Genomic DNA, 57671 nt, shown 5'->3' on the forward strand with positions numbered 1-57671 from the left:
GCTGACCAAGATCCATGGCTCACTGAGAATCCGCCAGAGATTACTTATGAATGGCATACGAGCCCGGCTGAAATAAGCCCTGACCATCCGTTTGTGCAGATGGTAAAGTCAAATATTGATGAAGTCGTCGGACGAAAAACAGAAATCTTTGGAATGCCCACATTCAGCGATATTCGTTTCCCGCTTATTTATATGAATACTCCTGCGATCATTTATGGCCCGAAAGGCGGAAACCTTCATGGCGCAGATGAATGGGTCAATGTACAGGATTGGCTAGATTGTGTTGAAACGAATGTTTTAAATATTTTAGAGTGGTCAGGCTTTGAAGAAGGAAAAAATTAACGAATCTAAAATCTATTCTTATCATGTAACTAAAAGAGTTTTTTAACAGGCGAAGACTTCACTCCAAACAGCTGAATATATGCGGTAAAGGAGTGAAGTCATTGCAATTAAAGTAACAGTCACCTATCCTTTCAAAATTAACCTTGTAAATTTTTATTGTTTCCTCTTTGTACCAGATGATTGTTTTCAGGTTTCTTTGTACCGTAAAACAACATGGCTCCAAAATCCAACAAATGAATACCAACTATCCTGTCATAAACATTCTAACCTGAGTTTTGAAAATAGTGAGTAATTCCTCTTCAGAAGAGCAAAAGACAACAAGTGATTCCGCACATGTTAAATTTTTAGACAGATTGTAAGCGCTTAATGATAGAAAACCACTTTTAAGTGAGTGAATGTTTCCTTTAATATAAAGTTAAAAGGAGTTGTCTATGAATCTATCTAATCTTCAGGAAGAGCGAGTAAGCTCTCTTAGCAATCGAGATTTGCTGCCGGTGCCGCCGACAGAGCGAACATGGAAAACACAAAATTTTGCTTCTATGTGGATGGGGGTCATTAACAATATTCCAACCTATGCAACAATTGGAGGGCTCGTTGTTTTAGGCTTTTCACCGTGGCAGGTGATTGGAATTATTTTTACTGCCTCACTTATCCTCTATGTGGCTTTAACATTAAACGGCCATGCAGGATCGAAATATGGGATCCCATTTCCTGTGCTGATCAGAACTTCATATGGAATATTAGGAGCCAACATTCCCGCATTATTGCGCGGGGTCGTAGCCATTATGTGGCTGGGCATACAAGCCTACGCAGGGAGCGCGGCATTTAATATAGCGTTTACACTGCTATGGCCAGGATGGGCTGAACTTGGCGGAGGGTGGACATTCTTAGGGATCGGGTTGCCGGGATTGTTTTCTTTTTTACTGTTTTGGTCACTGCATTTTCTAGTGCTAAAGAGAGGTATGGAATCACTCAAGAAATTTCAGGGGTTTACAGGTCCTCTAGTATATATAGTGTTAGCCGGCCTGCTCTGGTGGGCAATAGATACGGCGGGGGGAGTTAAACCAATCTTTATGCAGCCTGGAAAGTATGAAACATTTGGAGAAGCATTCTTTCCTTTTATCAGCGCGGTAGCGGGTATCATCGGTATCTGGTCAACACTGATTTTGAATATACCGGACTTTACCCGTTTTTCGCGATCGCAGACAGACCAAATAAAAGGGCAGTTATACGGACTCCCTGTAACCTTTACGATTTTTACATTCGTTACGGTCGCGGCAACAGCTGCCACAACGGTTGCTTTCGGAAAGCCGATAGGAGACATTATTTTGCTTTTGCAGCAGTTTGACAGGCCGATTGTTATTGTAATCGCGGCTTTGATTCTCTCGGCAGCAACAATTACGGTCAACGTTATTGCCAATCTTGTTTCGCCTGCATACGATCTGGCAAACTTATTTCCAAAATGGATTAACTTTAAGCGGGGTTTTTACATTACCATGATGGCTGCTCTCTTTACATTCCCGTGGAAGCTAATGGAGAATGCAGACGCTATCTTTACCCTTCTTAATTTGATTGGCGGCGCATTAGGCCCGATTGCCGGTGTAATGATCGCCGATTATTATATCATTCGCAAGCGCGAGCTTAATGTAAATGATATTTATTCTTTGAACGGAGAGTACACCTACTTTAAAGGCTACAATTATCGGGCGTTTGCCGCTACTTTGTTTGGGGCCGCCGTTGCTTTAATCGGTGTGTTTGTTCCTTCTTTAAGAGAACTATACGACATTTCGTGGTTCTTAGGAGTGGTTCTTTCCTTTGCCAGTTATATTGGTTTGATGCGTCTTCATCCCCCCGCGTCGGCAACGAGGGAAAAAGGAGAGATAGAATGCGAAGCAGGAAACGATGCGATCAGCTCAAAACATTCATCTGGAGCTTAATAGCAGGCATAAGCAAACCGGCAAGGCTTTATTGGCAAGCTTGTCTTTCAAAGCGAACAATAATAGACAACCTTTTAAATGCGTAGCTAAAGAATTAGATCGTAAAATAAACTAAAAATTCTATCAATATTTACATTATAAGTCATTATATTCGTTAAAACAAGCAGAGTGGCTGTTGAAATAGGAGGAACTATGATGAATATTGGATCTCGGATTGAAAGAATCCCTGACAACAAGTATAACAGGAAGCTATTGGTTATTAGCGGTTTTGGAAATACATTCGATTCTATGGATATTGCTATGGTTGCTTTTGTCCTGCCATCAGTTATCGGATTATGGAGTTTATCGTCTGAGCAAGCGGGGTTATTAGGCAGTTCAGTTCTTATCGGTTATTTCTTTGGCGCTCTTCTTTCCGGATATTTAGGCGACAAGATTGGACGAAAGAAAGTAATTATGTATACGCTTGTTATTTATTCTCTTGCTACTTTGGCTAGCGCGTTTGCGGGACAGTGGGAACACTTTTTCTGGCTCCGTATTATAGCCGGCTTCGGTACAGGCGGTGAAAGCGCTATTCTTGCTCCTTACCTATCAGAACTAATTGCGAGCAAATATAGAGGCAAGTATATTGGAGCATTGACAGGCTTCCACTCCTTTGGGTACGTAGCAGCAGCTGTACTTGCATACTTCATTATTCCAATGTCTGATAATGGCTGGCGGATTGCCATCTTTGTTACAGCATTGCCTATCTTTCTAGTCATTTATTGGAGAAGAGTGCTGCCTGAATCACCAAGGTGGCTGGCATCAGTGGGAAGGCTTGAAGAGGCGCAACAAGAAATGAAGAAGATGGAGAGCAGTATTGAAAAGGCGTTAGGAGAAAAATTACCGGAACCTGCGGAAACAGCAGCAAACTCAATCATTCAGCAAAAAGGCAGCTTCTTTGCTCTATGGAAAAGAGCATTTGTTAAGAAGACAATTATGCTATGGATTCTTTGGTTTTCGGTGATCTTTTCTTATTATGGCTTCTTTACCTGGCTGCCAACTTTACTCTATAATGAAGGTTTTGAAATTTCCAAATCTTTTGCATTCTCAATCATTATTTATTTGGCACAAATACCAGGATATTTCTCGGCAGCTCTTCTAAATGATATTATCGGCCGGAAAAAAGTGATTGTCACTTATTTGGGGCTCGCCTCAGTTTCAGCGTTCTGTTTAAGCCAGGCAGATGCATCAACAGCGATTCTGATCACAGGTTTTTTTACATCGTTATTTATGGTGGGGGCTATGGCTGGAATGTATACGTATACCCCGGAGCAATACCCGACTATTATCCGCTCCACAGGCACCGGTTCAGCTTCCGCTTTTGGAAGGATTGGGGGACTACTAGCTCCAATTTATATTGGCTTTATGTATCCCATCTTAGGATTTATCGGCGTTTTCTTGATGACGACCGGTGTTTTATTTATCGGCATGGTCTCGACATTACTGCTAGGCAATGAAACGAAATCAAGGCCGTTAGATGAAGTGGCTGACAGCGCTGATATGACAGTAGAAGATCCCGTCGACAGCTCATCTGAGAGAAAGATAAATTGAAATATAAATAAAAAAGATTGCTTTAACAAGGCGGCTGATAGATTAACAGTTTGTCAGCCGGCTGTTTTCATAAACAAAAGCTATATTCTTGAAAGGGGTGATGGAGCGTCCAGGAATATTGGCCGCGGGAAAGATTAGATACATCTACGAGAATGCAAGAAAGAGAGAGTCAGGATTCTTGCGTAGAGCAGCTAAGGTCTTCTTTTGCTGACTACTTTCTTTCTGTTTTCAAAAAGTGAGGAGATATTTTTTTCACGGAAAAGATGAAAACACTGGATTGTTTGAATAAGAAATTAGAAAAGGAGCTGTTCACATGGTTCGAGTAGGTGTTGATGTTGGCGGAACATTTACAGATTTAATACTAGTCGATGAATTAACTAATCAGATTCACGTTCATAAAGTTCCAAGTACATTGGAAGATCAGTCTATCGGGGTAATTAATGGCATCCAGGAGCTTTGTGAAAAAGCAGGAGTTCCGGTAACGGCGGTTGATTATGTTCTTCATGGAACAACAGTAGCTACTAATATTACGATTGAGCGCAACGGTGCTGCGGTAGGAATGCTGACGACAAAAAATTACCGAGATATTTTACACATTGCTCGTCACAAGAAGATGGAGAATTTCTCTATCCAGCAGGATCTTCCTTGGCAAACAGACCCTTTAGTGCTGCGCAGAAATCGTATTCCAATAACAGAGAAATTGGCAGCGCCAGACGGCCGGGTCAAGGTGCCGCTGAATGAAAAGGAGGTTCGTGAGGCTGTACAGCGGTTAAAAGATTCTAAAGTGGATGTAGTCGTTATTTCTTTCCTTTTTTCCTTCCTGAATGACGAGCACGAACAGCTCGCAAAGAAAATCGTGAAAGAAATGTGGCCGGAGGTTCAATGCTTCACCTCGAGCGAAATAGTTCCCCAAATGCGGGAATATGAAAGATTTAGCACGGCTGCGATGAACGCATATGTAGCACCTCGTGTCAGTAAATATTTAGAACATTTGGTCAGTGCTCTTGATCATGCCGGGGTGGAAGGTGAACTCCATATTATGCAGTCTTCCGGAGGAATGGCTACTAGTGAAATGGCAACAGAAAAGCCGGTTACTTTATTAAAATCAGGACCTTCTGGTGCTGTATTAGCCACTGCCTGGTGCGGAGATTTGGAAGGAGTCAAAAATCTCATTAGCGTAGACATAGGAGGAACTTCAGCAGACATTTCAGTCATTCCAAATGGAACGCCAAAAATTATCAATCCCCGTGACGCAGAAGTCAATGGTTATCCGGTACTTGTACCAATGATTGATGTAGAAGTAATTGGGGCAGGGGGCGGGTCGATTGCTTACATTGACGCGGGAGGAGCATTCCGCGTTGGTCCGAAAAGTGCCGGTGCAAATCCAGGGCCTGCCTGCTACGGCCAAGGAGGGGAGTATCCGTGTGTTACCGATGCCAATGTTATTCTTGGACGCCTTGATCCTGAACAGTTTCTTGGAGGAGATCTTCAATTGCACCCCGAACTAAGCTACAAGGCCGTAGAAGAAACACTTTGTCGTCAGTTGGATATGACTGTGGAAGAGGCGGCTCTTGGCATTCTCAAAATCATCAATAATCATATGGCTCTTTGCATTCGTGCTAAATCTGTCAGCAAAGGAATCGATCCGCGCGAGTTCGCTTTATTTGCAGCTGGCGGTGCCGGACCGCTTCATTCTGTCGATTTAGCGGAAACGATCGGCTGTAACCTCGTTATCGTTCCAAGCTATCCCGGAATTAGCGCAGCGACAGGTTTATTAGTCGGCGATCTTAAATATGATTTTATTAAATCTCATATTAACCGGCTTGACAAGGTCACTCCAGAAACACTGACTTCTATTAGTGCAGCACTTGAGACGTTATCGAGTGAAGCCCAGGACCAGCTCCTTAAAGATGGGGTTAATCCAGAGGATATTGTCGTAGAGCGCATCGCGGAGTGCCGATATGCCGGACAAGGATTTGAATTACGGGCTGCTATTCCGGATGGACCGATTACCGAACAAACGATAGAAATAATCAGCAAAAAGTTCCATGAAGCGCATGAGGAAGAGTACGGTCACCATTTTCCTGAAAACGTAGTGGAATTAATTACACTGCGTATTGTCGCCACTGGAAAAACTCCTTCACTAATTTTACCAAAACTGGAGATCGGGGATCGGGTCAATCCGGGTGAAGCCCTGATGTACGAGCGGGACACAGTGTTTGAAGTGAATGGTGAAATCCAACGTTTTTCTACTCCTCGCTATGACCGCAGTAAATTGCTTGCACAGGATGTCATTACAGGCCCGGCTATTATCGTACAGAGAGACTCGACAACTTCAGTTCCGCCTCATTGGCAGGCTACTGTTTCAGAGAATGGCACATTGTTTGTAGCAGCTAAAGCTGCCCAGGGCGGTGCAGCAGAGTCCGTTGAAAAACTTTTCTCGAAGGTGAGGTAACGAAAAATGACGATAAATCAAGCGAATCCTACTATAGTTGAAAATAAAATTGATCCTGTGACTTTACAAGTTATCGGCGGTGCATTAAAGACTATAGCTAAAGAAATGGCGCACGTTATGTATCGAATGGCGTATTCCTCACTTATTCGGGAATCAGAAGATCTTGGGGCCGGTATTTTTGATGTTTTTGGCAATACGTTGGCTGAAGCTGATTCTACGCCTATGCAATTAGGCTGTTTACCGGGGTATATCCGCGGATTCCGGGAAAAACTGGGAGACAACCAGCACCCTGATGATATTATTTGGAACAACGATCCTTACGCAGGGGCTTCTCATTCCCCGGATGTTGCTTTGTGCCAGCCGATATTTTATAAAGGAGAGCTGGTGGGCTATGCAGGAGCGACTGCCCATCATCTTGATATGGGGGGAGCCCAGCCGGGTCTTATGATTGATGTGCCTGATGTGTATGCAGAGGGCTTAATTTTAAATGGAGTGAAGCTTTACGATAAAGGGATACGAAATGAAACGCTGTTTGAAGTTATCCGCCAAAAGGTTCGGACACCTGTACAAGTAATTGGCGACCTTGAAGCACAGGTAGCTGCCTGCCGGCTGGGAGCCAAGCGGTTTATCGAACTGATGGATAAGTACGGAAAAGATACGGTTGTTTCAGCTTGCGAGGAGCTCATGAACTATTCGGAACGAATGATGAGAAAAGAAATTGCTAAAATTCCCGACGGCGTATATGAAGCCGAGTCGTGGCTTGATAACGATGGACGTAATCTCGACAAAAGGCTGAAGGTGCATGTGAAATTAACGAAACAGGGGGAAGAACTGGAAGTGGATGTTTCCGGATCAGCTGATGAAGTATCCACGGCATTTAATGTTGCGTATTCAGGAGCTCTTTGTGTAAGTGTGCATAGTGTGCTGCGTTCTATATTTTTGGACACATACACTACAGAAGAGGAGGTTCCAGCTAACGAAGGGGCTTTCCGGCCAATTAAAATTACAGCTCGAAAAGGATGTATTTTCAACCCAGTTAAGCCGGCAGCTTTATTCAGCCGGGGGAACCAGGTGAACACGGTCGCTGACTTAATTATTAAAGCGTTAACTCCTGTTCTTCCTGATCAAACGTGTGCAGGCAGTGCAGCCAATCTGCAGTTTGCTTCTTATGCTGGACTGGATGAAAACAATGAATATTGGGTATACATTGAGGTGAATGAAGGATCTTATGGAGGGCGCCCAGGCAAAGATGGAATGGATGCGGTAGATTTTAGTTCGTGGAACACAATGAATAATCCAATTGAAGATCTCGATATGCATATTCCGCTCGTTTGCGAGCAATATGAACTTCGCGAAGATACGGGAGGAGCCGGCCGGTGGAGAGGGGGATTAGGAATCGTACGGTGGAATAGATTCCTGACAGACGGATTTATGACCATGGAAGGGGATAAACATACCGTGCGTCCATGGGGATATAAAGGCGGGTTGCCGGGAACGAGTGCCAATCTCATTAAAAATCCGGATACAACCCCTGAAGAGCTTCCTTCTAAAATCAACGGCTACCGTTTTCAAGCAGGAGAATCAGTCCAGATTTTAGTCCCATCATCTGGCGGTTACGGAGATCCGCTTGAGAGGTCTCCTGAGCAAGTGCTTGAAGATGTATTGGATGAAATAGTCTCTATTGAAACAGCCCGCCGGGATTATGGGGTCATTATCAAAGAGAGAAAGGTAGATTTATCTGCTACCGAGAAACAAAGAGCCAAAATAAGAGCAACGAGGACTGCTCTGCCGTTATATTCTGAATAACCGTTTTTCGAGAGAATTAGAGATAAATAAACAAGCAGCCAGCTCGCCTGTTCGGCAACTGTTGGCTGCTTGTTTCTATGTGAGATTCATGTATGTTTATTTTCAATCAGACGCTTTAGCTTTTCCTCTGTTCTTGTGCCATCAACTGGGGTATAAATGCTGCACCTTAAATCAATATTTCCCTGGACTTGCAGGGATGTCAGGCTGAATACCATCTTTCCGGCTTTCGCATGCCGAAATTCAATGAGCACTTCCGGTGCTGAGCTTACTTCCCCCTGATTCCACATTTCTTGAAAGTCAGGGTGGTTGCGCTCCATTTCTTCAATGAATTGTGAATACCACTGGTCGGCAAAATATTGTCCATAATACATACGGAAAATCGCTAGAAAGCCTTTGACAAAATGTTCCCAGTTCACAGCTAAGCTTCTAAACTCTTTTCTCTTAAATAACAGACGGATTAAATTTCGATCTTCAGACGGAACTTGCTCAAAATTGAGAAAGACATGCGCTGCTGCCTGGTTCCATCCAACAATGTGACAGCGTCTATCAGAAATGATCATCGGGCAGTAACGAAGCTCTTTCAATATTTTTTGTAAGGAAGGACTGATTAATGTTTCTTGTTCAGCCGGAAATTCATTGGTTGACCCTTCATCTAGAGCAAGCGCAAATAAATATTTTCTTTCATCCGGCTTTAAAAGCAGTGCGTTAGAAATGGCATCCAACACAGAAGCGGATACTTTAATATCTCTTCCTTGCTCAAGCCACGTATACCAGGTTGTGCTTACGGCAGCCAACTGAGCTACCTCTTCTCTGCGAAGGCCGGGAGTTCTTCTCCGCTTTCCCATCGGCAGCCCGACCATATGGGGATTGATTTTAGAACGTCGTGCTTTTAAAAATTCTGATAAGGCCTGAAGTCTTGTGTCTGAATTCATATGGGATCTCCTTTCTCCTCTTCAAGGGCTGTTCTCTAAAAGCTAGTTCAGCGTGTTTTGTATTATTGTAGTGTAAATTATACTAGGATAAACAACAAATTGTAATAGGATAAAAAGAGCGTAAAATGAGAATAAAGACAATGACAGGAGGATTTTAAATGAATAGGGTCGTTATTACTGGAATGGGAATTATTTCACCTCTAGGAAATGATGTAAATACATTCTGGCAGCGTTTAATAGAAGGGGAATCAGGAATTACATTGATTGACACATTTGATGTATCGGATTCTAAAACAAAAATAGCAGGAATCATTCGTGGTTTTGATGCGGAGGGGCTTCTAGGACGTAAGGAAGCAAGACGGATGGACCGCTTTTGCCAGTTTGCTTTAGCCGCTGCCGAACAAGCCTTAGCAGATTCTCAATTGACTATGGACAAGATAGACCGTGAACGGTTTGGTGTATATGTTGGCTCAGGAATTGGGGGCATCAATACATTTATTGATAATGTCAATATATTGAATAAGAGAGGAGCAGGAAGAGTAAGCCCCAGTTTAGTACCAATGATGATATCCAATGCGGCGGCTGCTCAAATAAGTATAAAATACGGTGCGTTTGGTCCATCGCTATCGCCAGTAACAGCCTGCTCGATTGGCAATACATCTATTGGGGAAGCGTTTAATGCGATTCAAAATGATGAGGCCGATGTGATGATAGCAGGTGGAACGGAAGCGGCCATTACGAATTTGTCGCTGGCAAGCTTCGGGAATGCGACTGCTTTATCTGTGAGGAATGAAGAGCCGTCCCGTGCTAGCCGCCCATTTGATACAGACAGGGATGGTTTTGTTATGAGTGAAGGGGCGGGCATATTAGTATTAGAGTCGCTTGAACATGCGCTCCGCCGCGAAGCTCCTATTTACGGAGAAGTAATTGGATATGGGGCCGGGTCTGACGCTTATCATATGGTTGCCTCTCACCCAGAGGGAAGGGGGGCTTACTCTGCCATGCGAAAAGCCCTGATGAGAGCAGGCATAAATGCAGAAGAAGTAGACGTTGTTAGTGCCCATGCAACGAGTACAAAAGTAGGAGATATTTCCGAAACACTAGCTATTAAAAGACTGTTTGGAGATCATGCCCGCCGACTTCCTGTTACAGCAAACAAATCGATGCTCGGCCATATGCTTGGAGCTGCCGGGGCAGTGGAGGCAATTGCTCTTATAAAAGGTCTACAAGAAGGGCTCGTGCCGCCAACGATCAACATAGAGAACCAAGATCCGGAATGTGATTTAGACTATGTACCGGAAGGAAAAAGACACGTTTCTTTAAACGTTGGAATATCTAATTCATTTGGATTTGGCGGTCATAATTCCGCTATCGTCTTAAAAAGATACGAATAAAAAAAGCCTGCTTTTGTTGGGAGAATCCTCAAGAGCAGGCTTTTTTAAATGGGCTAACTTATTTTAACTACGCTACTACACAACCAGGCAGACGAATTAATGAACATTAGAAACTCGTAGAAAAAATCATTTTCTCTTTATAATCATCTTCTGCTAGTTCCAGTGCTCTCTCGTTGCAACTGGCAAGAGACTCAAGATCTAATGCTACTTGAATCCAGAATTGGCATCTGGAAGAGGATAGGCTGTCTCGTAAATATTGTTCAATCCGTTCAATTCGATACCTTAATGTGTTTCGGTGAATATGAAGTCTTTTAGCGACGATCTCACGATTATAATTATGGACAGCAAGACACTTTAAGGTTTCATAGAGGGCCGCCCCACGTTCAGACAGCAGCTCTTCCGGCAATATCAACTTCCTAAATTCAAGTGCTCTAGATGTATTCATTCCTCCATAAAGGAGCAATTCTCTTCGTGACTCATCTGCAAAATAAATCCCTCCTTCAGAATGCGAATACTGGACGAGCGGGCTTAAAGATTTGGCCTGCTGATAGCTTTCAACTAAGGAAAGCAAGTCTGCCTTTCTCTCACCAAAAACAAAAACAGGTCTTATCTGCTTATAGATTGCTCTTATGTGGTTATATAAATTTTCTAACAAAGTTTTCATTTCCATATGCGTAAGGTTGGAGGAGATGAGCAAAGTCAGCTGTCCATCGTATGCCTCACAAAAACCGTCAATTCCCTCTGTTTGATCAATCCATCTAGTGCATTCACTGCTTAAGAAGTCCATCTCCAAGGACAGACTGAGTGGCATTTCTTTCTTTCCGGGAAGCACTAATCCGGCTATCCAGTTTTCATTCGGTGCGAGTCTTAGTTTTCTCATTCGGTCTTCCATGACAATCGAGCCAGTTTTTGGACTTTCAAAGAGCAATTCCATTAATTCTGCTCTTAACTGCTTATGGGCAATTCCTATTTCCTGCTGATGCAAATGGATATCTAATAAAATGGTAGCAGCATATTCAAGTGCTATGGTATGAGTTTCTTCAAATTGGTGTTGAAGGCTGATAAGCCAGAGAGTTCCCCAATGATTTCCCCCAGTTTGAAGAGGAACAGCGATGGCGTATGGAGGAGTTTTAGTTGGTATGTAGATCGCCTGCCCTTCAATTGAGATTGCTTCCTGTTCGGAATGACTGTCATTAAAAATATCCCCGTTTAAGGTCTTTGTAAGCTTCTCTATTGTGCGGGGCAGATCGATTCGCTTGGTGTTGTTTGGGATCGACTTATCTAGCATTTCTCCGGAGGAATTAGTGATGACAGACAGGCATTTAAAGTGTTTAGATAAGGTACGACAGATGTCTATGCTCGCATGAGCAGATTTTAATTCATCGGTCAATTGTGAAGAGAGCCGAGTAGTTAATTCTTTTTTTCTAAATTCTCGCCTCATAATTTCTTGATGGATAGAATGGGTAATTTTCACAAATCGCAAATGGAAAGGCACTTCTAGAATTGGAATGGCATATTTTTCACCAAACTCTAAAACAGCTGGAGGGCATTTTTCTAAGTAACGTCCTGTAGCAAATAGGATACCTGAAATTTGATGACGTAAAAGTCCTTTAAGGAGCCTTTCTTCTGCTGACTTGTCTTGAGGCCAAACTTGTCCGCATGTCATAAGCAGCTCGCCGCCCTCAAGAAAATGTTTCATATCATCATGATCGATAACATGTGCCCAGCGGATTTTTCTAAATAATCCTCTTTTACCGGCACGAACCGCTATATTATTGAGTCCTGGCAGAAGTATTGCTTCTCTCACTGTAAGCATGAACGTTCCTCCTTTGTAAAAATAGTACAAAAATTCTTAAAATTAAGTTTAATTTTAAGCGAAATGTCCAATTGTGGCAAGATTTAATGGAATGATATCATTCCTATTATAAGTTAGCGCTTACAATAAAGCTATACAGGATGTTGTTAATCCCGATGCTCAATAGAAAAACCAAGTTTTCAATCGGAACTAGTCATAATTTAAAAGCCTGTAAGAAAAGGTGAAAAGAGAAAATGGGAGGAGGAACAAAGGTGAATGATTTCTTTTTTCCGTAACAGCTGAAATATAAAAAACAGGGACACTTCCAATGATTCTTAATAGGCTTTGAAACACTACACGTCTAAAACAGTGGCAGTCTTATCGTCTGTTTTCTAATCTGTTGATCGTTATCCAGCCATTGGAGGCCAGAAAAAAATTTAATAATCATTTTCTGATTAATTCAAATTTTTAGTCTGTCATTTCCGAAAGAGATGGAGGTTATAAGTAAATGTCATTACAACAAATAGAAAATACGATAGAACACACTAAAAGTCAGTCTACTCAAATAAAACATGCCGTATTTGGCGCGGCAATTGGCAATTTAATTGAATGGTTTGATTATGCCTCTTACGGGTATTTAGCGACGATTATTGCGGCTGTCTTCTTTGCTCCGGGCAATGAAAAAGCGGCTTTGCTCGGAACTTTCGGAGTATTTGCCGTTTCCTTTCTGGCACGGCCGATAGGCGGTCTTGTTTGGGGGCATTACGGAGATCGGCTTGGACGAAAACGTGTGCTCGTTCTTACCATTATCATGATGTCATTGGCCACCTTTACGATTGGGCTGCTGCCCGGATATGCTTCGATAGGTTTTGCTGCACCATGCTTACTTCTTATATGCCGGATTGTCCAAGGATTTTCAGCATCCGGCGAATATGCTGGAGCTTCTTTGTTTATCGCCGAATATGCACCAGCAGAGCGCAGAGGGCTTCTTGTCAGCATGGTGCCGGCAAGTACAGCAGCTGGACTGCTGCTTGGAGCGTTTACTGCTGTTCTTCTAGAATACGGTTTGACACAGGATTCTCTGCACAGCTGGGGGTGGCGCATCCCATTTCTTGTGTCGGGCCCGCTTGGATTAATTGCTCTTTATATACGTATGAAACTTGAAGACACACCGGTTTTTAATGAAATGGATCATGAAGAAACTCATCAACCTATTTTAAGCAGCGTCCGTCAAAATCGTCAGCAAATTCTAGTTGCCTTCGGTGTAATCTGTCTTAACGCAGTTGGTTTTTATATTATCCTCAGCTACATGCCTACTTATCTTGTGAACGAGCTGGGCTTCAATAGTATAACAGGCATCTCTACAACAATTGTTTCATTAGCTACTTATGTTATCCTCCTGCCATTTGCTGGCATGTTGGCAGATCGAATCGGCAGAAAACCAGTACTTATCAGTGCTTGTATTCTATTTATCTTGTTTACGTATCCAATCTTCTTGCTTCTTTCTCAAGGCGGCATATATGCAGTCGCAGCGCAGATATTACTTGGAGCCATACTGGCTGGAAATGACGGAGTACTTGCCGCTTTCCTGTCTGAGATGTTCCCTTCCTCTGTGAGATATACATGCTTCGGTCTGTCTTTTAACATGGGAAATGCCATTTTTGGGGGAACAGCGCCGTTTATTGCCACATTCTTGATTATGCAGACAAATAATACATTCGCTCCAGCCTTCTATCTAATCGCAGCAGCCTTAATAGCACTTTTAGCGTTGCTGCGAACAAAAGAGACCGTGAACAAATCTTTGTTAGAGGAGTAGCCAGAAAAATAAATTTATAAGAAAGGAGGGAAAGCATGGCTCGTTCATCGAATATAGCAGCAAAATATAAAATTATTTATCATGTCAATTCAGACAGAACCCGTGATCCTCCTTTTACATAGCAGAGCGAATGAGCATTTTTCGGATTACTTTAGAACATGCTCATGCCAAATGGTAAAGGCAATCAGAGGAACTGACAGAAGAAAATAATAGGAAAAGGAAAGGTGAAAAACATGGTACAAATCACAGATTTAGAAAGAACAAAAATCTTGCAAAATGGCGGGCAAAAGGTAAAGCCGACTTTTTCAAAAGAGGAAATGACCCGGCGCAATACGCTTCTGCGTGAGTATATGGCTAAGCATGATATCGGTGCCGTTGTCTTTACTTCCTATCATAACATTAACTACTACAGCGATTTCTTATACACTTCCTTTAATCGGTCCTATGCTCTCGTTGTGACTCAGGACAAGCATGTCACGGTCAGTGCCAACATTGATGCCGGTATGCCATGGCGGCGCAGCTTTGATGAAAACATTGTATATACAGACTGGAAAAGAGATAACTTCTTGTATGCAGTGAAAAAGGTGTTGACAGAAGCCGGATTCCTTCGCGGCCGGCTCGGAATCGAAGAGGACCACATGACACTCAATATGCGGCGCCAATTAGAAGATGCCCTGCCGACAGCTGTTCTAACAGATGTATCCCAGGCGGTCATGGCTCAGCGGATGATGAAGTCAGAAGAAGAAATTGATTTGATTAAAAACGGAGCCCGCATTGCTGATATTGGCGGCGCCGCTGTAGTGGAAGCGATCCGCGAAGGAGTGCCGGAATATGAAGTAGCATTACACGGCACAGAGGCGATGGTGCGTGAAATTGCCCGCACGTATCCTCATGCCGAGCTAAGAGACACATGGGTGTGGTTCCAATCGGGCATTAACACCGACGGTGCCCATAACTGGGCAACTTCCCGTAAGGTGCAGCGCGGGGATATTTTGAGCCTGAACTGCTTCCCGATGATTGCCGGCTACTATACGGCGCTTGAACGCACGTTATTCCTGGAAGAGGTATCGGACCGCCATTTAGAACTGTGGGAAATCAACTGCAAGGTGCATCGCCGCGGCTTAGAATTAATCAAGCCGGGAGTGAGATGTATGGACATTGCGGCTGAATTAAATGACATTTACCGCGAGCATAATCTGCTGGCGAACCGGACATTCGGCTATGGCCATTCGTTCGGCGTGCTCAGCCATTATTACGGCCGTGAAGCGGGCTTGGAGCTGCGTGAAGATATTGAAACAGTGCTGAAACCAGGCATGGTTATTTCCATGGAGCCGATGATTATGATTCCGGAAGGAGAGCCGGGAGCAGGGGGATACCGTGAGCATGATATTCTTGTCATCACTGAAAATGGCGCAGAAAACATCACAAAATTCCCATTTGGCCCTGAGTATAACATCATTAAAAAATAACTTTTATTTTCGGCTCTTTTTCAAGAAAACAATGAGCCGGTCAAGGTTTTCACTTAAATACTAATTTTTTAATGAAAAAGGTGTAATATTGCCCCCATTTCGTACATGGTCGACTGGGGGCCATTACTAATATAGAAATACGGATATAATACAGTTTTCTCTTTACCCGAAACTGGCCGTTAAAAACTGCTTTTCATCCGTCCATTTTAGCTTTTTGCAAAGAAGCTAAAGGATGGAAACATCATGAACCTTTACTTTCGAACAGGAAGCCTGCTTAGATATGCTCGCCAGAAAATAGTTATCGTTTGATGCAGTGTTTGGCAGCCATAGGATAAATAATCTGTAAACTAAAGGAGCTATCTAATATGAACGAAGAAGAAAAGTTGCAGAAGGGCTTAAAGATGCGTCACTTAATGATGATTGCATTTGGCGGTTCGATTGGGGCAGGTTTATTTGTCGGCAGTGGAGCTATTATCCAAATGACTGGTCCTGCAGCCGTATTTACAGCCTTAATGGCTGGAATACTAGTTATTCTTGTGATGAGAATGCTTGGGGAGATGGTTGTTGCCAAGCCGTCACTTGGTTCTTTTTCTGATTATGCACGGGAAGCCTTGGGGAACTGGGCCGGATTTACTGTTGGATGGCTATACTGGTACTTCTGGGTTATCGTTATAGCTGTAGAAGCAATAGCGGGTGCGGCTATATTAAGAGAGTGGTTATTTCCGCACGTTTCTCTCTGGGCGCTAAATCTCATATTGCTGGTCGTATTGACGATCACGAACCTCTTTTCGGTTAAGGCTTATGGTGAATTTGAATATTGGTTTTCGCTAATTAAAATTGTGGCGATTATTTTATTTCTTGCCCTCGGTGGGGCGTACGTGCTTGGGCTGCTTCCCAATACAACAATGGACTTCTCTAATCTGACAGCGCACGGTGGATTTGCGCCTCTTGGTTCAGGTGCGGTGTTCGTTGCCGTAGCCACCATTATCTTCTCCTTCGTCGGTTCAGAAATCGTTACGATCGCCGCTTCCGAATCAGCTGAATCTGAAAAAGCAGTCGTAAAAGCTGTCAACTCTGTTATTGTTCGTATCATGACATTCTATGTCGGATCTGTTTTTCTCATTGTCGCGATTGTTCCTTGGAATGATGCAAAAGCGCTTACAAACCCGTATGTCAGTGCGTTAAAAGTGATCGGCATTCCGGGCGCCGATATGATTATGAACCTGGTTGTTGTTACAGCCGTACTTTCCTGTTTAAATTCAGGAATATACACGGCCTCCAGAATGCTGTTTGCTCTGGGAGATAAAGGCGATGCTCCTCGATGGATGATGGACGTAACAAAGAGTGGGGTCCCATTAAAAGCGATTCTCACCTGTACTATATTTGGTTTCTTGTCTGTTATTATGGCGTTTATCTCCCCAGATACCGTGTTTCAATTTTTGCTTAATTCCTCGGGAGCAATTGCTATCTTCGTCTATTTACTAATCGCTATTTCTCAGCTGCGTTTGCGTAAAAAGATCGAACGTGAAATGCCAGAACGCTTGAAATTGCGCATGTGGGCTTATCCGTATTTAACTATAGGCTCCATTTTGGCCATGGTAGCGATCATTGGATCAATGGCTTTCAACGCTTCAACACGTTCTCAATTAATACTAAGTTTATTAAGTGCAATTATCGTAGCTCTCTTTTATGTAATCAAGGCGAACATTGAGAAGAAAAAATTAGTGAAGGCTAATGAAGCTGAAGATGAATTATCAAAAGTAAATGTCAAATATTAATAACTTGAATAGGAAGGAGCATCTTTATGAACAGTCACTTATTAGCACATATGACATGGCAGGAGTATCAGTCAAAAGTAAATAGCAGTGTATTAATTTTGCCAGTCGGCTCAACAGAACAGCATGGCCCCCATTTGCCACTCGGTGTGGATGCGATATTAGCTGAAAAGATGAGCTTGGCGATTGCAGAAAGAATTGACGCAGTAGTGGCGCCGACCGTATCTTATGGATACAAATCACTTCCGGCCAGCGGCGGAGGCCCATTATTTCCTGGGACAGTTGATTTGAAAGGAGCGACTCTCACGTCGCTAGTGTACGATTTACTGGAAGAGTTCCTGCATGATGGATGGAAAAGAATATTGATGATTAGCTGTCATTATGAGAATGAAGCGTTTCTGGCTGAAGCGGCGGATCTCTTAATGAGAAATCGGACAGCGGAATTTCCAAAAATTTTACTCTCTAACTGGTGGGATAATTTATCGGCAGAAGTTATGCCGCAAGTATTTAATGAAGTTCCTTTTCCAGGATGGGCTTTGGAACATGCGGCTATTGCGGAAACATCGATGATGATGCACGTTGCTCCTGAGCTTGTTCGCGAGGATCTGATTGTAGACGAAGGCATTGACAATCCGCCTTCATACCAAAGTTTCCCGCCTTCATCATCATTAATCCCGTCTTCAGGATGTCTCCATACTGCACGATCGAGCTCGGCTGCAAAAGGACGGTTAATTGTTGAGAATGCAGCAGACAATATTGTCGCAATTTTAGAAAAGGAGTTCTTGGTAAAAAAAAGATTGCCAAATAACGTAACGATTTAAGGAGGCAGACCCGATTTTCCAGCAGTTAGGGGAAATCGGCTTTGTTTTTTATAATAAGCAGAAATTGTATGCATACAAAAAAACCATGTGCGAACGCTTTGTACATGGTTTCTATGTTCTTTAAGGATTCATTAGTTAATAGAATCTTTAATTTGCACACCGATTTTTACGGCCGTTGTTTTATTATAATTTTTTCCCCATTCATACATGATTTCAAGAATAGGAATCAGGCTTTTTCCTTGTTCTGTTAATGAATACTCCACTTTTGGAGGAACGACGGGGTAAACTTCACGGTGAACGATCAAATCCTCTTCTAATTCCCGTAACTGATTGACGAGCATTCGTTGGGTGATGCCCGGCATAAGTGCTTTTAGTTCATTAAAACGTTTCGTGCCTTCTTTGCCGAGATGCCATAAAATAAGCATTTTCCATTTGCCTCCGATAACGGAAAGGGTCAATTCCTTTTCACAGTTAAACACTTTGTCACACAGATGTCCCACTGCATTCACCTCCTTGAAATAGTAGTATACTTTTCGTGACTATATGATTAAAAAGTGCATACTTACAATTCGATATTATACACGATATACTGACATTAGTATAGATGATAAAGACATAGGAGGGGATGGCATGAAAGAGTTAACTGTTCCTCGTAAGGTTCTAAACCAAGAGAATGCTTGCGATACTTTAAACACGTTAAAGCTGGATTCGGTTAGTTTTATCTTGTTTGGTGCAACAGGAGACTTAGCTAAAAGAAAAATTTTCCCTGCTTTATACAATTTGTTTCTCGATGAAAAGCTTACTGCTCCATTTTCAATTATCGGACTAAGTCGGCGTGAATGGACAGATGAAGTATTCCAACTGCATGTAAAGGAGTCTTTAAGTCATTTCTCCAGGCGGTTTAGTGAAGAGGAAAACAGACTGGCTGAATTTTTGCAGGCGTTCCGTTATTGTGCGTTAGACGTAACAAGTAGTGCAGATTACGAGCCTGTGCTTAATTTGATCGAAAGTCGTGAAGAAGAGCTTGGAATACAAGGAAACAGACTGTTTTATTTATCAGTAGCTCCTGAATTTTTTGATATTATTGCCTCAAATATTCAAGAGAGAGGAATTGGAACGTCAAAAGGATGGAAACGCCTAGTTATTGAAAAACCGTTTGGACATGATCTAGCGTCTGCCCAGCAGTTAAATGAAAAGCTTAGCACAGCTTTTAGGGAAGAGGAGATTTATCGGATCGATCACTATCTTGGAAAGCAAATGGTACAAAACTTAGAGTCTTTAAAGCTAGCTAATCCTATCTTTCAATCTTTGTGGAATAATCAAAATATTTCGAGTGTTCAAATAACAGCCAGTGAAACAGTCGGTGTGGAAGAAAGAGCGAATTACTATGATCGGGCAGGAGCCATTCGTGACATGTTTCAAAATCATATGCTGCAATTATTAATGATGACAGCCATGCAGTTTCCGGAACAAATCGGTCCTGAATATATAAGGCATGAAAAAAGAAAAATCATGAAGAGCCTGCGGCCGCTAACGAAAGAAAATGTCGCTTTTCAAGTGATTCGCGGTCAATATGACTCCGGAGAGATCAATGGCAAACAAGTGGCAGCCTACAAGGAGGAACCGGGAGTTGAATCATCTTCAATAAATGACACATTCATAGCAGCCCGCTTATGGATAGATGATCCTTCCTGGCGAGGCGTGCCATTCTATATTCGGACAGGAAAGCGGATGGAGAAAAAGTCAACAAAAATTGTTATTGAATTTAAAAATACGTTGCGCGATCTACAGGAAAGCCATAACGAAAAAGCAACACCTAACCTGCTAATCATTGAGATCAGTCCAAACGAATCAGTTTCATTACAGTTAAATCTTAAAAACCCATTAAATTATGGTCAAGCTGAACCGGTTACCCTGCATTTCTCTGCTCCTGGGAAAGATGTTCCAGAAGCATATGAATCATTAATTTACGATGCACTTCGGGGAGATCCAACATTTTTTGCTCATTGGAAAGAAGTAGAGTTGTCGTGGAACTGGGTACAGCCAGTTTTGGAAGCCTTTGCAGAAAACATTCTCCCATTATATTCGTATCCAGCAGGTTCCATGGGCCCGAAAGCAGCTCATCAATTATTAGAGGAAGACGGATTTAAGTGGTGGTAGGTTATTAAAACGTGAACAATCGCCGTTTAATCGGAAAAAATAATAAAAATCCACAATAGAAAGGGGAAGTATCAAATGGCTGTTTCGTTTAACTATTCTAATTCTTTATCGTTTATGAACAAAAGTGAACTAGAGTATGTTAGTGAATTTGTAAATGTTGCTCATAACAGATTGCATGAAAAAAGAGGTCCGGGATCTGATTTTCTAGGATGGCTAGATTGGCCGATTCGTTATAATAAAGATGAATTTATGCGAGTTAAGAAAGCGGCGGAAAAAATCCGGAACCAGTCAGATGCCCTTATCGTAATTGGTACAGGCGGCTCGTATTTAGGAGCAAGAGCAGCAATTGAAGCATTGTCTCACAGCTTTTATAACCAAATGGAAAATACAACTAAAGTGTATTTTGCTGGACAAAATATCAGTTCCACTTATATTACTCATTTATTAGAACTGTTAGACGGAAAGGATATTTCCATAAATGTGATTTCTAAATCGGGAACAACGATGGAACCAGCTATTGCTTTTCGCATTTTCCGTGATTATCTTGAGAAGAATTACGGAAAAGAAGAGGCGAGGAAGCGAATCTATGCAACGACTGATCAGGAAAAAGGCGCATTGAAAAAGCTTGCTGATGAAGAAGGATATGAATCGTTTGTCATCCCAGATGATATTGGCGGAAGATATTCAGTATTAACGGCAGTCGGACTTTTGCCGATGGCAACAGCTGGTCTTGATATTGATCAGATGATGACTGGGGCAGAGCAAGCTTACTATAAATATAATAATCCGGACTTGTCAACGAATGAGTGTTACCAGTATGCTGCTATTCGTAATATTCTTCACCAAAAAGGAAGAGATATCGAATTACTCGTTAATTATGAACCGTCATTACAGTATGTAGCTGAATGGTGGAAGCAGCTATTCGGAGAAAGTGAAGGAAAAGACCAGAAAGGCTTGTTTCCGGCATCCGTTAATTTTCCGACCGACTTGCACTCTATGGGTCAATATGTACAGGAAGGGCGTCGGCATTTAATCGAAACTGTACTGCAAGTAACGAGACCCGCCATTGATTTCACAATAAAAGCTGATCCAGACAATATAGATGGATTAAACTTCCTTGCTGGCCAAACGATGGATGAAGTGAACAAAAAAGCTTTTCAAGGAGCCATGATGGCTCACGTAGATGGCGGCATTCCCAACTTGCTCATTGAGCTGGAGGAATTGAATGAATATCATTTCGGAGAATTGGTCTACTTTTTTGAAAAAGCTTGTGCTATAAGCGGGTGCTTGCTCGGTGTTAATCCGTTTGATCAACCAGGGGTAGAGGCATACAAAAAAAATATGTTTGCTTTGTTAGGAAAGCCTGGTTTTGAAAAAGAGAAATTAAATTTGGGCCGTTTTTCTATCGTCGGCTAATTCAATCAATAAGGAGCGGTCGTTTATGACGAAACAACAAGTAGGTGTAATCGGTTTAGCAGTAATGGGAAAGAATCTTGCTTTAAATATTGAAAGCCGGGGTTATTCTGTCGCTGTATATAATCGATCACCGGAGAAAACAGAGGAATTTTTAAAAACAGAAGCAGCTGGAAAAAAATTCATCGGCGCATATACGGTTGAGGAGTTTGTTAAGTCACTGGAAAAGCCGCGCAAGATTTTATTAATGGTGAAGGCCGGAACACCGACAGATGCAACGATTGATTCATTGAAGCCTTATCTTGAAAAAGGTGATATTTTGATCGATGGGGGAAATACTTTTTTCCGGGATACGATTAGACGCAATAAAGAATTAGAATCAACAGGCATTCACTTTATCGGTACGGGAGTTTCAGGCGGAGAAGAAGGAGCATTAAGAGGACCTTCTATTATGCCGGGCGGCCAAAGAGAAGCATTCGAGCTAATGCAGCCGATTCTAGAAGCAATTTCAGCAAAGGTGGAAGGCGATCCTTGCTGTACGTACATTGGGCCGGACGGAGCCGGGCATTATGTAAAAATGGTCCATAACGGCATCGAATATGGAGATATGCAATTAATTTCTGAAGCCTATTTTATTATGAAGAATGTGCTTGGCTTGCAGGCACAGGAGTTGCATGAGGTGTTTGCTGAATGGAACAAAGGCGAACTGGACAGTTATTTAATTGAAATTACGGCAGATATTTTTACAAAGGTAGATAATGAAACTGGTGAGCCGCTTGTAGATGTTATCCTAGATAAAGCAGGGCAGAAAGGAACAGGTAAATGGACAAGCCAAAGTGCTTTAGACTTAGGGGTCCCTCTTCCAATTATTACTGAGTCGGTCTTCGCTCGTTTTATTTCCGCTATGAAAGAAGAACGGGTAAAAGCAAGCAGGCTATTGCATGGACCGGAAAGGAAAAAATTCAGCGGCAATAAAGAAGCTGTAATTGAAGCTGTGCGCAAAGCATTATATATGAGTAAAATTTGCTCATATGCACAAGGTTTCGCTCAAATGCGTGCCGCTTCAGAAGAATATAACTGGAACCTTAATTATGGCAATATTGCGATGATCTTTCGCGGTGGCTGTATTATTAGAGCCCAATTCCTCCAAAAAATTAAAGAAGCATATGACCGGGAACCTGGCTTAGCGAATTTATTATTAGATAAGTATTTTAAAGAAATTGTGGAAAGCTATCAATCTTCCTTGCGCGAAGTTCTTGTACTTGCTATAGAACAAGGGATACCTGTCCCGTCATTCGCCAGCGCTTTGGCTTACTATGACAGCTATCGCACTGAATCACTGCCAGCTAATTTATTGCAGGCACAACGTGATTACTTTGGGGCGCACACGTATGAACGAAAGGATAAAGAAGGCACTTTCCATACAGAATGGGTACCCAAATTCAATGAAGCACTGCGATAAACAAAATGAAAAGGTCGCAAATTTGCGGCCTTTATATCTCTTTAAACAGAAAAATGCTAGAAAACTAGAGTAGGGAGATGAATAGAATGAAAGTATATGATGTAACAGCTCCTATCTTTGAAGGGATGACAGTCTATAAAAACAAGCCGGAAAAACAGCCAAAATTAACACCGGCAACAAATGGGTATGTTACAGAATCCCGAATTGAATTGGACGTACATACGGGGACTCATATTGATGCACCGCTTCATATGATCACAGATGGCGATACATTTGAAACAATTTCGCTCGATCATCTTGTCGGCCATTGCAAAGTATTTGATCTAACAGAGGCAGAAGACCAGATTACGAAAGCTGATCTTGAGGGTTTGTCCATTCAAAAAGGAGATTTTGTTTTATTTAAAACCAAAAATTCTTTCGAAGAAAAATTTAATTTTGAATTTATTTTTCTTGCACAGGACGGAGCGGAATATCTTGCAAAGCTGGGCATACGTGGAGTGGGCATCGATGCGCTTGGGGTAGAAAGAAGCCAGCCGGGTCATCCTACACATAAAGCGCTATTTGCAAATGGCATTATTGTGATTGAAGGGCTGCGGTTAAAAATGATTGAACAGGGAGAATACTTTATGGTTGCAGCTCCTTTAAAATTACTTGGAACGGATGCTTCCCCGGCGAGAGTTTTGCTGATTGAAGGGATTCATTCATGACGGTTGCAGCTGTTTTTCTTAATAAAGGAGGGATCTTATGTATAAAATGGTAGCAATTGATCTGGATGGTACATTGCTTAATGATGAATTGGTCGTTTCTCAAGGAACAATACAAGCTATTCAACGAGCAGTAGAGCAAGGAGTCGTTGTCACGATTGCAACCGGACGGATGTTTCTGTCTGCAAAGCCGTTTGCCAAGCAGCTCGGTTTAAATGTACCGCTCATTACTTATCAAGGTGCACTTATTAAGGATGTAGAAGAAAAAGCAGTTATGTACGAGCGGCTTGTCCCGCCGCATCTTGCTCATGATCTTATTAATATTGCTAAAAAAAGAAATTTGCACTTACAAGTTTACCAGGATGATGTTCTTTATGCTGCATCAGAAAATGATTTCATCCGTGAGTATGTAGAGGCGGCGAAAGTTCCTTATAAGGTAGAGCCGGATCTTGCGAAGCTGGCAAGCCGGGGCTTTCAAAAAGCACTTTTTATTGATGCCCCTGAATATATTGATGAGCTGCAAGCAGAGCTCCGTGAATTATTCAGCGGACAGGCAAATTTCTTAAAATCAAAGTCAGCTTATCTTGAAGTCACACACCCAGAAGCTGATAAGGGGATCGCCCTGTTGCACCTGGCTCAAGAGCTGGGCATTGACCGTTCAGAAATCATCGGTATAGGAGACAGCTATAATGATTTTGATCTCGTAACGACTGCTGGACTTGGGGTAGCAATGGGCAATGCGGTACAAGGATTAAAAGACAAGGCGGATTATATTTCACGTTCAAACAATGAAGAAGGTGTACGCCATGTGATCGAAAAATTTATTCTTAAACATGTTGCGGTCGTGAATGACTAATGAGTGTTAGGAGAGAAAAAAGAAATATATAAATACGTTCATGCTATCCATGCAAGAAAGCAGTTTTATAAATACGGAGAATACAAGGCGGAAAAATGTGTAATAATCGCTGTTCCGATGGGAAAGGCAGCAGATATTAAAAAAGGCCATACAGCTTGCGACGGACAGGAAATGGACACCTTATCTAAGCACTTTCGTTGATCGCGGCACAGAGTTGATACTGCTTGGCAAAATATCGTATCCCATCTTAGCATGAAAGAGTGCATCAAAATGGCTGCTCGGTACGCACCAATTTTCCTCGTGCGTCACTGGAAGCAAAATCATTACAAGGAGGAAACCAAAAGTTTAGCCACTTAATAACATTCACTTTCCTGAAGGTTATATTTTTCTATCATTATAAAGCCACTTTCTATTCTGTGATATTCGTGATAACAGAGAATAGAAAGTGGTTTTTTAATTTTAATTCTGCGTATGACTACATATTTCGGTTTTGTCTACAGCTTTACATCACTATATCGCAGCTTATGGAAGGCATAGTGCTATTTTTTATTATATTGTGACTATTTTTTACTCTGATTATGAAAGCCCTTAGTTTTTTATGAAAGATGCTGTATAAATAGGTTAAGGAGTGGGAAACGCCTCATTCGATAACGAAAGTCAAGAAGGAGGATCGGTTCCTAACACTATCAATTCTGTAGAACGACTGCAGGCTGGATGCAGTTTTTATCAAGGAGTGGTTGAATGGCTGAACATGAAGTTTTTGACGTAACAATTATTGGTGGAGGTCCTGTAGGGTTATTTACTGCTTTTTACGCAGGGATGAGACAAATGTCTTGTAAAATTATTGAAAGCCTTCCGCAGCTTGGCGGCCAGCTGTCGGCCCTTTATCCCGAAAAATATATTTATGACGTAGCCGGTTTTCCAAAAGTGAGGGCACAAGAGCTTGTTGATAACCTTAAAGCTCAAATGGATCAGTTTAAACCGACTGTCTGCCTTAAAGAATCTGTAAAGGAGCTTGAAAAGCAAGAAGACGGCACTTTCAAGCTAATGACAAATGCTAATACTCACTACACGAAAACGATTATTATTACGGCCGGCAATGGTGCTTTCCAGCCAAGAAAGCTGGAGCTGGAAGGCGCAGGGAAGTATGAAGATGAAAATCTTCATTACTTTATTAATGATTTAAAGCAGTTTGCCGGAAAAAAAGTACAGGTATTTGGCGGCGGCGATTCCGCTGTCGACTGGGCTTTGATGCTTGAGCCAATTGCTGAACAGGTAACGATTGCCCATCGCCGCGACAAATTTCGAGCCCATGAGCATAGCGTGGAAACAATGAAGAATTCTTCTATCAACATTATGACGCCATATGTACCGGTGGAACTAATTGGAGAACGGAGAATTGAACAGGTTGTACTTGAACAGGTAAAAGGCGATCAAAGAGAAACCATTCATGTGGATGATGTCGTAGTGACTTATGGGTTTGTTTCTTCTCTTGGTCCCATTAAAGATTGGGGGCTGAACATTGAGAAAAACAGCCTTGTTGTAAATTCCAGAATGGAAACGAATATCGAAGGAATTTATGCGGCTGGAGATATTTGTACGTATGAAGGAAAAGTGAAATTGATTGCGAGCGGTTTTGGAGAAGCGCCGACTGCTGTTAGCAACGCAAAAGTATACATTGATCCAAAGGCAAAAGTACAGCCTCTCCACAGTACAAGTGTAATGGGAAAGGATAACCTAAAAGAAGCAGCAAGTCATTCTTGATTCAGATAAATTTATCCAATATAAAAAATGAAAGGCTTATCCAGTGGAAAATTGTTTTTAACAAAATGTAAGCTTTGGAGGTGTAAGAGATGGCAAAATACACGATCGTAGATATGGAGACTTGTATAGCCTGCGGAGCATGCGGAATTACGGCGCCAACTGTCTTTGATTCCGATGAAAATGGGCTTTCGTTTGTGACGCTTGATAATAATCAAGGAACGGCTGAACTGCCCGAGGAGCTTTTTAATGACGTAGAAGACGCCTGTTTTGGGTGTCCAACAGAATCGATTAAAATTGCCGATGAACCCTTCAACGGAAACCCAGCTAAAGCAGGATAAAAGATTTAAAATCAATAGGTTACGGCTTTATGTTTATTTATTTGAATATTCAGTTTAATTGATTTCTAAACGATATAGGAGGCAGAAAAAAATGAGTTCAATGACACAAAATCGAGTAATCCGTTATCGAGGCACCGAATTAAATACGAAAGGCTGGCAACAGGAAGCAGTCTTGCGTATGTTAATGAATAACTTAGATCCGGATGTCGCTGAGCATCCGGAAAAGCTTGTCGTTTACGGCGGAATTGGGAAAGCGGCCCGTAACTGGGAGGCCTTTGATGCCATTGTAGAAACGATAAAAGGACTTGAAGAAGATGAGACAATGCTTGTTCAATCAGGAAAGCCCGTTGTTGTGTTCAAAACACACAAAGATGCACCGCGCGTATTGATCGCCAATTCGAACATCGTTCCGGCTTATGCGAACTGGGATACCTTTCACGAGCTTGACCAAAAAGGCTTGATGATGTATGGCCAAATGACAGCGGGCAGCTGGATCTATATTGGGTCGCAGGGAATTGTACAAGGAACATACGAAACATTTGCAGAATTGGCGAAGCAGCATTTTAACGGTACACTCAAAGGAACCATCACAGTCACGGCTGGACTTGGCGGGATGGGCGGTGCACAGCCGCTTGCTGTGACGATGAATGGAGGCGTATGTATCGCTATTGATGTCGATGAAACAAGAATTGACCGCCGAATCGAAACTCGCTATACAGATGTCAAAACACACTCATTAGATGAAGCGATTCGCTTAGCGGAAGAAGCAAAAAATGAAGGCAAGGCATTATCTATTGGCCTAGTAGGCAATGCAGCGGATGTCTTGCCGGAAATGATTAGCCGTAATTTCATTCCAGACGCGTTAACTGATCAAACATCTGCCCATGATCCGTTAAATGGCTATGTTCCTTCTAACATGTCTTTAGAAGAGGCAGCAATTATTCGCGAGACTACCCCAGGACAATATGTCAAACTTTCTAAAGCTTCCATGGCTACTCACGTAAAAGCCATGCTTGAGATGATGAGAAAAGGCGCGGTTACGTTTGACTATGGTAACAATATTCGTCAAGTAGCGAAGGATGAAGGAGTAGAAGATGCCTTTGATTTTCCAGGGTTTGTTCCTGCCTATATCCGACCGCAGTTTTGTGAGGGGAAAGGTCCTTTCCGTTGGGTAGCGTTATCAGGAGATCCAGAAGACATTTATAAAACAGACGAGGCGATTCTGCGCGAATTTGCAGATAACGAGCATTTATGCAACTGGATTCGAATGGCACAGGGGAAAATAGAATTCCAAGGTCTTCCTGCCCGTATTTGTTGGCTTGGCTATGGGGAACGGGCCCGTTTCGGCAAAATCTTGAATGATATGGTTGCCAGCGGCGAACTAAAGGCACCAATTGTTATTGGACGTGATCACTTAGATTCTGGTTCCGTTGCTTCTCCTAACCGTGAAACGGAGGCGATGAAAGACGGATCAGATGTTGTATCGGACTGGCCGTTATTGAATGCTATGGTCAATGCTGTTGGCGGTGCAACATGGGTATCGCTTCATCATGGCGGTGGTGTCGGCATGGGGTACTCCCAGCATTCAGGTGTTGTCATTGTAGCGGATGGTACAAAAGAGGCGGAAGCCCGCCTTCAGCGCGTTTTGACAACAGATCCCGGCATGGGTGTCGTGCGTCATGCGGATGCCGGCTATGAACTGGCAAAGAAAACAGCTCGTGAAAAAGGAATCCACATGCCAATGCTTGAAAGAGGGCAGAATTCATGACAAAACCGATCTGGATTAAGCATGCAGCTCAGGTGGCTACACTTGCATCAGACGTAAAAGGACCTCGTTCGAAAGCAGCCATGTCAGATCTAGGGTTAATCGAGGATGGCAGCTTGTGGATTGAAGATGGCGTCATTCAAGCAGTTGGCACAACGAAAGAGATTGAGAAGCGTTACGGAGATAAAACAAAAGAAGCAGAAATCGTAAATGCGTCTGGTCATCTGCTTACCCCTGGCCTTGTAGATCCTCACACGCATGTCGTATTTGGCGGAAGCCGTGCGCGTGAGTTCGAAATGCGTCTTGAAGGGGCCACGTATATGGAAATTATGAACGCAGGGGGAGGCATTCATGCGACTACCCGCATGACACGGGCTGCAAGTGAAGAGGAGCTAATTGAACAGACAATGCGCCGTCTTGATTCGTTTTTAGCTCATGGGGTCACAACGATTGAAGGCAAGAGCGGTTACGGCATGAATTTAGAAACAGAGCTAAAGCAGCTGCGTATCATGAAAAAACTCAAAGATAAACATGTTTTAGAGATTGTGCCTACGTTTATGGGAGCGCATGCTGTTCCGGTGGAATTCAAGGAGCGGGAAGATGAGTTTGTTGATCACCTAATTCACGATATGCTTCCAGCTGTAGCAGAAGAAAAGCTGGCAGAGTTTAATGATGTCTTCTGCGAAAAAGATGTATTTACACCTGAGCAATCAGAACGGATATTAGAGGCGGGAAAACAATACGGATTGATTCCTAAAATTCATGCAGATGAAATTGCGCCGTATGGCGGAGCAGAATTAGCTGCAAGAACAGGAGCCATTTCAGCAGAGCACTTATTGAAAGCTTCAGACGAAGGAATTCAGGCGATGGCGAAAGCCGGTACGATTGCTTGCCTTCTTCCGGCCACCGCTCTGTATTTACGTGAAGAAGCAGCCCAAGGAAGAAAAATGATTGACCAAGGCGTTCCGGTAGCTATTTCAACTGACTGCAATCCGGGATCATCCCCGACTACATCGATGCCGCTTGTTATGAATTTGGCCTGTATTTCCATGAGAATGACGCCGGCAGAAGCATTAACGGCCGCGACTTACAATGCTGCTTGTGCAATTAATCGTGAAAAACAGATAGGTTCACTGGAAGTTGGGAAACAAGCAGATCTTGTATTATGGAATGTGAAGAATTATCAGGAACTGCAATATTTATTTGGAGTGAATCACGTGAAGTCTGTTTGGAAAAAAGGCGTTCAAGTGCTGACAGCAGGCAGGCCAAATGAGGATGCGGCCACTAGATTGGTCTTAGGGCGCACATAAAAAAGAATAAGTTTATACTTATGATAAGGAATTCAGTCTCTTAATCTTAGCATCCACAAGGCAGCTAGGCAAAATCTGTGAGTAACATAGAATAATCCAGGGAAAGTTTAAAGAGAATCTATTAAGTGGAGGAAACTTTTTGTGTGGGTAATCACTGTTCATTCCAAAAATGATCTGAAAATGTTCGAGTTTGAGACTGAAAAAGAAGCGAGAGGCTTATTTCATAAAATTCCCGGTTATAAAATTTTGACCGAAGTGATTTATTTTAATGATCATTGTTTAGTTGATGTGTAGATATTCCACCTAGTTTATATTCGATTCATTCATGTTCCGAAAGAATAGCTAAAAATTTTAAAAAATGCTGCAGTCTTAAGGTCAATGAAAAACTGGCTTTTAGACTGCTTTTTACACAAATCAACTTAAGCTTTTTAATCCTATCTTGGTGGTCTAAATTTTTACTATATCGTGAAGATTTTTATTTTCATTATGAAAATACCTTTTTTTTGCTTTAAGCTCATGTATAAATGATGTAAGGCTCTAACATAATACGTTCAAAAAAATCAGTAGAAAAACTTCTCGTTGACTCTTTCACAAAGACTTTATTTTCAAAAAGGGGGAAAGATCAGATGCTCTTGTCAGAAATCATAATCATTAAGAACAGTATAAGCAAGCGCCGGGAGGAAATCTGTCGTTTGGCAAAAAGCAAAGGCTCGAGTCACCCGGAAGTATTAAAAGCAAGAGAGCAATTGAACAGCATGATGATGGCATTGCAGCAAAAATGTATAAGGTAGTTCTTATTATTGCAAGCGCTTACTTTCGACCTTTCTCTTAAATAATTAAAAAGAGGTATAAAAAACTGTAAAACAATCAAATAAAGGTTAAATTTTTGTTATATTGTGAATATTTTTTACTTTGATCGGAAAACGCCTTAGTTTTTTTAAAAAGATCGTGTATAAATAATCTAAAGGTTCACCATTAAAGTGTAAACGCCCAAAAAATGCTTTAACACCCTTACCAACGGTATAAGCCGTTGATGTACGTAAGAGAAAGAAGGAGGATGCATCATGTCAGAAAATTTATGGCGCAGCCATGTCAGAGATTTAGATCCTTACATCCCTGGTCAAGCGGCTGAGGAAGCTAAGAAGCAAGAAAAGGTAACGGACATTATTCGTCTGGCTACCAACGAGAATCAGTTAGGCCCGTCTCCCAAAGCGATAGAGGCAATGGTGAAAGCGATTCAGGAAGCACATTTTTATCCTGATCTGACTTGCTTGGAGCTTCGTACTAAGCTGGGTGAATTACACGGGATTGATCCTGAAAACTACGTCGTGGCGAATGGCGCGGACAACATTATTAATCTGGTAATTGCCTCGTATGTTAATTCTGGAGACGAAGTAGTCTATTGTACGCCGACGTTTTCTGAATATCATAAGAACACCTTGCTTATGGGAGGAGTGCCTGTCGAGATCCCGACAACAAAAGATCACAAGTTTGACCTAAAGGCAATGCTTGAAGCTATTACAGAAAAAACAAAGGTTGTCATCGTATGCAACCCGAACAACCCAACAGGCACCATCGTAGACGAAGAAGACCTCCGGGCATTTTTCAATCGTTTGCCAAAACATGTTGTGGCTGTATTAGATGAAGCTTACGGAGAATTTATTACACGAGAAAATTACCCAACGGGGGTAGAGTATATAAAAGAAGGGCTGTCTGTCATCACAATACGGACATTTTCAAAACTTTATGGATTAGCTGGCATGCGTGTAGGATATGCCATGGCGAGCCAAGAGCTTATACAGCCGCTGCAAAGAGTGCGTGAGCCGTTTGCCTGTAACCGGGTGGCTCATGCAGGGGCATTAGGAGCATTAGAAGATATAGAACACAAACATAAAACTCTCGCCGAAAACAAACACGAAATGGAAAAGTTGGTTAAAGAATTTCATTCCCTCGGCTACGAAGTGGAAGCCTCTCATACAAACTTTTTGTTCGTTGATATGAAAAAAGAGACGGACAGTATAGCAGAAGAGTTAGCATCAAGGGGGTTAATTATTCGGCCATGCGCAGCATGGGGCTATCCTACATATGCCCGTATTAGCATCGGAACAACCTCACAAAATGACAAGCTCGTAAAAGCACTGCAAGAAATAAACGCTAAAGCTCCACATCACATTTAAAAGGAGGCCTATAACATTGAAAAATGGAAAACGATTAGTTTGGATTCTTGACGACGAATGGACAGATCATAGTGTAGAAAAAGCTTTATATGAACAAAATGGTTTTGAGGTGAAAGTTACACGTTCAGAGGTATTTGAAACAGATTCTCCTCATTATGCCCCTTATGCTGATGCAGTGGTGGCTCAAGTAGGATTTCAATGCACGGCTGAGATCATAAATCAATTAGATTCATGCCGAATTATTTCAGCATCAGCAGTAGGATTTAACCATATTGACGTGGAAGCGGCGACGCGCAAAGGCATACTCGTATCCCATGTTCCGGAATACTGCTCTGAAGAGGTCTCTGATCATGCCATCACTCATATCCTTACGTTGGCCCGCCGTTTTCCAGCATACAACGAGCAAGTTAAACGAGGCGAGTGGGATCCGATGGACACACTTCCGATTACCCGTTTTTGTAAAAACACAGTAGGACTGCTTGGGTTTGGCCGAATCGCCCAGAAGGTGGCTCAGAAGCTTAAAGGCTTCGGTGTTCGTCTGATCGCCCATGATCCTGGTGTAGCCAAAGAGGTTTTTGAGGAGTATTCAGTGGAAGCGGTATCATTCCATGACTTATTGAAACAATCGTCCTTTTTGACTCTGCACGTGCCGCTCAAATCGGATACGAAAAATATTATCAGCTACGACGAGTTGAAGATGCTGCCGCAGGGCGCCTTTATTGTTAACACGAGCAGAGGCGGGGTGATCAATGAAGAAGACTTGTACCAGGCGATTCAAGAGGGACACATTGCGGGGGCCGGTCTTGATGTGCTGCTCCATGAACCACCGCGCCCAGACGATCCACTGTTGAATACAGATAAGGTGTATATTACGCCTCACTCGGCTTATATTTCGGAAGAAGCGATTGTAGAACTGAAAACGAAGACGAGCCAAAATGCGATTGATGGTGTAGAAGGCAAGCCGATTGAACACCTCTTAAACCCGCAGCTGTTAAAGGAAATGAAAATATAAAAGAAGACTGTTCATTTAAAAGGGGCATTCTCCCTTTAAATAAATTTTTTCTTCCTCTAAGACTGAATACACAATGATAAAAGGAGTGAGAGTTCATGTTACTGAAAAAAGAAAAAGTTCTCGTTGGCAGTTTGCCTCTAACGCTAGAAGATGTGGTGCTTGTCGCCCGCAATAAGCATACAGTGGACATTGCCGAAGAACAAAAAGAAAAAGTGAAACGCAGCAGAGAATATGTAGTCAAGCTGCTAGATGAAAAGAAGGTCGTCTATGGATTGACGACCGGGTTTGGAAAGTTCAGCGACACTTACATTCCGAATGATCAAGCGAAAGATCTTCAAATTAATCTCATTCGCAGTCATGCATGCGGAATAGGGGAACCGTTTTCTGAGGATGTGGTGAGAGCGATTATTCTGTTAAGGGTAAATGCTCTTCTTTACGGCCATTCCGGTATTCGGTTGGAAGTTGTAGAGACAATGGTGGACATGTTGAACAAAGGCGTCACACCTGTCATTCCCGAGCAAGGGTCTCTGGGAGCAAGCGGAGATCTAGCTCCACTTTCTCATTTGGCTTTAGTCATTATGGGAGAAGGAGAAGCTTATTTTGAAGGGAAACAAATGGACGGCGGACAAGCTATGAGACTGGCTGGCATTTCTCCTGTCTCCTTAGAAGCAAAAGAGGGTCTAGCTTTGATTAACGGGACACAAGTGATGACAGCTGTAGGTGCTCTGGCTTGTTGGGATGCCTTAAATCTTGCGAATTGGGCAGATTTTACGTCTGCTTTAACGACCGAGGTTCTTCGTGGGGTAAGACAAGCATTTGAACCGGAGACTCATAGAATTCGTCCGCATGCCGGCCAACAGTTAGTTGCTGCAAATATTGCAAAGATTACGAGAGGCAGTCAGTTGATGACTAATCAAGGCGAGGTAAGAGTACAGGATGCATATTCATTGCGTTGCGTACCGCAAGTTCACGGAGCTTCACGGGATGCACTCCAGCATATCCACGATAAATTGATTGTTGAAATGAATTCAGTAACGGATAATCCGCTTATCTTTGTGAATGAGGATAAAGTCATTTCCGGAGGGAATTTCCATGGGCAGCCGATGGCTATTGCGATGGATTATCTCTCTATTGCGGTGGCGGAACTGGCCAACATTTCCGAAAGAAGAATTGAGAGGCTTGTCAATCCGCAGTTGAATGACCAGCTTCCTGACTTTTTAACGAAAGAGGGAGGGATGAACTCTGGCTTAATGATCGCCCAGTATGCAGCTGCAGCCCTTGTGTCGGAAAATAAATCTTTGGCACATCCGGCAAGTGTGGATTCCATTCCGAGTTCGGCTAATCAAGAAGATCATGTCAGCATGGGAACCATTGCCGCACGGAAGGCAGCAAAAATTATTCAAAATGCTTATCATGTAATGGCGATCGAATTGTTTAGTGCGGCTCGTGCTGCTGAATACAAGGGGCCGGCCAATTTAGGTGTAGGTACAAAATGGGTTTACTCTTTCTGCCGTCAGCAAGTACCACATCAAGAAGAAGACCATGTGATGTATAAGTACTTTAAGCTGCTTGCAGGTGAGATGAAAGAGTTAGCAGCAGTAAAAGAATTAAAGGAACAGCTCGCTGTTTAAAAATCAGATAATAAGAAAAGAACGGTTAGTGATCGGTCAGTAGTCTGTGTATAAAAAATTGCTTTTATTGCTCTTCAAGAGAATTTTAAGGCAAAAAAGTATACTATATGTCAAAAATGAGTACTTATCACTTGGAAATAAGGATTGTATAATTTAGTTAAGAATATTCAAAATATTAAATAATTAATTAAATGCTAACAAAATGACTAAATAAGTATTAACCGGCGCCGGCTAGTCCACCGGAAGCTCACATGGGCTGGGAAAACTTGCACTGGAAAGCGCTTTAAAAAAATCGTGCTTGTGCAGTAGCGGTTTGGAATTGTTCTGAAACATCTACGACTACGACACATGACATTGTTACTGAGAACTGCCGCCGAATCGGTTCGGATGACTTGGCCAGATGCTGCGAGCAAGTGAAAAAAGACGAAGAATTCCATGCTAGACTTGGAGATATGATTGTTAGAAAATATGTTGTTACAGATGAGCATCGCGCCAATGGGATTTGGAGGCTCGCTGTCTACGCGAAGAAATGCTTCACTATTACGATACTATTTACTCTATTCCTGAACAAACTGTTTATTTCTCTTTTTATAGAAAAGCAGATAGAACATTAAGGCTAAACAAAATTAAAAAAGCTACCATTCTACCGATGAGACTGGTAGCTTTTCGTTATGAAAGACATACAAAAATTAATCTCCATACTTGGGCCATCTGGATGTGGAAAGCCGGCATTGCTTCGGATTGTAGCTGGCCTTGAAGAGCAGACGGAAGGTCATATTTATTTGGATGAAAACGAAATTTCAGGCCCATCCTCAAATAGAGGTATGGTTTTTCAAGCATATTCTTTGTTTCCGTGGTTAACAGTGGAAGAAAATATTCAGTTTGAGCTAAAAATAGTCAAATGTCCCCCGCCCAGCGTAAAGAGATTGTTCAAAATTATATCGAATTAGTTAGGTTAAATGGGTTTGAAAAACATTATCCCCGGCAGTTGTCGGGAGGAATGCAGCAACGTGTGGCGATCGCAAGAGCTTTAGCGAATGATCCAGATATTTTGCTGCTTGATGAACCGTTTGGAGCCCTTGATAATCAAACGGGGACTCTTATGCAAGAGCTCTTACTGGAAATTTGGGAGAAATCGAATAAAACGATTCTGTTTATTACCCATGACGTAGAGGAGTCCAATTTTTTGGCGAATAGAGTCATTGTGATGACCTCTAGGCCAGGGAGAATAAAAGCGGATATCCCAATTGATTTACATTATCCTCGTTCCTATAATATAAAAGTTGACCATCGTTTTCTGGCCTATAAGGAACAGCTTACCGAGCTAATTCGCGAGGAAAGTTTGAAGGCTATGATGGAAGTAAAATAAATGAGGATTTAAAGCACTTTTAGCCCAAGAAACCTACGGATCAGGCAAATGTTTGAAATTTATAGTGAGAATATTACGAATTTTAGATAAAATAAAAAGTAGCATACACTACAGAAAGGTTAGTCGACTAAATATAGAGCCAGTATAGACATCAGGGAATAAAGCAGCAAGATAGAAGATGGATCTTCAGGCATAACCGAGATAAAAAGCTATTTTTATTGAAGGGTGTGAGGACTGTGCGAAATCTCTTGATCTTAGCAACACATGATTTAAATATTATTAATCTTGTTCATCAACTAAATAATGATTTCAAGTTTGGATTTACGGTGGAAGTAAGAGACAATAGGACATTTTTGAAAGAAGGTCTGGCGCTGAAAAACATCGCAGCTGTCTTTCTAGATGTCGATGAAATCACAGTAAAGACGGAAGACTTTGTCTGCCGTCAATTCAATAAGAAAAATCCCGCCCTGCCTTTAGTTATTATGAAGACGCATTATCATAACAATGAAGTTAGAAACCTCTTCAAAAACGGCGTGTTCGACTGTTTAAGTAAACCATTGGAAAAAGAAGTCGTTTATCAGTTATTACAAGAGCTGAAAAAGTCTGTACAACAGTCGATACAGATCCATCGGCAAAAGCAGGAAGACCCTTTACAGATCATGTCATCTTTGCGTTTAAGCGTCATTTATAATTTATTATATGGAAATATTCAAAATCCAAAAGACATCTGGGACCAGTGTCAATTGGTTGGGCTGTCCGCTGTTCCCAATATAGCTATGACGGTTCAAATTGATGAGTTTTTCGCTTTGAATAAAGATAAGAGTAAGCAGCTGCAAGATTCCATTCGGAATGAGATTATTACCATTACTCGTTTATTTCTCAAAAGTGAGCTTGATGAGGTCTTGGCCATGGGAACAGGAGCAGATAAGTTTGCCATTTTATTCTCTCTCCCTTTGTTGAACAGCAAAGTAGAGTATAAACAGCGTGCTAAAAATTTAGCAGAAAAAACGAAAGAATATATTAAAGAAAGTACAGGCTACAGTGTGACAATAGGGATTGGAAATCATTGCGAAGATGTAAGGTCTTTGTATGTTTCCTACCAGGAAGCATTGTATGCGCAAAAATATAAGTTTTTTGGGAAAAAGGATACTGTCATTCATATTGATGACGTAGAACCTTTCACTAATGAAGTATACTTGCTGCAGAACCAGGATGTTGCCACATTAGCAAGCAAATTAATGGTTGCTGACATTGCAGCGGTAAAAGAGAATATGAAAAACTTATTTAATGAGCTGTTTTCAAAGCAAAAGGTTGATCCGGAAGTATTAAAACTGCAAATTACAGAAATATCTACTGTACTTGCCCGGGCGGCGATCAATGGCGGCGCCAATATGAAAGAAATTCATTCTATTCTTTTAGACTATACAAAGGGGTTAAATACCATTGAAAACTTAGCAGAAATGGAGCAATGGCTTGAAAACATGATTTATCGCTTTACGGAGCTCGTATTTAGTAAGAAAAATGAATACAGTCTTAAATCGGTTCAAAAAGCGATGGCTTACATTGAAAAAGAATATTTAAAATCTATTACACTGGAGGACGTGGCCAACTATGTCCATTTGAGTCCGACTTATTTCAGCCGACTTTTTAAAAGTGCTACAGGAAAAAACTTTGTTGAGTATATTACTTATTTACGAATCGAAAAAGCAAAAGCTTTGCTGATGGATTTGAATTATACGGTCTATCAAATTGCGTCTGAAGTGGGGTACAGTAATTCTCATTATTTTAGCCGTGTATTTAAGACTATAGTAGGCAAAACACCTAGTGATTACCGTAATTCTATTTTAGAGCCCATAGACATCTCAGTTGAAAAAGTATCAAACTAACCGCAGAAACAGTGATTACACTGGATCTCGTCGGTCAGGGCGAGGAACTAAGGCTTTCAACTAAATTGAAAACGCCTACATCACTTATATTATTAGGAGGAGATGAAGTGAAGGAAAAAAGGCCTCTTGTCTGGATTTTAGACGATGAATGGAATGATCATGAGCTGGAAAAAAGGATTTATCAACAATACGGCTTTGAGTTGAAAGTAACACGATCAGATACACTGGAAAGAGATAGTCTCTCGTATGCCCCGTATGCCGTCGGGGTAGTGGCACAAGTAGGTTTTCCGTGTGGTCAAGATCTTATTGAGAAGCTGCATTCATGCAAAATTATAGCTGTTCCGGGAGTTGGCTATAATCATATAGACGTCGAAGCAGCTGCCAGAAGAGGGATTTCTGTTTCGAATGTACCGGATTATTGTGTGGAAGAGGTGTCTGATCATACCATTGCTCTTATACTCGCAATGACTCGCCGCTTATTTGCCTACCATCATCAAGTGAAAAAAGGAAAATGGGATCCTCTTGATACACAGCCGATCCATCGTTTTAGTGAAAGAACAGTGGGACTATTGGGGTTTGGAAGAATCGCCCGAATGGTGGCCACGAAGTTAAAACCATTCGGAGTCCGTATTTTAGCTTATGATGAATATGTTTTTGATGAAATCTTTGATTTGTATGGAGTGACACCAGTGTCACTTATTGAGCTGCTCCAGTTGTCTAACATTCTTAGTCTGCATGCACCGCTTACGCCGCAGACAAAAAATCTTCTTAGTTATGAACAGCTGAAACTGATGCCGAAAGGGGCGATCATTATTAACACATGCCGGGGCGGTATCATAAACGAGACCGATTTGCAAAAGCTGATAAAAGAAGGACATATCGCTGGAGCAGGGCTCGATGTGTTAGAGAAGGAGCCTCCTCAACAAGATCATCCGCTGCTTTCTATGAGCGAAGTAATTGTCACACCGCATGCTTCATATGTATCGGAAGAATCCCTTGTAGAGTTGAGAGAAAGAACGATTCAGGCTATTATAAACGGCGTTCAGGGACACGCTTTAACCCATGTTGTAAAATAAGAAAAAAGTATCCGTATGACTTTGTAATATAAATGAACAGGCTATTTGACTTGAACAGCAAAATGGATCAGAGACTCTTTTAAGTCCCTGATCCATTTTTATGGAGTGAAAGACTTCATCACCTTTCAAAAACAACGGAGTGAACAGGTAAAAAAAGTGTTGTATTTCATAAGAATAAGTACTTATCGAAGGTGGCTCAATGGAGTAATATTAAGAATATTCTAATTATTGAAAATGGGAAGGGAGGGAGAGTATGACCATTAAAAATGAGTAAAGGCAGCTAAGGAATGATGGAAACGAGGAGGAAGAAAAACTTAATTAACGCAATTATAAAAGGGGGAAAATAATTCATGGCTGCTGTTATTGTTTCCGTATTGCTCATGATTATATTAAGCATGTTGCGGGTGAATGTTGTGTTAAGTATTTTACTAGCTGCTTTAAGTGCAGGTTTAATTTCCGGGCTCTCTATTTTAGATTCAACGAGTATGCTTATTTCCGGAATGAGTGGACAAGCTGAAACGGCATTAAGTATTGTTTTATTAGGGATTTTTGCCGTAATGATTAAGTATTCAGGGATTACTGGAATATTAGTTAATAAGCTCTTAAAATTTTTGAAAGGCAAGCGGGGAGTTATTTTGTTAACGATTGCAGGAATCTCTTGTTTTTCACAAAACTTGGTTCCTGTACACATTGCCTTTATCCCTATTCTGATTCCACCTTTGCTCCATTTGTTTGACAGCATGAAAATAGATCGCCGCGGCGTGGCCACCGCTTTGACATTCGGCTTGAAAGCGCCATATATTATGATTCCTGCAGGGTACGGACTCATGTTCCACCAGATTATAGCGACTGAGATGAAAACAAACGGGATGAAAATTGCAGTCAGCCAGCTTCCTTTAGCTTTGTTCATTCCAGGACTAGGGATGATCGTCGGATTGCTCATTGCTGTTTTTATTACTTATCGAAAAGAAAAAGTAACTAGCATAACTGAAGAAGTAGAGGCTCCAATTGTGACCTCGGAAATTTCCGTTACGGCGGAAAGCATTTCTTTTAATAAACAGCATGTAGTCACATTAATTGCGATTATTTTGGCCCTTATCATTCAGGTTGTCACTCATTCTCTTGCTTTGGGAGCTCTTGCCGGGATTATCCTTATGTTTGCGGGGCGGGTTGTTCCGATTCTTAAAGGAGATGAAATTGTTGATGATGGCATGAAAATGATGGGAGCGATTGCATTCGTTATGTTAATTGCTGCGGGGTATGCGACTATTTTAAAGGAAACAGGCGCTATCACGGAATTAGTGACACTTACAAATGGATTCATTGGCAATAGCAAACCGCTTGCGGCTTTCACTATTCTTATGGTTGGTTTGTTAGTAACGATGGGCATTGGTTCTTCTTTTGGTACGATCCCTATTTTAGCGTCTGTATATGTGCCGTTATGTTTGGCAGTCGGTTTTTCTCCATTAGCAACAGCTGCATTAATTGGGACAGCCAGTGCTTTAGGGGACGCTGGATCACCAGCCTCGGATAGCACGATCGGTCCGACGATGGGGTTGAATGCAGACGGTAAACATAACCATATTTGGGATACGTGTGTTCCTACTTTTATGCACTATAATATTCCTCTGTTTATATTTGGTATGATTGCAGCTCTCGTTCTTTAACAGCGAGAGGATGAAAACCCAAGCCGCTTTTAATTAGACCTATGATTAAATATTTTTTCACCTAGTATACTTGCTTAATGATTTTATTCATTCTTTTCTTTGATAGGCGACTGTTTCGTTGAATGGCAGAAATGAAGGAGCGTAACTATTCTGCCATAGTTTGTAAGTTGAAATGGTTTGTCTGCGTACACTCAGCAGCCGAAGGCGACTCGCATCTTTTCTATTTTTTGACCATATATGATTAGGCTAAGGAGGTAGATGAAGTGGGACATCTCTGCAATAAAGTGTTTAACTGCGAAAAAGAACTTACTCTCTCCATTATTGGCGGAAAATGGAAAATGTTGATATTGTGGTATCTTGGAAAGGAAGGCACAAAGCGTTTTAGTGAATTGAAAGCGCTTATGCCGGGCATTACACAAAAAATGCTGGTAAGTCAATTGCGGGAACTGCAAGAAGATTTTATTGTACACCGTGAAGTGTATCCTGTTGTTCCTCCAAAAGTAGAATATTCTTTAACCGAGCAGGGCAAGAGCCTCATTCCTGTGCTTAATGTTATGCATGAGTGGGGGAAAAATTATCAGGAGACTATTGCCAATAAGACAAGTACAAAAATTAATGAAGCTATAAAGTAAATCCGATTGTTCATGCTGGCAGACATATAAGCGGTGAATACCAGAATGATAAACGATTGGATACCTCCTCTATCATTAACCCAGTATTTTGAAGGAAGTAAATGATTTCTAGTAAGTTTTTTCTGTATTTGTCTACTGATAGATAGTCATTGAATTGAAAGCCGATTATTTTCCGGATTGTATACGGAGGATTATCGGCTTTTTTGTATATAATAAAACCAAGTGCATCATCAAATAAAGACTTCCGGAAAAACAATGATTGTTGGCTGCCACAGCTATAAGGAAGGAATATTCGATATATTCATGTTACCAAGCTTTTTTCTCTAACCGTTTCATACAAGCGCTTTTTATGGCTTCTTAAAATCCGATGATTGAATGCAAGCAATCTATTTAATTCATGCTTTATTTATAGCAAGTATGTTTAAGTGAGGAGAGGAATAGAAAATGGAGGATATAAGAGAATTAGAGTTGAGAGCGATTTTGGCCGCCTCAAATGACAATATTGTCATTACAGATGGTGACGGTGTCGTCCTCAGAGCGAGTCCAAGCTGCTTGTCCATTTATGGAGAGGCAGCTGATAAGCTAATTGGCGTAAATGTTGAGGAATTAGAGCAAAAAAACATTTTTTCTCCCTCTGTTACGAAGAAAGTTTTACAGGAGAAAAAGGAAGTGCAGTTAATGCAATACACATCGACTGGCAGGATTGTAATGGCTACCGCTTTACCTGTATTGAACGATGAGGGAGAGATCGTTCGTGTTATTAGTTTTTCTCATGACTTAACGGAAATTCAGCATTTAAAAGAAGATTACGAAGAACTAAGAATGAAGATGGCTTATTACCAGTCAGAAATTAAGGAGTTAAGGGAAAAAGAGGAGTACTTTGGCGAAACTGTAATGAAAAGTAAAGAGATTCGTCAAATATGGCAGCTCATTCAGCGAGTGGCAAAGTCGGATGCAACCGTTGTGTTTTTAGGAGAATCCGGTGTCGGAAAAAATGTATTTGCCCGGGCTGTCCATGAAGGAAGCCGAAGACAGGATGAAGTATTTATTGAAATTAATTGCAGTGCGATTCCAGAATCGCTTTTCGAATCAGAAATGTTTGGTTATGAGAGAGGGGCTTTTACGGGCGCTAACAAAGAAGGAAAGGCGGGGTTGATTGAAACGGCAAACGGCGGTACGCTTTTTCTTGATGAAGTAGGGGAACTGCCATTAGCCCTTCAAGTTAAGCTTCTAAAAGTCATTCAGGAGAAAAGGGTAACGAGAATCGGTGGAACGGAGCCAAAAAAGATTGACTTTCGCATTATCGCTTCAACGAATAGGGACTTGGAGCAAATGGTGAAGGAAGGAAAGTTTCGAAGAGATCTTTTTTACCGTCTCAATGTTATCCCCATTAACATTCCTCCTTTAAGGGAGAGAAAAGAGGATGTTTTATCCTTATGCAATTTTTATCTAAAAAAGTTTAATGAAAAATATGAATCTAATAAAACCTTCCATGTCACGACAATCAATGAGCTCCTTGCTTACGAGTGGCCGGGAAACGTGCGCGAATTAGAGAATCTAATCGAGCGTCTCGTTGTAACGACAGAAAATCGGATGATCTATCCGCAAGCTCTTCCTTTCTATTTAGGGATTAATCCTCACCCATTGGAACATGAGGGAACATTAGAGGAGATGGAAGAAACGGGAGCCTCCTTGCGCAAGGCTATAGAGGAAGTGGAAATTCGCTGGTTAAGGCGGGCGGCCAGACAGTATAAAACTACTTACGAGATGGCGGATTATTTGGGTATTAGCCAATCTAGCGTTGTGAGAAAGCTAAACAAATATCAAATTAATTCATAAATGCATTTTAAGTCACTTTTGCATTAAATTTACCTCCGTTAATGCAAAAGTGACTTAGTATTTCTTAGTGAAATAGCTTCCTCATTGAAAAATAAAGTTGGCACAATTATTGCAATAAGATTATGAGAGTGAACATTATTTATTTTATTGCACAGGAGGCTATTTACATGTACCAACCAAAAGATTCTTCTAAATCTCCCCGTTTTTGTGGTGTCCGTACGTTTATGAGACTAGAACAAATCCAGACGACAGACAACATTGATTTTGCCGTGCTCGGTGTTCCTTTTGACACAGCTGCATCCAATCGTACAGGGCAGCGTCTTGGCCCTCAGCATATTCGTGACTTTTCTGTATTGCTTCGGCCGTATAATCCTGATATGGACATTGACATTTTTGAATACTGCTCAGGTGTGGACTACGGGGATATTGATGTGATTCCAGGAAATATTCACCGTACATATGATAATATTGTGGCTGGGCTTGAACCGCTTTTAGAAAAGGATGTTACACCAATCATTATGGGTGGAGATCATTCCATTTCTCTTGGGAATTTGCGGGCCTTTTATAGAAAGTATGGTCCGATTGCACTTGTACATTTCGATTCGCACGGTGATACGTGGGATAACTACTACGGAGAAAAGTACATGCATGGCACACCATTTCGCCGTGCGGTAGAAGAAGGGTTAATTGATGTAGATCATTCTATTCAAGTAGGAATGCGTGGCCCGCTCTACAGTCCGGATGACATTGAAGATGCACGTAAGCTAGGATTTGAAGTTATACCGATGAAAGAAGTGCGCAAAATAGGGTTCTCAAAAGTGATGGAACGTATACACGAGCGGACAAAAGATAAGCCTGTTTTTGTTTCTTACGATATTGACTTTGTTGATCCGGCGTATGCACCTGGAACAGGGACTCCTGAAGTAGGGGGGCCGACGAGCTATGAAGCACTTGAGTATGTAAGAGGACTAGATGGATTAAATGTCGTTGGATTTGACTTAGTGGAAGTACTGCCGTCATACGATGCTAACGAAATTACCGCGGTTCTAGCTTCTTCTATTATGTATGAAATGATTACGTTGACCGCATTGAAGAAACGACGACATCTTGAAAAATCAACCGATCTGCCAGATGAAAAACTAATAAGAGGTTAATTTTTAGATAGTTTGATGTTATCATCTTATTCACCCTCTTTTAGGTGACAAATATCGCTCATGATATTGATTCAAACGAGAAAATTTCAAAGAATAAGGAAGCAGTGAAAAGAAACTGATATAGTTTAGATAAATCTGATCCGTGATTATTTTTATAATCAGTGCCATAAAGCTTGCAAGAATCCGTGTGGCCCGGTGTTTAAGTCTACAGCTTTAGAAATATTGGACGGCACACGGATTTCTATTCATACACATTTAGCGAGCTGGCATTGCTGCTAATTTTAACATGACGACAATATTCTCTTGTTTCCCTACCTTCTTATTCAAAAGAGACGGAGTCTCAGAGGAGGACGATTCATAAACTATAGAGATCATCTGAGAAAGAATAAAAAATTGCTATCATAACCATAGAATTTATTGATTTCAAAATTTTCTGTAAAAGTGCTATAGTTATAAACCATAAGAACTATAAACAAAACAAGTTTAAAAATAATAAGAAAGGAGGAGCTAAAATTTTTTATTAATTTGCTTCTTATGTAAGCGATAACAATTTAAAGTATAGTAAAAGAAAGGGGAAGCATATGGGCTCACTTGATATTTCGATTATTCTTCTTTATTTTGCACTTATTGCTGGTGTAGGGGTATTAGGAGCGAAACGCGCTACCAATTCAGAGGAATACGCGGTGGCAGGGCGTAATCTAAATTTTCCGATGTATCTTGGTTGTATGGCGGCATTGATGATCGGAGGAGCTTCTACTCTAGGAACAGCCAAGCTAGGTTATCAATTTGGCCTATCAGGAATTTGGATGGTCACTTCAATTGGCATAGGCGTCATTTGTTTGGGAGTGTTTCTATCTAAAAAAATATTACGCTTAAAAGTACTGACAATCAGCGAAATGCTGGAAGAGCGCTTTAGCAAAGAAACACGACTGGTTAGTGCACTCGTTTCTACTCTTTATACGTTAATGCTTACCGTTGCTCAAATGATTGGGCTGGGATCATTGCTCAGTGTGTGGCTTGGCTGGAGCCTGCCTCTTTGTATTATCGTAAGCGCAGGAGTTGTATTTCTTTATACGATGTTAGGAGGCATGTGGTCTGTCACCATGACAGATATTGTCCAGTTTGTTATTATGACCATTGGTATTTTCTTCATTATGCTGCCGACCAGTCTTTCTAAAGCTGGCGGATGGGCGGCTGTACAAGCAAGTGTTCCTCCAGCTTACTTGGATTTGGCGAACATAGGTGGAGATAAAGTATTTCAATATCTCATTCTATTCACGCTTGGTCTAATGGTTGGTCAGGATATTTGGCAAAGACTCTTTACGGCTAGAAACTTAAAGATATCGAGACAGGGAGCAATATGGGCAGGAATCTATGCTATTCTTTACGCGGTTGCATTAAGTATTATCGGAATGTGTGCGTTTGTGCTGCTTCCAAACATTGATGACCCACAAAATACATTTGCTGAAATGGCTGTGAACTTTCTTCCGCCGGGGATATTAGGAATTATACTAGCGAGTATTGCTTCCGCTATTATGTCTACAGCTTCTGGAACCATCATTGCTTGTTCTACGTTAATTTCCAATGATATTATTAAGCGCTTTTTCATCCCTGACATGAGTGAGAAGAAGTATTTAAGGGTTTCACGGTTAACAACAGTAGCAATTGGAGTATTTTCGGTTGTTTGTGCCATTTGGATTCAAGATATTCTTGGGGCATTAGATGTTGCTTATGCTGTCCTATCAGGAGCGCTGTTCTTCCCAATCGTTTTTGGACTATTCTGGAAACGGATTACAGCTCGTGCTGCATTCTACTCGATTATTGCCAGTACAGCGGTTATTTTAGGCAGCCTATGGGTATTGGGCATTACGGCTACTGAGCCTATTTTATATGGACTGGCCACTAGCTTAATCACCATTGTGCTGCTATCATATATGGATTCATCATCTAAAAAGCCTCAACGAAACGATACAGATGAATCTAAGAAAATTCAAGTGTTATAACATCATCTTATCTGAAAATAGATGGAAAAACATGAGAAAACGAGGCGTTTAGTGCCTCGTTTTTTTGCGGCTGATGATGGAACGCTATAGCAGAAATAATAGTCAAGTCTGTTAAAATAGTTGTACTGCTTGCACAATTGCAGGTTATATTTGCAGTTTTTACTACTATTGATGAGAAAAGCGAAGGGGGTAAAATTAATATGAATGATCAGTCTTTGTTTCCTAAAGCGACAAAAGCGGCACTTAAGAACAATCCGCCCGGGGCTTGGATGCCCGCTCTTCCAAAGGGGTGTATTCGTTTGAGTTCGGGCTATCCGGCGCCTGAACTTATACCGTCAGAACAAATAAAGGCTGCTGTAGATAAGCTTATTCAAGAGGAACATGATTTACCGCTTCATTACCTTGGAAGCCCACGGATAAAAAGCTTGCAGCGGCAAATACAGAGAAGATTAGAAGAGCGTGGCATTAGCGTTCGGGAGGGGGAACTTCTTATCACTTCTGGAGGGTGTCAGGCAATCGATCTAATTGCACGAACCTTGCTAGATGAAGAGACGGCTATTGCTGTTGAATCTCCCAGCTATATGGAGGCTCTTGAGATTTTTCAAAATTACACCAATCAGATTATTAGTGTTCCTGTAGATGAAAGAGGACTTCAAACTAATACATTAGAGACTATATTGGCAGAACGAAAACGTGATGGCCTTACTCTGCCGCGTTTTTTATATACGATTCCATCATTTCATAATCCAACGGGAACGACTATGACACCTGAACGACGAAGCCATTTACTAGAGCTTTCTATAAAATTTGATTTCCTTATCGTAGAGGATGATGCATATGGGGAATTAGCATTTCTCGATAGCCCCACACCGATTAAAGCTAGTGATTCAGCAGGGCGAGTTTTACATATTGGATCATTATCGAAGGTAGTGGCACCCGGAATGCGGATTGGATGGGTAGTAGGAGATCGAGAGCTTGTATCGGCTTTTGCTTGGTTTAAGAAAGATTTAGATCACCCATTTGCTCAGGCAACGATGGCTGCCTACTTGGAAAACGTTGAGTTTGAACAACGGCTTACATTGTTAAGAGAAGAGTACCAAACTAAGCGTGACGCCATGATTCAGGCACTTGAACAATTTCTTCCGTCATCCGTTACTTGGCATGTGCCGGAAGGTGGTTATTTTGTATGGGTGAAAATTCCGGACATAGAAACATCTTGCTTGTTAGAAAAAGCTCTAGTTGAAGGTGTTTCCTATATTCCCGGGAAGTATTTTTTCTTGAATCAAAAGGACGGAAGAGAGTTTCTTCGTCTTTCCTTTAGCTACAGTCAAAAAGAAGAAATCATTCAGGGGATTCAAAAGCTTGGAAAACTTTTAAGTTAACCATGCTTTGGTGCCATGCCCTATTGAAAAGCAGTCTTTATCAAAAAAGGTAAATAGAATCGATCAAAGTTAGTCCACTATTAAAATCAATATAACTTTTTATCCTGTTCCCCATCAGCTTTTTGGAAGCTGCTAGCTGGAGCTTCATCTATCTTAGTTTTTATTTTTTGACAAAAGGAATCCCTTCTGTGAGACGAGATAAACAGTCTGCACAGAAGGGATTCCTTTTGTCATGGGCCATACGGCAGCTCGTAGAAAAATTCTTACTTTAAAAATATTGATCTGCTCTTCTCTGAAAACCTCCTTTACTCCTACTCTAATTTGTGGCTTTTTGACCACAGTGACTGCAGAACATCACAAAAAGATTTGAAGGTAACCAAATTTGCTTTTTCTTCTAACACAATAAGAGAAGTTTTAAAAGTGAAATTTTCCTCTGTTAAACGAATGGGAACGAGTTCGTTGTTCATAATTTCTTTTTTTACAAGATTACTCGCTAATAGAGCAATGCCAGTTTGATTTAGTACCGCCCTTTTGATCGCTTCTTCGCTTCCAAATTCAATGATTTTTTTAGGGTAAAACTTAGAATTGTGTAAATACTTTTTGGCTAATGCATCAAAGTTTCCATCAATTCGATACTTGATGAACGGAAATTCTGTGAGGAGTTGCTCGGTGGAATAATTTTCATATAATCTTTTGGAAACAACTAGGATAAGATCTTCTTCTTCTAAAAAAATATTTTTAATGCCGCTTTTTGATAGTTCTCCAGCGATAATGCCAATATCATATAGATCTGTTTCAATTCCTTTTATGACTTCATTACTGTTACACGAAATCAGCTTAACCTGAACATCAGGATACGTTTTTAAATACTCGGAGATAAGGGAAGGGAAGTAGTTCGTACAGTAAATTTCTGGAGCCGCAATTTTTAGGCTGCCGTGCGGTGTTCCCAATTCCGCAAAGGATGATTCGATTTCTTCTATAATCACAAAAAGCTGATCTGTATATTTTCTCAGCATTTTACCAGCAGGAGTTAAGTATGTTTTTTTGCCAACTCGCATAAACAATTGCTGATTCAGTTCTTGTTCGAGAGATTGAATTTGCGCTGTAACAGTGGGCTGAGTAAAGTTTAGATGTTCTGCAGCTTTGGTGAAATTCAAAAACTCGGCTGCAGTTTGAAAGGTTTTTAAGTTCCGTAATTCCATGTGATCATCTCCTAGATAGTACACTTGAACTATTTTCTGAATAATAAATATTTTAACACAAATCAAAGCTGATAGCTGTCTTCTTGCCACAATTGTTTCTAATACATTGGCAGGGGAATGATTTTTAGGGCTTCGTATTGGCAGAGATCAAGTGGTATTGAAAGTCACTATACTAACCATAGAGTTTGTCGATTTCACAATAGTGGTCGTCAATGATAATTTATAAGTAAGCCAAGTGAAATAGCAAGGGGGTGAATAAATGATTCTATGTACTTCTAGTGACTTATTGAAAGAACAACTTCAGAGGATAAGAGAGGAAACTCAAAAAAATGTGGTTCAGAATAAAATTATCCTTCTTTCAGAAGCAGAAAAACAGCAGGTTGAATGCATCTTAACATATGGTAATTTTGATGATGCGATTACAGCTGAAGAACTAGAACAGCTTCCTAACGTAAAATGGATTCAAACGATGAGCAGCGGTACAGAACAGCTTCCGCACAATATGATTGAGAAAAAGAATATACATGTGACTTCAGCCAAGGGTGTTCATGCCATTTCGATCAGTGAATATGTACTAGGAGCGATGTTGCATTTTGCTAAAAAAATAGAGAAGTTTCAAGTTTTAAAGAAAAATAAGGTATGGGCCGATTCAGAAGAGATGTTTGAACTCCATGGTAAAACAATGTGTGTACTTGGTACCGGACATATTGGCCAGGAGATAGCAAGAAAAACGAAAGTTTTTGGTATGAACATTTTAGGTGTGAATCGAAGTGGGAACCACGTGGAGGGATTTGATGAAATCTATTCATTACATCAAATAGCAGAGATATTTCCGCAATGTGATTATATCTGTTCTGCACTTCCTTCTACGATAGAAACGAGAGATTTAATCAAGAAAGAAACGATCGACTTTATGAAAGATGGCGTTGTTTTCATTAATGTAGGTCGAGGAGATTTGATTGTGGAAGAGGACTTCATACAGGCATTACAAGCAGGGAAAATAGGAGGAGCAGCGTTGGATGTGTTTAAGAGTGAGCCCTTAGAGTATGGGCATCCATTGTGGTCCACCGATAATTTGATCATTACTCCACACGCTTCATACAAAACCAATAGGTATATCCATCGAGTTCTTGCCATTTTTCTTGCAAATTATAACTATTTCAAGTATGGAGATTTTGAAGGCATGATAAATAAAATTAATTAACCGAACATTCTGAATAAATTATAAACTTGGAGGGAACAACATGGTTAAATACAAACAGGATTCTACATTTTCTCAGCCGCGTTTTAGCGGGATTAGCACATTTATGAGGCTGCCTCACGTAAAAACATTAGAAGATGTTGATGTGTCGGTAGTCGGAGTTCCATTTGACACGGGTCAAACATTTCGAACAGGTGCCAGACTAGGGCCTCAGGCCATCCGGAATTTCTCTTCGCTCGTTCGCTGTTCATCTTATTACCATCAGATTAATATTTTTGATTATATTTCCGCGGTAGACTATGGAGATGTTCCGGTGGTACCAGGCTATATTCAAGATACATACCGTAACATGGTGGACACGCTAGCCCCGATGTATGAAAAAGGCATCGTCCCAATTGTAATGGGAGGCGATCATTCTATCTCCTTAGGTGAATTGCGGGCAGCAGCGAAGCACCATGGACCGGTTGCCCTGCTGCATTTTGATGCCCATACAGATACAGTAGACAGTTACTTTGGGCAGAAATACACACATGGCACTCCATTTCGCCGGGCAGTAGAAGAAGGATTATTGGATCCAAGTCATTCCATTCAAATTGGGATGCGAGGTTCAATGAACAGTTTGCAAGAGTTTGATGATTCACGGGAATTAGGTTTCGAAGTGATCACAACAGAAGAACTCATAAACATGGGAATTCCTACGCTTTTATCCAAAATTAAAGACAGAGTAAAAGATAAAAAAGTTTTTCTTTCTTTTGACGTTGATTTTATAGATCCTGCATTTGCTCCTGGAACAGGAACACCGGAAGTAGGAGGGATTTATCCGCGGGAGGCTTTTCAAATATTGCGACAGCTAACGGATATTTCATTCATTGGATTCGACGTTGTAGAAGTGCTTCCTGCCTATGATTCTGGTGATATTACAGCAGCCTTAGCCGCAAACGTAATGTTTGAAATGATGTGCCTAGCAGCCTTGAATAAAAAGAAATGGAGAGAGAAAAATGGCGAATGTGACAAGCAAATTACTATCTGATAGAGCGGCACAACTGTTTCCCCCGGTTGCTGGGCGGGTGACACAATTAGGAATCGTAAAAGCGGAAGGTTCCTGCTTGTGGGCAGAAGATGGGAAAAGATATCTGGACTTTGCCAGCGGGGTTGGCGTGACCAATGTGGGGCATAATCATCCTTATGTGATCGAAAAAGCGAAAGAGCAGATGGAAGCGATGGTACATCCCGGGCACAATGTGGTGTACTATCCTTCCTATATCGATTTAGCTGAGAAGCTAGTGCAATTAAATGGGGGAAATCACAAAGTATTCTTTGCGAACAGTGGAGCGGAGGCAAATGAAGCCGCCATTAAATTAGCTAAAAAGGCAACGAAACGCCCGGGGATTATTGCATTTAAGCGCAGCTTTCATGGCCGTACAATAGCGACAACAACCTTAACAGCTTCTAGTGCGGCGTATAGAAAAGATTATGAAGGTTTGCTGCCTAGCGTATATCATGCCGAGTATCCATATGCCTTTCGTTCTGGTTTATCTGAGGAAGAAGAAACAAAACGTTGTTTAGAAAATTTAGAGGAAATGTTTTCTTTCCTTATTGCGCCTGATCAAGTGGCCGCGATCATTCTTGAGCCGGTACAAGGAGAAGGAGGCTATATTGTACCGCCTGCTTCTTTCATTAAGGCATTACGTGAGATTTGTGATCAGCATGGCATCTTGCTGGTGTTTGATGAAGTGCAAAGTGCGTTTGGCCGTACAGGAAAAATGTTTGCTTGGGAGCATTTTGGCATACAGCCGGATATGATCACGCTTGCCAAAGGGATTGCGAATGGCTTCCCATTAAGTGCTCTAGTGGCAAAGGAAGAAATTATGAATCAATGGCCGGCTGGAACACACGGAGGTACATATGGCGGGAATCCAGTTTCTTGTGCTGCTTCGTTGGCGGTTATTGAATTGCTGGAAAAGGGTCTATTGGACAATGCGGTGAAGATGGGCCAGTACTTTATGAATAGACTTCATGAATGGAAGCAAACGTACTCTGACATAAAAGAAGTGCGTGGTTTAGGATTAATGATCGGGGTTGAATTTTTAAAAGAGGATGGAAAGCCGAATGTCGAGGCTGTCGCTAGATTAAGAGAGAAGGCATTAGAGAAAGGGCTTATTCTATTATCTTGCGGCGTAGATCGAAATGTGATTCGTTTTATGCCGCCGACAACCGTTACGAAAGAGGAGATCGATCAAGCACTTGATATTATCAAAAGTTCATTAACTGAAATTTACACTTAATGATGAGCGGGTAGGATAGGCAGCAAGAAGACATAACTAAAACAGAGAAAGCAGGGCAGCAGCCCCATCCGTTTTGGAGTGAGGGAGGCTAGAAAGAAGCAACATGAAGAAGTGTTAGGGGAAGACAAAGGCTTTCTTCATTAAAATCCCTTTGATCTTCTTCTCTTTGCCTTCTCCTCCTCCCTTATTATCTTGAAAGATTAACTTTATATTATACAAATACAAGGATCTTTTTTAATAAAAAAACATGCCGTTCGGATGGCTTGCTACATATAGTAAGCTTTTTTATTCATTAAGAAAAACTTACTATGTGCAGCTGATAGGTTTAGAAATTTAGGGAGTGGTAGAAAAGTGGATAAACACGTTTTAGAGGAAATTAAGCAAATTGTCTCTGAAGAACGGATCTTTCTTGATTTAGCAGAGCGATACTCGTATAGCTATGATGCTTCCTTTGGAGAATATTTACCGGAGATTGCCATTCAGCCAATAAGTGCAGAAGAAATTAGTCAATTAGTAAAGTTGGCAAATAAATACATCATTCCCGTTTATCCGAGAGGAGCTGCTACCTCGCTGAGTGGCGGGCCACTTCCGGTCAAAGGCGGCATGGTTTTGGACATGACACGGTTGAATAAGAAGCTGATGATCGACCGTGAGAATTTGTTGGCAATTGTCTCACCAGGAGTGATTACGGCTGATATTCACAAGAAGGCAGAGGAGGCAGGGCTGTTTTATCCGCCAGATCCAAGCAGTTCCAACGTTTCAACGATTGGAGGGAATTTACTAGAAAACTCGAGTGGTCCCAAAGGATTGAAATACGGTACTACAAAAGAGTATGTGATTGGCCTAGAAGTCGTCACCCCAACCGGAGAGATTATTCACACCGGTGGAAAAACAGTAAAAAATGTGACTGGCTATGATTTGACCCGCCTCATTGTAGGATCGGAAGGAACATTAGGAATTGTCACAGAAGCCATTTTACGTTTAATTCCTAAGCCGCAGGCACGGAAAACATTATTAGCCTCTTTTGATCGTTTAGTAGATTCCGGTCATGCTATAACCAATATTTTATCAGCCGGTGTTTTGCCTAGTGCGATGGAATTGATGGACAATGCTTGTATCCGGGCAGTGGAGAATTTTAGCCCATCTGGTTTACCTTTGGATGCGGAAGCTCTCATTATTGTAGAAGTGGATGGACATCCAACGGCGCTAGAAGAAGAAATCAAGAGGTGCGAATTCATTTGCCTGCAAGCTGGGGCGACTAACGTACGAGTAGCCCAAAATGAAGAAGAGCGAATGAGTATTTGGAAAGCACGGAAAATGGTATCTCCGGCTATCACACAGATAGGACCTACCAAAATTTCGGAAGATGCTACTGTTCCGCGCAGTCAAATTCCAGCCATGATGGAAAGGCTGAAAGAAATTCGTGAAAAGTATCAGTTGAATCTTGTTGTATTTGGTCACGCTGGAGACGGAAATCTGCATCCAAACATTATCACCGATAAACGTAATATTGAGGAAATGAAGCGAGTGGAAGATGCAGTAAGCGAAATTTTTGAGGCAGCTGTTTCTTTAGGTGGAACACTATCAGGAGAACACGGAATTGGTACTCTGAAAGCTCCATACATGGAAATGGAATTGGGGAAAGACGGATTGATGATGATGAAAAAAATTAAACAAGCATGGGATCCGCACAACATTCTTAATCCTGGAAAGATTTTTCCTGAACATGGACAAACAAAGGTGGTGTTAACACCATGAGTTCACCGCTTTCCAGCAAACAAATAAGCAGTCTAGATGACAGAGCACAAAAGCTGTTTGAGTTGTCTTATGATGCGACAAACCAATGCGTGCAATGCGGATATTGCTTACCGGCGTGTCCGACATATGAATCGATGGGGAAGGAATCCGCTTCGCCGAGAGGGAGAATTAATCTCGTCAAAATGGCCGCTGAAGGAAAAATTGATATTCAGCAAGACTTGGCTGAGCCAATCGGTTTATGTTTAGGTTGCCGTGCCTGTGAAGTGGCTTGTCCTGTAGGTGTTCCTTATGGACATATTCTTGAATCTGCAAAAGAAGTGATTGCCGAGAAACAAGCAGAGGAGAAACAATTCCCTTTTGGAGATAAAGTAAAAAGTATCCTATTGTCAAGTGTATTTCCATATCCGAAGCGGTTACGCTTTGTAGGAAATCTCACCAGGTTTTATCAAAGCAGCCGGCTCAATAAAGTAATCCGCAAAGGAAAAATCATTGATAAAATTTCTGAACCGATGGCGCAGATGGAAAAGATCCTTCCTTTATTGGAGGCACCGGCTAAAAGAAACAAGTGGGGGACGACAATACCGGCTAAAGGGGAAACGAAAGCAAGCGTAGCCTTTTTCGCAGGGTGTATTATGGATGCTATGATGTACCGGACAAACCGCTTAACAATTGAGTTGCTTACCTCCATTGGCTGTGAAGTGATCATTCCTAAGACACAAAACTGCTGCGGCGCGTTGCATGCCCACCAGGGAATGATGAAGCAAGCGAAGGAGATGGCAAAAAGAAACATTGAAGCATTTGAACGCTCTGGAGCCGATTATTATATTAATAATGCGGGAGGATGCGGTGCCATGTTAAGAGAATATGATCATTTGTTAGTTGACGACGCATCTTGGTATGAGCGGGCAAAAAAATTTGTAAACAAATCCAGAGATATTAGTGAAATGTTAGTTCAATATGGCCCGCTCCCTTTTAAAAAAGAATGGCAAGGAATGATTACCTATCAGGATTCTTGCCACTTGCGTAATGTCCAGGGGGTGCATCAAGAACCGCGTCTCCTTTTGAAATCGATTCCCGGTGCCACATTTATTGAAATGGAAGGCAGCGACCGTTGCTGTGCTTCTGGCGGAATTTACAATCTTCTTCATTTTGAAGAATCAATGAAAATTTTGGATGCAAAAATGGAAAACGTAAAGGACACGAAGGCAACCACTATTGCCACAGCGAATCCGGGTTGCTTACTGCAAATGAAACTTGGCATAGAAAGACAAGGCGCATCAGATCAAATACAAACTTTGCATTTAGTTGAAGTTCTTGCGGAAGCATGTGAATTGCAATAAAGGATAAAAGAGTATATGCCTACCTACTAGCAAAAAAAGAGGAGTTAAGTACCATTGTTTGAAGAATGGATGATAAGTCCTTATCAGGGAGTCATTCAACAAATTCTTGTAAAGGAGAAAACGAGAATTTATGAATGGGAGCCGCTGTTTATTATTAAAGGGCAAGAGGGAGTCCTCTATTCAGTCATGATGGGGGTCAGCGGTGAAATCCAGTCCATTGAGGTTCAAGAAGGGGACTATGTACTTCCAGATAGGGTACTCGCTTATGTAAAAGAAGAGGTAGTTGCAAGTCCATGTGATTAAAAACTAACTAACGCAGGCTGTAAATATTGGTTCGAACTTTTTGATTACCAACCGAGTATGAATTGCCTGACCAGATTTTTGTCATCATGTTATCCATCATGTTTATTTTTCGCTGAAAAGATTTTTTTTTAACTACTGTAAAAAGTTTTCTATTTATAAGTTTCTAAACGCTTTCGCTGTAATTCTAATTCTTACTAAGCAAACGGGCGCTTTAATGTAATAAGGGTCATAAAATGATCACGCTTTTTTATAAAAGAAGGAAATATGTTAAGAGTATACTTTGGTTGAATCTTTTAAAAAACACGCTCTTTCTTTAATCCAATAATCCCTCGCTTTAAAGCGAGGGATTATTGGAACTATAAGTAAAGTGAAAGATTATCGATCTTTAGCTCTTCAAGCTCTTTGATTTTTTCTGCCTAAATTAATTTTTCTTCCTCCAATGGATAGCCACGTAACAAACAAAATCATTAGCAAAACACCAATCAATTGGAAGCTTTGCAATACCGTTCCTAACCAAATGGCTGAAATAAGCATCACGGATAGAGGCTCTAGACTGGATAGTATGCTCGCCTCTACGGCGCTGATGTACTTCATGCTCGTCAGGAAGAGAACATAAGCTATCGTACCTAATGTTATTAAAACACTAATCATAAGTGCCGCGTGATCCTGAGTGAGAAGCAACCATTCATCAGGCTTCCACGCTCCAGATATAACGCCAAGAACAACACCCCCAATTAGCATCGCCCATCCCACAATCATTAAAATGCTCCACTCCGCCATTAACCTTGCCGGGTATAAGATATAAAAAGCATACGTAAGGCCCAAGCCGACTCCCCAAAATATCGCTACTGGACTTACTAACAAGTTTCCTAGAGATCCATTCGTCATTAATAAATAGAGGCCAACTAATGTACCGGCTATTCCAACCATTTGGTATCGAGGCGGGAGCTTTTTATTTTTTAGTGAAACATACAGTGTAACGAAAATCGGAGCAGAAAATTGTAGCAACGTAGCAAAAACAGCATTGCTTTCTTCGATTGCTGCCACGAACGTATATTGAATGCCCAACATTCCGACAATGCTAAATATAATAAGCTGGTATCGCCAGGATGGAGTTTTCCATACAGACATAATATCTTTTTTGCTAATAAGTAAGAATACCAATAAAAATATTCCGGCGAATGCTAATCGGATTGTCAACAAAAATGAGGTGGATAGATGAGTGTTCACCAATAACCATTCAACGATGACTCCTGTTACTCCCCAAAGTATGGATCCGATTACAATCATCATTATTCCCTTTAAACGCAGCATGTTTTATTCTCTCCTATTTCCAAGCCAAGTACTATTCTTCCTTTCGCACCGACCTAAGTACAGTCTTGTAAATCATTCCTTGAGTGTTCATTCTTGAAATATTTGTTTTCTTAAAATGTTGATGAGAATTCGAATAGTCCTTCTATAATATAACAGCTAATTTTGCACCGAACTACCCTACTATACTCGAGAAAAATGCTTTCAGTGCAAAATCAAACTTTTCTCAGAGCTTCAAAAGTTTATCAGTTCTTAAAATAACGTTATTTACGAAAAGGTAAGAGGAGTAGACGACGAGCATGGAGCAAGATAAACAAGAAGCACCTAAGAAGGTGAATTGTAAAGTGATGAAGTGACTCGACTTCAACTACGGGGACAAAGCTCGCCTCCAATATGGAACTTGATGACTTCTTCAACATCGTCATGGTGAACGTTTTTAAATTGGAAGGGGGGCCGTATTGGTTTAAATAAAATAGAAAAAACCGACAGCTTTGCAGCTGCCGGTTTTTTAATTATTAGTGGATATCATAGGCACATTC

44 protein-coding genes (1 of these 44 only partly in view) are annotated in these 57671 nt (G+C 41.3%); 39 read left to right on the forward strand and 5 right to left on the reverse strand.

The features are described from left to right. The 5 genes from AC623_RS08465 to AC623_RS08485 all read left to right on the forward strand — a co-directional run. Nucleotides 1-342, forward strand: partial view of an ArgE/DapE family deacylase gene (locus AC623_RS08465; RefSeq protein WP_049662047.1) — the 3' portion only. It extends 999 nt beyond the left edge of the window; only the last 342 of its 1341 coding nucleotides appear in the window; its start codon lies off the left edge, out of view; the stop codon is at nucleotides 340-342. Nucleotides 343-773: 431 nt separating this feature from the next. Continuing rightward, on the forward strand, nucleotides 774-2279 hold the full coding sequence (locus AC623_RS08470; protein WP_049662048.1) for an NCS1 family nucleobase:cation symporter-1: 1506 nt from the start codon (nucleotides 774-776) through the stop codon (nucleotides 2277-2279). Between the two features lie 195 nt (nucleotides 2280-2474). Continuing rightward, nucleotides 2475-3869 carry an MFS transporter gene (locus tag AC623_RS08475; RefSeq protein ID WP_197090956.1) on the forward strand — a complete coding sequence of 465 codons (1395 nt, stop codon included), beginning with the start codon at nucleotides 2475-2477 and terminating at the stop codon, nucleotides 3867-3869. A 313-nt stretch (nucleotides 3870-4182) separates the two neighbouring features. Continuing rightward, nucleotides 4183-6324 (forward strand): hydantoinase/oxoprolinase family protein, encoded by a 2142-nt coding sequence (locus tag AC623_RS08480; RefSeq protein ID WP_049662049.1) that lies wholly within the window; start codon nucleotides 4183-4185, stop codon nucleotides 6322-6324. A 6-nt stretch (nucleotides 6325-6330) separates the two neighbouring features. Further along, the gene (locus AC623_RS08485) at nucleotides 6331-8130 is read left to right on the forward strand and encodes a hydantoinase B/oxoprolinase family protein (protein ID WP_049662050.1); all 1800 of its coding nucleotides are present in this window, start codon (nucleotides 6331-6333) and stop codon (nucleotides 8128-8130) included. A gap of 86 nt (nucleotides 8131-8216) precedes the next feature. On the opposite strand, the gene AC623_RS08490 is transcribed toward AC623_RS08485, so the two are convergent. After that, entirely contained in the window at nucleotides 8217-9062 is an 846-nt protein-coding gene (locus AC623_RS08490) for a helix-turn-helix transcriptional regulator (protein ID WP_049662051.1), read from the reverse strand. A 158-nt stretch (nucleotides 9063-9220) separates the two neighbouring features. Between AC623_RS08490 and fabF the strand changes: the two genes are divergently transcribed. Further along, complete coding sequence (fabF, locus tag AC623_RS08495) at nucleotides 9221-10456, forward strand: beta-ketoacyl-ACP synthase II (protein ID WP_049662052.1); 1236 nt, start codon at nucleotides 9221-9223, stop codon at nucleotides 10454-10456. 106 nt (nucleotides 10457-10562) lie between these two features. Here fabF and AC623_RS08500 read toward each other — a convergent pair whose 3' ends face one another. Further along, nucleotides 10563-12272, reverse strand: coding sequence for a PucR family transcriptional regulator (locus tag AC623_RS08500; RefSeq protein ID WP_049662053.1), 1710 nt, complete (start codon nucleotides 12270-12272; stop codon nucleotides 10563-10565). Between the two features lie 487 nt (nucleotides 12273-12759). On the opposite strand from AC623_RS08500, the gene AC623_RS08505 reads away from it, so the two are divergent. From AC623_RS08505 to AC623_RS08520, 4 genes are all read left to right on the forward strand, one after another. Next, the gene (locus tag AC623_RS08505; RefSeq protein ID WP_049662054.1) at nucleotides 12760-14067 is read left to right on the forward strand and encodes an MFS transporter; all 1308 of its coding nucleotides are present in this window, start codon (nucleotides 12760-12762) and stop codon (nucleotides 14065-14067) included. Nucleotides 14068-14300: 233 nt separating this feature from the next. Continuing rightward, nucleotides 14301-15536 (forward strand): M24 family metallopeptidase, encoded by a 1236-nt coding sequence (locus AC623_RS08510; RefSeq protein ID WP_049662055.1) that lies wholly within the window; start codon nucleotides 14301-14303, stop codon nucleotides 15534-15536. A 365-nt stretch (nucleotides 15537-15901) separates the two neighbouring features. Next, nucleotides 15902-17314, forward strand: a complete 1413-nt coding sequence (locus tag AC623_RS08515) for an amino acid permease (protein ID WP_049662056.1) — start codon at nucleotides 15902-15904, stop codon at nucleotides 17312-17314. Nucleotides 17315-17340: 26 nt separating this feature from the next. Next, the gene (locus AC623_RS08520) at nucleotides 17341-18132 is read left to right on the forward strand and encodes a creatininase (protein ID WP_049662057.1); all 792 of its coding nucleotides are present in this window, start codon (nucleotides 17341-17343) and stop codon (nucleotides 18130-18132) included. Nucleotides 18133-18263: 131 nt separating this feature from the next. Here AC623_RS08520 and AC623_RS08525 read toward each other — a convergent pair whose 3' ends face one another. After that, nucleotides 18264-18632 (reverse strand): winged helix-turn-helix transcriptional regulator, encoded by a 369-nt coding sequence (locus AC623_RS08525; RefSeq protein WP_049662058.1) that lies wholly within the window; start codon nucleotides 18630-18632, stop codon nucleotides 18264-18266. 202 nt (nucleotides 18633-18834) lie between these two features. Between AC623_RS08525 and zwf the strand changes: the two genes are divergently transcribed. The 23 genes from zwf (at nucleotide 18835) to AC623_RS08640 (ending at nucleotide 47732) form a co-directional block, all read left to right on the forward strand. Continuing rightward, a complete protein-coding gene (zwf, locus tag AC623_RS08530; protein ID WP_049666415.1) occupies nucleotides 18835-20292 on the forward strand; it encodes a glucose-6-phosphate dehydrogenase in 1458 nt (485 codons plus the stop codon). A gap of 75 nt (nucleotides 20293-20367) precedes the next feature. Then, nucleotides 20368-21708 (forward strand): glucose-6-phosphate isomerase, encoded by a 1341-nt coding sequence (locus AC623_RS08535; RefSeq protein WP_049662059.1) that lies wholly within the window; start codon nucleotides 20368-20370, stop codon nucleotides 21706-21708. A 25-nt stretch (nucleotides 21709-21733) separates the two neighbouring features. Further along, entirely contained in the window at nucleotides 21734-23167 is a 1434-nt protein-coding gene (gene gndA, locus AC623_RS08540) for an NADP-dependent phosphogluconate dehydrogenase (RefSeq protein WP_049662060.1), read from the forward strand. A gap of 86 nt (nucleotides 23168-23253) precedes the next feature. Continuing rightward, complete coding sequence (locus AC623_RS08545; RefSeq protein ID WP_049662061.1) at nucleotides 23254-23874, forward strand: cyclase family protein; 621 nt, start codon at nucleotides 23254-23256, stop codon at nucleotides 23872-23874. 37 nt (nucleotides 23875-23911) lie between these two features. Continuing rightward, nucleotides 23912-24727: a Cof-type HAD-IIB family hydrolase gene (locus AC623_RS08550; protein ID WP_049662062.1), complete on the forward strand. Its 816-nt coding sequence runs from the start codon at nucleotides 23912-23914 to the stop codon at nucleotides 24725-24727. Between the two features lie 3 nt (nucleotides 24728-24730). Continuing rightward, nucleotides 24731-24928: a hypothetical protein gene (locus AC623_RS08555; RefSeq protein WP_049662063.1), complete on the forward strand. Its 198-nt coding sequence runs from the start codon at nucleotides 24731-24733 to the stop codon at nucleotides 24926-24928. Between the two features lie 540 nt (nucleotides 24929-25468). Next, nucleotides 25469-26491: an NAD(P)/FAD-dependent oxidoreductase gene (locus AC623_RS08560; RefSeq protein ID WP_049662064.1), complete on the forward strand. Its 1023-nt coding sequence runs from the start codon at nucleotides 25469-25471 to the stop codon at nucleotides 26489-26491. A gap of 89 nt (nucleotides 26492-26580) precedes the next feature. After that, nucleotides 26581-26829, forward strand: coding sequence for a ferredoxin (locus AC623_RS08565; protein WP_049662065.1), 249 nt, complete (start codon nucleotides 26581-26583; stop codon nucleotides 26827-26829). A 91-nt stretch (nucleotides 26830-26920) separates the two neighbouring features. Beyond that, on the forward strand, nucleotides 26921-28597 hold the full coding sequence (gene hutU / locus AC623_RS08570) for a urocanate hydratase (protein ID WP_049662066.1): 1677 nt from the start codon (nucleotides 26921-26923) through the stop codon (nucleotides 28595-28597). Then, nucleotides 28594-29904, forward strand: coding sequence for an imidazolonepropionase (gene hutI, locus AC623_RS08575; RefSeq protein WP_049662067.1), 1311 nt, complete (start codon nucleotides 28594-28596; stop codon nucleotides 29902-29904). Before hutU ends, hutI begins: the two co-directional genes overlap by 4 nt. Nucleotides 29905-30968: 1064 nt before the next feature. Beyond that, on the forward strand, nucleotides 30969-32081 hold the full coding sequence (hisC, locus tag AC623_RS08580) for a histidinol-phosphate transaminase (protein ID WP_049662068.1): 1113 nt from the start codon (nucleotides 30969-30971) through the stop codon (nucleotides 32079-32081). Nucleotides 32082-32097: 16 nt separating this feature from the next. Next, on the forward strand, nucleotides 32098-33093 hold the full coding sequence (locus tag AC623_RS08585; protein WP_049662069.1) for a C-terminal binding protein: 996 nt from the start codon (nucleotides 32098-32100) through the stop codon (nucleotides 33091-33093). A gap of 95 nt (nucleotides 33094-33188) precedes the next feature. After that, complete coding sequence (gene hutH / locus AC623_RS08590; RefSeq protein WP_049662070.1) at nucleotides 33189-34724, forward strand: histidine ammonia-lyase; 1536 nt, start codon at nucleotides 33189-33191, stop codon at nucleotides 34722-34724. A gap of 671 nt (nucleotides 34725-35395) precedes the next feature. Next, complete coding sequence (locus tag AC623_RS22090) at nucleotides 35396-35674, forward strand: ATP-binding cassette domain-containing protein (RefSeq protein WP_053104100.1); 279 nt, start codon at nucleotides 35396-35398, stop codon at nucleotides 35672-35674. Continuing rightward, a complete protein-coding gene (locus tag AC623_RS21005; RefSeq protein WP_269429907.1) occupies nucleotides 35626-36093 on the forward strand; it encodes an ABC transporter ATP-binding protein in 468 nt (155 codons plus the stop codon). Before AC623_RS22090 ends, AC623_RS21005 begins: the two co-directional genes overlap by 49 nt. A 236-nt stretch (nucleotides 36094-36329) precedes the next feature. After that, nucleotides 36330-37979, forward strand: a complete 1650-nt coding sequence (locus AC623_RS08605; protein WP_049662072.1) for a helix-turn-helix domain-containing protein — start codon at nucleotides 36330-36332, stop codon at nucleotides 37977-37979. A gap of 107 nt (nucleotides 37980-38086) precedes the next feature. Further along, nucleotides 38087-39055 carry a C-terminal binding protein gene (locus AC623_RS08610; RefSeq protein WP_049662073.1) on the forward strand — a complete coding sequence of 323 codons (969 nt, stop codon included), beginning with the start codon at nucleotides 38087-38089 and terminating at the stop codon, nucleotides 39053-39055. Between the two features lie 350 nt (nucleotides 39056-39405). Beyond that, nucleotides 39406-40722: a Na+/H+ antiporter family protein gene (locus tag AC623_RS08615; protein WP_049662074.1), complete on the forward strand. Its 1317-nt coding sequence runs from the start codon at nucleotides 39406-39408 to the stop codon at nucleotides 40720-40722. Nucleotides 40723-40985: 263 nt separating this feature from the next. Further along, a complete protein-coding gene (locus AC623_RS08620) occupies nucleotides 40986-41354 on the forward strand; it encodes a winged helix-turn-helix transcriptional regulator (protein WP_049662075.1) in 369 nt (122 codons plus the stop codon). Nucleotides 41355-41798: 444 nt separating this feature from the next. Next, nucleotides 41799-43193 (forward strand): sigma-54 interaction domain-containing protein, encoded by a 1395-nt coding sequence (locus tag AC623_RS08625; protein ID WP_049662076.1) that lies wholly within the window; start codon nucleotides 41799-41801, stop codon nucleotides 43191-43193. A gap of 167 nt (nucleotides 43194-43360) precedes the next feature. Continuing rightward, on the forward strand, nucleotides 43361-44347 hold the full coding sequence (speB, locus tag AC623_RS08630; RefSeq protein ID WP_049662077.1) for an agmatinase: 987 nt from the start codon (nucleotides 43361-43363) through the stop codon (nucleotides 44345-44347). Between the two features lie 581 nt (nucleotides 44348-44928). Continuing rightward, nucleotides 44929-46350, forward strand: coding sequence for a sodium:solute symporter (locus AC623_RS08635; RefSeq protein ID WP_049662078.1), 1422 nt, complete (start codon nucleotides 44929-44931; stop codon nucleotides 46348-46350). A 200-nt stretch (nucleotides 46351-46550) separates the two neighbouring features. Further along, complete coding sequence (locus AC623_RS08640) at nucleotides 46551-47732, forward strand: aminotransferase-like domain-containing protein (protein WP_049662079.1); 1182 nt, start codon at nucleotides 46551-46553, stop codon at nucleotides 47730-47732. Between the two features lie 311 nt (nucleotides 47733-48043). Here the strand turns inward: AC623_RS08640 and AC623_RS08645 are convergent, their stop codons facing one another. Then, the gene (locus AC623_RS08645; protein ID WP_049662080.1) at nucleotides 48044-48934 is read right to left on the reverse strand and encodes a LysR family transcriptional regulator; all 891 of its coding nucleotides are present in this window, start codon (nucleotides 48932-48934) and stop codon (nucleotides 48044-48046) included. A gap of 259 nt (nucleotides 48935-49193) precedes the next feature. Here AC623_RS08645 and AC623_RS08650 point away from each other — a divergent pair, with 259 nt between their 5' ends. The 6 genes from AC623_RS08650 (at nucleotide 49194) to AC623_RS08675 (ending at nucleotide 55821) form a co-directional block, all read left to right on the forward strand. Next, nucleotides 49194-50138, forward strand: a complete 945-nt coding sequence (locus AC623_RS08650; protein ID WP_049662081.1) for a D-2-hydroxyacid dehydrogenase — start codon at nucleotides 49194-49196, stop codon at nucleotides 50136-50138. A 40-nt stretch (nucleotides 50139-50178) separates the two neighbouring features. Then, on the forward strand, nucleotides 50179-51165 hold the full coding sequence (speB, locus tag AC623_RS08655) for an agmatinase (protein ID WP_049662082.1): 987 nt from the start codon (nucleotides 50179-50181) through the stop codon (nucleotides 51163-51165). Further along, nucleotides 51134-52420 carry an aspartate aminotransferase family protein gene (locus AC623_RS08660; RefSeq protein ID WP_049662083.1) on the forward strand — a complete coding sequence of 429 codons (1287 nt, stop codon included), beginning with the start codon at nucleotides 51134-51136 and terminating at the stop codon, nucleotides 52418-52420. The genes speB (AC623_RS08655) and AC623_RS08660 overlap by 32 nt, the downstream gene beginning before the upstream one ends. A 351-nt stretch (nucleotides 52421-52771) precedes the next feature. Then, entirely contained in the window at nucleotides 52772-54178 is a 1407-nt protein-coding gene (locus AC623_RS08665) for an FAD-binding oxidoreductase (protein ID WP_049662084.1), read from the forward strand. Further along, nucleotides 54175-55518 (forward strand): (Fe-S)-binding protein, encoded by a 1344-nt coding sequence (locus tag AC623_RS08670; protein WP_049662085.1) that lies wholly within the window; start codon nucleotides 54175-54177, stop codon nucleotides 55516-55518. Before AC623_RS08665 ends, AC623_RS08670 begins: the two co-directional genes overlap by 4 nt. 54 nt (nucleotides 55519-55572) lie before the next feature. Further along, entirely contained in the window at nucleotides 55573-55821 is a 249-nt protein-coding gene (locus AC623_RS08675; protein ID WP_231603417.1) for a hypothetical protein, read from the forward strand. 393 nt (nucleotides 55822-56214) lie between these two features. Here the strand turns inward: AC623_RS08675 and AC623_RS08680 are convergent, their stop codons facing one another. Further along, on the reverse strand, nucleotides 56215-57135 hold the full coding sequence (locus tag AC623_RS08680) for a DMT family transporter (protein WP_049662086.1): 921 nt from the start codon (nucleotides 57133-57135) through the stop codon (nucleotides 56215-56217). Nucleotides 57136-57671 lie beyond the last annotated feature (536 nt).

Source organism: Bacillus sp. FJAT-27231 (assembly GCF_001183975.1).
Taxonomy (GTDB): domain Bacteria; phylum Bacillota; class Bacilli; order Bacillales; family Domibacillaceae; genus Pseudobacillus; species Pseudobacillus wudalianchiensis.

Coding starts and splice junctions, on each gene's coding strand:
- AC623_RS08470 (WP_049662048.1), top strand. CDS start 774: ATGAATCTATCTAATCTTCAGGAAGAGCGAGTAAGCTCTCTTAGCAAT.
- AC623_RS08475 (WP_197090956.1), top strand. CDS start 2,475: ATGAATATTGGATCTCGGATTGAAAGAATCCCTGACAACAAGTATAAC.
- AC623_RS08480 (WP_049662049.1), top strand. CDS start 4,183: ATGGTTCGAGTAGGTGTTGATGTTGGCGGAACATTTACAGATTTAATA.
- AC623_RS08485 (WP_049662050.1), top strand. CDS start 6,331: ATGACGATAAATCAAGCGAATCCTACTATAGTTGAAAATAAAATTGAT.
- AC623_RS08490 (WP_049662051.1), bottom strand. CDS start 9,062: ATGAATTCAGACACAAGACTTCAGGCCTTATCAGAATTTTTAAAAGCA.
- fabF (WP_049662052.1), top strand. CDS start 9,221: ATGAATAGGGTCGTTATTACTGGAATGGGAATTATTTCACCTCTAGGA.
- AC623_RS08500 (WP_049662053.1), bottom strand. CDS start 12,272: ATGCTTACAGTGAGAGAAGCAATACTTCTGCCAGGACTCAATAATATA.
- AC623_RS08505 (WP_049662054.1), top strand. CDS start 12,760: ATGTCATTACAACAAATAGAAAATACGATAGAACACACTAAAAGTCAG.
- AC623_RS08510 (WP_049662055.1), top strand. CDS start 14,301: ATGGTACAAATCACAGATTTAGAAAGAACAAAAATCTTGCAAAATGGC.
- AC623_RS08515 (WP_049662056.1), top strand. CDS start 15,902: ATGAACGAAGAAGAAAAGTTGCAGAAGGGCTTAAAGATGCGTCACTTA.
- AC623_RS08520 (WP_049662057.1), top strand. CDS start 17,341: ATGAACAGTCACTTATTAGCACATATGACATGGCAGGAGTATCAGTCA.
- AC623_RS08535 (WP_049662059.1), top strand. CDS start 20,368: ATGGCTGTTTCGTTTAACTATTCTAATTCTTTATCGTTTATGAACAAA.
- gndA (WP_049662060.1), top strand. CDS start 21,734: ATGACGAAACAACAAGTAGGTGTAATCGGTTTAGCAGTAATGGGAAAG.
- AC623_RS08545 (WP_049662061.1), top strand. CDS start 23,254: ATGAAAGTATATGATGTAACAGCTCCTATCTTTGAAGGGATGACAGTC.
- AC623_RS08550 (WP_049662062.1), top strand. CDS start 23,912: ATGTATAAAATGGTAGCAATTGATCTGGATGGTACATTGCTTAATGAT.
- AC623_RS08560 (WP_049662064.1), top strand. CDS start 25,469: ATGGCTGAACATGAAGTTTTTGACGTAACAATTATTGGTGGAGGTCCT.
- AC623_RS08565 (WP_049662065.1), top strand. CDS start 26,581: ATGGCAAAATACACGATCGTAGATATGGAGACTTGTATAGCCTGCGGA.
- hutU (WP_049662066.1), top strand. CDS start 26,921: ATGAGTTCAATGACACAAAATCGAGTAATCCGTTATCGAGGCACCGAA.
- hutI (WP_049662067.1), top strand. CDS start 28,594: ATGACAAAACCGATCTGGATTAAGCATGCAGCTCAGGTGGCTACACTT.
- hisC (WP_049662068.1), top strand. CDS start 30,969: ATGTCAGAAAATTTATGGCGCAGCCATGTCAGAGATTTAGATCCTTAC.
- hutH (WP_049662070.1), top strand. CDS start 33,189: ATGTTACTGAAAAAAGAAAAAGTTCTCGTTGGCAGTTTGCCTCTAACG.
- AC623_RS22090 (WP_053104100.1), top strand. CDS start 35,396: ATGAAAGACATACAAAAATTAATCTCCATACTTGGGCCATCTGGATGT.
- AC623_RS21005 (WP_269429907.1), top strand. CDS start 35,626: ATGTCCCCCGCCCAGCGTAAAGAGATTGTTCAAAATTATATCGAATTA.
- AC623_RS08615 (WP_049662074.1), top strand. CDS start 39,406: ATGGCTGCTGTTATTGTTTCCGTATTGCTCATGATTATATTAAGCATG.
- AC623_RS08625 (WP_049662076.1), top strand. CDS start 41,799: ATGGAGGATATAAGAGAATTAGAGTTGAGAGCGATTTTGGCCGCCTCA.
- speB (WP_049662077.1), top strand. CDS start 43,361: ATGTACCAACCAAAAGATTCTTCTAAATCTCCCCGTTTTTGTGGTGTC.
- AC623_RS08635 (WP_049662078.1), top strand. CDS start 44,929: ATGGGCTCACTTGATATTTCGATTATTCTTCTTTATTTTGCACTTATT.
- AC623_RS08640 (WP_049662079.1), top strand. CDS start 46,551: ATGAATGATCAGTCTTTGTTTCCTAAAGCGACAAAAGCGGCACTTAAG.
- AC623_RS08645 (WP_049662080.1), bottom strand. CDS start 48,934: ATGGAATTACGGAACTTAAAAACCTTTCAAACTGCAGCCGAGTTTTTG.
- AC623_RS08650 (WP_049662081.1), top strand. CDS start 49,194: ATGATTCTATGTACTTCTAGTGACTTATTGAAAGAACAACTTCAGAGG.
- speB (WP_049662082.1), top strand. CDS start 50,179: ATGGTTAAATACAAACAGGATTCTACATTTTCTCAGCCGCGTTTTAGC.
- AC623_RS08660 (WP_049662083.1), top strand. CDS start 51,134: ATGGCGAATGTGACAAGCAAATTACTATCTGATAGAGCGGCACAACTG.
- AC623_RS08670 (WP_049662085.1), top strand. CDS start 54,175: ATGAGTTCACCGCTTTCCAGCAAACAAATAAGCAGTCTAGATGACAGA.
- AC623_RS08680 (WP_049662086.1), bottom strand. CDS start 57,135: ATGCTGCGTTTAAAGGGAATAATGATGATTGTAATCGGATCCATACTT.